45 protein-coding genes are annotated in these 57,671 nt (G+C 71.9%); 6 read left to right on the top strand and 39 right to left on the bottom strand.

What is annotated here, in order from left to right; genetic code table 11:
• Positions 1-35: 35 nt before the first annotated feature.
• The 10 genes from F5972_RS29785 to F5972_RS29740 form a co-directional block, all read right to left on the bottom strand.
• Positions 36-1,331 carry an MFS transporter gene (locus F5972_RS29785; protein ID WP_191910371.1) on the bottom strand — a complete coding sequence of 432 codons (1,296 nt, stop codon included), beginning with the start codon at positions 1,329-1,331 and terminating at the stop codon, positions 36-38.
• Positions 1,332-1,465: 134 nt separating this feature from the next.
• Entirely contained in the window at positions 1,466-3,169 is a 1,704-nt protein-coding gene (locus F5972_RS29780; protein ID WP_150938206.1) for an AMP-binding protein, read from the bottom strand.
• Between the two features lie 5 nt (positions 3,170-3,174).
• Positions 3,175-3,975, bottom strand: a complete 801-nt coding sequence (locus tag F5972_RS29775) for an enoyl-CoA hydratase/isomerase family protein (RefSeq protein WP_150938394.1) — start codon at positions 3,973-3,975, stop codon at positions 3,175-3,177.
• A complete protein-coding gene (locus F5972_RS29770; protein ID WP_150938204.1) occupies positions 3,972-4,712 on the bottom strand; it encodes an SDR family NAD(P)-dependent oxidoreductase in 741 nt (246 codons plus the stop codon). Before F5972_RS29770 ends, F5972_RS29775 begins: the two co-directional genes overlap by 4 nt.
• Positions 4,709-5,248, bottom strand: a complete 540-nt coding sequence (locus F5972_RS29765) for an iron-sulfur cluster assembly protein (protein WP_150938203.1) — start codon at positions 5,246-5,248, stop codon at positions 4,709-4,711. The genes F5972_RS29770 and F5972_RS29765 overlap by 4 nt, the downstream gene beginning before the upstream one ends.
• Complete coding sequence (locus F5972_RS29760; RefSeq protein WP_150938201.1) at positions 5,245-6,399, bottom strand: hypothetical protein; 1,155 nt, start codon at positions 6,397-6,399, stop codon at positions 5,245-5,247. The genes F5972_RS29765 and F5972_RS29760 overlap by 4 nt, the downstream gene beginning before the upstream one ends.
• On the bottom strand, positions 6,400-7,287 hold the full coding sequence (locus F5972_RS29755) for a Phenylacetic acid catabolic protein (RefSeq protein WP_150938200.1): 888 nt from the start codon (positions 7,285-7,287) through the stop codon (positions 6,400-6,402).
• Positions 7,288-7,340: 53 nt separating this feature from the next.
• Positions 7,341-8,333, bottom strand: coding sequence for a 3-oxoacyl-ACP synthase III family protein (locus tag F5972_RS29750; RefSeq protein ID WP_150938198.1), 993 nt, complete (start codon positions 8,331-8,333; stop codon positions 7,341-7,343).
• On the bottom strand, positions 8,333-9,400 hold the full coding sequence (locus tag F5972_RS29745; RefSeq protein WP_150938196.1) for a ketoacyl-ACP synthase III family protein: 1,068 nt from the start codon (positions 9,398-9,400) through the stop codon (positions 8,333-8,335). Before F5972_RS29745 ends, F5972_RS29750 begins: the two co-directional genes overlap by 1 nt.
• Positions 9,401-9,807: 407 nt before the next feature.
• Positions 9,808-10,182 (bottom strand): DUF488 domain-containing protein, encoded by a 375-nt coding sequence (locus F5972_RS29740; RefSeq protein WP_150938194.1) that lies wholly within the window; start codon positions 10,180-10,182, stop codon positions 9,808-9,810.
• Positions 10,183-10,345: 163 nt separating this feature from the next.
• Between F5972_RS29740 and F5972_RS29735 the strand changes: the two genes are divergently transcribed.
• Complete coding sequence (locus F5972_RS29735; protein ID WP_150938191.1) at positions 10,346-12,100, top strand: glycoside hydrolase family 15 protein; 1,755 nt, start codon at positions 10,346-10,348, stop codon at positions 12,098-12,100.
• Between the two features lie 127 nt (positions 12,101-12,227).
• Here F5972_RS29735 and F5972_RS29730 read toward each other — a convergent pair whose 3' ends face one another.
• From F5972_RS29730 to F5972_RS29715, 4 genes are all read right to left on the bottom strand, one after another.
• Positions 12,228-13,718 (bottom strand): non-reducing end alpha-L-arabinofuranosidase family hydrolase, encoded by a 1,491-nt coding sequence (locus F5972_RS29730; RefSeq protein WP_150938190.1) that lies wholly within the window; start codon positions 13,716-13,718, stop codon positions 12,228-12,230.
• A 345-nt stretch (positions 13,719-14,063) separates the two neighbouring features.
• A complete protein-coding gene (locus tag F5972_RS37540; RefSeq protein WP_191910370.1) occupies positions 14,064-14,240 on the bottom strand; it encodes a hypothetical protein in 177 nt (58 codons plus the stop codon).
• 51 nt (positions 14,241-14,291) lie between these two features.
• Complete coding sequence (locus F5972_RS29720) at positions 14,292-14,792, bottom strand: hypothetical protein (RefSeq protein WP_150938188.1); 501 nt, start codon at positions 14,790-14,792, stop codon at positions 14,292-14,294.
• A 159-nt stretch (positions 14,793-14,951) separates the two neighbouring features.
• Positions 14,952-15,155 carry a cold-shock protein gene (locus F5972_RS29715; protein WP_111701102.1) on the bottom strand — a complete coding sequence of 68 codons (204 nt, stop codon included), beginning with the start codon at positions 15,153-15,155 and terminating at the stop codon, positions 14,952-14,954.
• Positions 15,156-15,565: 410 nt separating this feature from the next.
• Between F5972_RS29715 and F5972_RS29710 the strand changes: the two genes are divergently transcribed.
• On the top strand, positions 15,566-16,486 hold the full coding sequence (locus F5972_RS29710; protein WP_150938186.1) for an SDR family oxidoreductase: 921 nt from the start codon (positions 15,566-15,568) through the stop codon (positions 16,484-16,486).
• Positions 16,487-16,601: 115 nt separating this feature from the next.
• Here the strand turns inward: F5972_RS29710 and F5972_RS29705 are convergent, their stop codons facing one another.
• The 10 genes from F5972_RS29705 to asnB all read right to left on the bottom strand — a co-directional run bounded on the left by F5972_RS29705 (position 16,602) and on the right by asnB (position 30,398).
• On the bottom strand, positions 16,602-17,516 hold the full coding sequence (locus tag F5972_RS29705; RefSeq protein WP_150938184.1) for an RNA polymerase sigma-70 factor: 915 nt from the start codon (positions 17,514-17,516) through the stop codon (positions 16,602-16,604).
• A 77-nt stretch (positions 17,517-17,593) separates the two neighbouring features.
• Positions 17,594-20,401, bottom strand: a complete 2,808-nt coding sequence (locus F5972_RS29700) for a M20/M25/M40 family metallo-hydrolase (RefSeq protein ID WP_150938182.1) — start codon at positions 20,399-20,401, stop codon at positions 17,594-17,596.
• Entirely contained in the window at positions 20,398-21,234 is an 837-nt protein-coding gene (locus F5972_RS29695) for a 2,3,4,5-tetrahydropyridine-2,6-dicarboxylate N-succinyltransferase (RefSeq protein ID WP_225312019.1), read from the bottom strand. Before F5972_RS29695 ends, F5972_RS29700 begins: the two co-directional genes overlap by 4 nt.
• A complete protein-coding gene (locus F5972_RS29690) occupies positions 21,231-22,520 on the bottom strand; it encodes a diaminopimelate decarboxylase (RefSeq protein ID WP_150938180.1) in 1,290 nt (429 codons plus the stop codon). The genes F5972_RS29695 and F5972_RS29690 overlap by 4 nt, the downstream gene beginning before the upstream one ends.
• 15 nt (positions 22,521-22,535) lie before the next feature.
• The gene (locus F5972_RS29685) at positions 22,536-23,231 is read right to left on the bottom strand and encodes a methyltransferase domain-containing protein (RefSeq protein ID WP_150938178.1); all 696 of its coding nucleotides are present in this window, start codon (positions 23,229-23,231) and stop codon (positions 22,536-22,538) included.
• 40 nt (positions 23,232-23,271) lie between these two features.
• The gene (locus F5972_RS29680) at positions 23,272-24,639 is read right to left on the bottom strand and encodes a hypothetical protein (protein ID WP_150938176.1); all 1,368 of its coding nucleotides are present in this window, start codon (positions 24,637-24,639) and stop codon (positions 23,272-23,274) included.
• A 28-nt stretch (positions 24,640-24,667) separates the two neighbouring features.
• The gene (locus tag F5972_RS29675; protein ID WP_150938174.1) at positions 24,668-25,924 is read right to left on the bottom strand and encodes an ATP-grasp domain-containing protein; all 1,257 of its coding nucleotides are present in this window, start codon (positions 25,922-25,924) and stop codon (positions 24,668-24,670) included.
• A complete protein-coding gene (locus tag F5972_RS29670) occupies positions 25,921-27,597 on the bottom strand; it encodes a GMC family oxidoreductase (RefSeq protein ID WP_150938172.1) in 1,677 nt (558 codons plus the stop codon). The genes F5972_RS29675 and F5972_RS29670 overlap by 4 nt, the downstream gene beginning before the upstream one ends.
• Positions 27,594-28,472 carry a TauD/TfdA dioxygenase family protein gene (locus tag F5972_RS29665; protein WP_150938170.1) on the bottom strand — a complete coding sequence of 293 codons (879 nt, stop codon included), beginning with the start codon at positions 28,470-28,472 and terminating at the stop codon, positions 27,594-27,596. Before F5972_RS29665 ends, F5972_RS29670 begins: the two co-directional genes overlap by 4 nt.
• Positions 28,473-28,529: 57 nt before the next feature.
• Complete coding sequence (asnB, locus tag F5972_RS29660) at positions 28,530-30,398, bottom strand: asparagine synthase (glutamine-hydrolyzing) (RefSeq protein WP_150938167.1); 1,869 nt, start codon at positions 30,396-30,398, stop codon at positions 28,530-28,532.
• A gap of 501 nt (positions 30,399-30,899) precedes the next feature.
• Here asnB and F5972_RS29655 point away from each other — a divergent pair.
• Positions 30,900-32,156 carry an ATP-grasp domain-containing protein gene (locus F5972_RS29655; RefSeq protein WP_150938165.1) on the top strand — a complete coding sequence of 419 codons (1,257 nt, stop codon included), beginning with the start codon at positions 30,900-30,902 and terminating at the stop codon, positions 32,154-32,156.
• 206 nt (positions 32,157-32,362) lie between these two features.
• Positions 32,363-33,646, top strand: coding sequence for an MFS transporter (locus F5972_RS29650; RefSeq protein WP_150938163.1), 1,284 nt, complete (start codon positions 32,363-32,365; stop codon positions 33,644-33,646).
• Between the two features lie 77 nt (positions 33,647-33,723).
• Here F5972_RS29650 and F5972_RS29645 read toward each other — a convergent pair whose 3' ends face one another.
• A complete protein-coding gene (locus F5972_RS29645; protein ID WP_150938162.1) occupies positions 33,724-34,473 on the bottom strand; it encodes a dienelactone hydrolase family protein in 750 nt (249 codons plus the stop codon).
• 322 nt (positions 34,474-34,795) lie between these two features.
• On the opposite strand from F5972_RS29645, the gene rox reads away from it, so the two are divergent.
• Together rox and dpgD are read left to right on the top strand one after the other, a co-directional pair.
• Positions 34,796-36,223, top strand: coding sequence for a rifampin monooxygenase (gene rox / locus F5972_RS29640; protein WP_150938160.1), 1,428 nt, complete (start codon positions 34,796-34,798; stop codon positions 36,221-36,223).
• A gap of 363 nt (positions 36,224-36,586) precedes the next feature.
• Positions 36,587-37,369: an enoyl-CoA-hydratase DpgD gene (dpgD, locus tag F5972_RS29635; protein ID WP_225312018.1), complete on the top strand. Its 783-nt coding sequence runs from the start codon at positions 36,587-36,589 to the stop codon at positions 37,367-37,369.
• A 139-nt stretch (positions 37,370-37,508) separates the two neighbouring features.
• Here dpgD and F5972_RS29630 read toward each other — a convergent pair whose 3' ends face one another.
• From F5972_RS29630 to F5972_RS29565, 14 genes are all read right to left on the bottom strand, one after another.
• Entirely contained in the window at positions 37,509-38,831 is a 1,323-nt protein-coding gene (locus F5972_RS29630; RefSeq protein ID WP_150938156.1) for a cation:proton antiporter, read from the bottom strand.
• Between the two features lie 142 nt (positions 38,832-38,973).
• The gene (locus F5972_RS29625; RefSeq protein WP_150938154.1) at positions 38,974-40,395 is read right to left on the bottom strand and encodes an acyl-CoA carboxylase subunit beta; all 1,422 of its coding nucleotides are present in this window, start codon (positions 40,393-40,395) and stop codon (positions 38,974-38,976) included.
• Entirely contained in the window at positions 40,382-42,889 is a 2,508-nt protein-coding gene (locus tag F5972_RS29620) for an aminotransferase class I/II-fold pyridoxal phosphate-dependent enzyme (protein ID WP_150938152.1), read from the bottom strand. The genes F5972_RS29625 and F5972_RS29620 overlap by 14 nt, the downstream gene beginning before the upstream one ends.
• A 44-nt stretch (positions 42,890-42,933) precedes the next feature.
• Entirely contained in the window at positions 42,934-44,073 is a 1,140-nt protein-coding gene (locus tag F5972_RS29615) for a prephenate dehydrogenase (RefSeq protein ID WP_225312017.1), read from the bottom strand.
• Positions 44,070-44,438 (bottom strand): chorismate mutase, encoded by a 369-nt coding sequence (gene aroH, locus F5972_RS29610; RefSeq protein WP_150938150.1) that lies wholly within the window; start codon positions 44,436-44,438, stop codon positions 44,070-44,072. The genes F5972_RS29615 and aroH overlap by 4 nt, the downstream gene beginning before the upstream one ends.
• Before the next feature lie 2 nt (positions 44,439-44,440).
• The gene (gene hppD / locus F5972_RS29605) at positions 44,441-45,517 is read right to left on the bottom strand and encodes a 4-hydroxyphenylpyruvate dioxygenase (RefSeq protein ID WP_150938149.1); all 1,077 of its coding nucleotides are present in this window, start codon (positions 45,515-45,517) and stop codon (positions 44,441-44,443) included.
• A gap of 116 nt (positions 45,518-45,633) precedes the next feature.
• Positions 45,634-46,599, bottom strand: coding sequence for a ParB/RepB/Spo0J family partition protein (locus F5972_RS29600; RefSeq protein ID WP_150938147.1), 966 nt, complete (start codon positions 46,597-46,599; stop codon positions 45,634-45,636).
• Between the two features lie 344 nt (positions 46,600-46,943).
• Entirely contained in the window at positions 46,944-47,921 is a 978-nt protein-coding gene (locus F5972_RS29595) for a streptomycin biosynthesis protein (RefSeq protein WP_225312016.1), read from the bottom strand.
• 482 nt (positions 47,922-48,403) lie between these two features.
• Positions 48,404-49,594 (bottom strand): ABC transporter permease, encoded by a 1,191-nt coding sequence (locus F5972_RS29590; RefSeq protein ID WP_150938386.1) that lies wholly within the window; start codon positions 49,592-49,594, stop codon positions 48,404-48,406.
• 5 nt (positions 49,595-49,599) lie between these two features.
• A complete protein-coding gene (locus F5972_RS29585) occupies positions 49,600-50,352 on the bottom strand; it encodes an ABC transporter ATP-binding protein (protein WP_150938145.1) in 753 nt (250 codons plus the stop codon).
• Positions 50,349-51,509: an efflux RND transporter periplasmic adaptor subunit gene (locus tag F5972_RS29580; RefSeq protein ID WP_150938143.1), complete on the bottom strand. Its 1,161-nt coding sequence runs from the start codon at positions 51,507-51,509 to the stop codon at positions 50,349-50,351. The genes F5972_RS29585 and F5972_RS29580 overlap by 4 nt, the downstream gene beginning before the upstream one ends.
• Positions 51,506-52,183: a hypothetical protein gene (locus tag F5972_RS29575; RefSeq protein ID WP_150938141.1), complete on the bottom strand. Its 678-nt coding sequence runs from the start codon at positions 52,181-52,183 to the stop codon at positions 51,506-51,508. The genes F5972_RS29580 and F5972_RS29575 overlap by 4 nt, the downstream gene beginning before the upstream one ends.
• A 172-nt stretch (positions 52,184-52,355) precedes the next feature.
• Complete coding sequence (locus F5972_RS29570; RefSeq protein ID WP_150938139.1) at positions 52,356-53,039, bottom strand: hypothetical protein; 684 nt, start codon at positions 53,037-53,039, stop codon at positions 52,356-52,358.
• Positions 53,040-57,671: amino acid adenylation domain-containing protein (locus F5972_RS29565; protein WP_150938137.1), on the bottom strand; the 4,632-nt coding region annotated here is incomplete at its 5' end.

Below are 57,671 nucleotides of genomic sequence, written 5' to 3'. Positions count from 1 at the left end.
CGGAGACCTCCACCGGTTCCGCCTGAGGCTTGGAATCAGCTTCTGGCGGTCGTGAGGCCGGGGGACGTGGCGGTCGCCGACGGTACGGCGGCACGCCGTACGGCCGTGCTGTCGGAGCGTTCCCGCAGGAACGCCGAAGCGGCCAGAGCGATCACGCCGGCGGCTGCCATGTAGACGGCGATCGGCGTCCAGCTGTGGAACCTGTCGAGCAGCGACGCGGCGATGATCGGGCTGACGGCGCCGCCGAGCAGCCCACTCACGTTGTAGCTGACGGACATGCCGGAATACCGCACGACCGTGGGGAACAGCCGCGCGCAGAACGCCCCCTGCACGCCGTAGCTCGCGGCGAACCCGGCGAACAGCAGCAGGAAACCGAGAGCCATCAGAGGGAGGGACCTGGTGTCCAGCAACGGGAACCAGGCGAACGGCGTCACCGTCATGGCGACGACGCCGCCGACGAAGACCGCCTTGCGGTTGAAGAGATCACTCAGCCATCCGAAGAACGGCATGGCGACGATCAGGAAGACGCACGACGCGACGAGCAGCACCAGCATGACGGGCCGGCCCACGCCGACGGTCGCGCCGTATTTGAGCGAGAACACCGACCCGAGGTAGAACACCAGGAACATGGGAAGCATCGCCAGCGACGCGCCCAGAGTGGTCAGGCCGTACCGTGACAGGACGTCGATCGCCGGCCGGTTCCTGACGGCGCCCTCGGCCTTCGACCGCTCGAACTCGGGGGTTTCCGCGAGCCGCGTCCGGACGTGGAGCGCGACACCCACGAGCACGGCGCTGAAGATGAACGGCAGTCGCCATCCCCACGACAGCACCTGCCGGTCCGGCAACGCGGTGACGAGGAGGAGCGCGCCGTTGGCCAGCAGCAGTCCCCAGGCGTTGCCGGTGCCGACGACGGCGGTGAGGAAGCCCCGCCTGTTCGGCTGAGCGCTCTCCAGCGCCATCAGGAACCCACCGCTCGACTCTCCGCCGAGGGAGCATCCCTGGATGAACCGGAGGACGCTCAGCAATATCGGGGCGGCGACGCCGATGGTGGCGTAGGTGGGCATCAGGCCGATCAGGACCGTCGCGCCGCCCATCATGACAAGAGTGGTGACCAGCGTCGCCTTGCGGCCGATCCGATCTCCGAAGTGCCCGAACACGAAGGCACCGAGCGGCCGTCCCGCGAAGGCGACCGCGAACGTCGACAGGGACAGCAATGTGCCGGTGGCGGGGTCGAACGAAGGGAAGAACAGCTTGTTGAAGTAGAGCGTCGAGAACGTGCCGTAGACGAGGAACTCATAGCATTCGATGCTGTTCCCGATGAGGCTGCTCAACACGGCTCGTCTGCGTTGGTCCCTGCTTATGATGACGGCATTCATTTCGTCTCCGAGGAGTAGTCGGCCCGGGCGGGCGAGCTGTGCGGGGAACGCGCGCCCGTCGCACAGCCCGCTCACGTCGCCGGGGGGCACTAGTTCTGAAAGTCCTCCTCCCACCACTCCTGCGCCGACCGCGAACTCCGCTGCTCCTCCCGCCGCCGCAGCTCGGTGCGCTGGACCTTGCCGGTGACGGTCTTGGGCAGCTCGGCGAACTCGATGCGGCGGATCCGCTTGTAGGGCGCGAGCTGGTCGCGGGCGTGGGCGAGGATGAGCTGTGCGGTCTCGGCCTCCGGCGGGTAGCCGGCGGCGAGCGCCACGTACGCCTTGGGCACGGCCAGCCGCAGCGGTTCGGGTGAGGGCACCACGGCGGCGTCGGCGACGGCCGGATGCCGCAGCAGCACGCTCTCCAGCTCGAAGGGGGAGATCCGGTAGTCGGACGCCTTGAAGAGGTCGTCGCCCCGCCCGGTGTAGCGGAAGAGGCCGTCCGCGTCACGGGTGGCGATGTCGCCGGTGTGGTAGTAACCGCCGCGCATGCAGTGGGCGGTCGCCTCGGAGTTGCCCAGATATCCGCTCATCAGACCGAGCGGGCGACTGGCCAGCGGCAGGCAGATCTCGCCCTCCCCGGCGCCGTCCGGGATGGGGACGCCGGTGTTCGGGTCCAGCAGCGCCACCTCGTAGCCCGGCAGCGCCCAGCCCAGCCCCCCGTCGACGGTCGGCATGCCCGGCGGAGTCCCGATCTGGGCGGTGGTCTCGGTCTGCCCGTAGCCGTCCCGTACCGTCACCCCCCACGCCTCGCGGACGCGGCGCACCACCTCCCCGTTCAGCGGTTCCCCGGCGGCCACCGCCTCGCGCAGCGAGACCGGCCACTGCGTGAGGTCCTCCTGGAGCAGGCTTCGCCAGACGGTGGGCGGCGCGCAGAAGGTGGTCACGGCGTAGCGCGACATCATGTCGAGCAGCGGCCGCGCGGCGAACCTCGGCTGGTTGACGACCATGACCGTCGCCTGTGCGTTCCAGGGGGCGTACAGGTTGCTCCAGGCGTGCTTTCCCCACCCGGGCGAGGAGATGTTGAGGTGCACGTCGCCCGGCCGGATGCCGATCCAGTACATGGTCGACAGGTGGCCGATCGGATAGCTCACGCTCGTGTGCCCGACCAGCTTGGGACGGTTGGTCGAACCCGAGGTGAAGTAGATGAGCGACGGCTCGTCGGGCCGGGTCCGCACCGCCTCCCGGAGCGGCTCGGCGGCATAGGCCCCCTGGTAGTCCAGCCAGCCCGGCACCGCGCCGCCGACGGCGATGCACGTGCGTCCGCCGCTCAGTCGTGCCAGCTTGGGGGTGAGGCCGGCCTCGGCGACCACGTGCCCCACACCGCCGCGTTCCAGCCGGTCGGCCAGGTCGTCGGGCGTGAGCTGGACGGACGCGGGGATCACGGCGCAGCCCAGCCGGAACGCGGCCAGCAGGCACTCCCACAGTTCCACCCGGTTGGGGAGCATCAGCAGCATGCGGTCCCCGCGCCGTACGCCGGCCGCCCGCAGCCACCGGGCGACCCGCTGGGAGCGCTCGGCCAGCTCGGCGAAGCTCAGCGCGGTGTCGGCGACGACCTCGCCCCGCTGGTCGAGGTCGACCACGCGCAGCGCGATGGCGTCGTTCCCCTGGGCGATCACATCGAACCAGTCCGCGACCCAGCTGAAGTCCTGTCCGACCGCGGGCCTGGGGAAGGCCCGGGCGCGCGGCAGGTCCCCGTAGGAGGACAGCAGGTGGTCGCGGGCGCGTTGGAACTCGACGGTCGCTGGATTCATGGTGACTACCTCCCGGTGAAGCGTGCGCGGCCGGGGCCCTCAGTGATGAACCCCTGCATGCCGCTCGTACGGTCCTGAGTGCCGAACAGTCCGGCGAACACCGACCGTTCGATGGCGAGTCCGGCGGCCAGATCGGTCGCCAGGCCCGCGTCTATGGCGGTCTTCGCCGCGTGGAGGGCCAGCGCCGGGCCTGTCTCGAAGCGCCGCGCCCAGCGCAGTGCGCTGTCCAGTACCTGATCGGTCGGTACGACCTGGTCCACCAGGCCGATCTCCAGTGCCTCCTTCGCGCCCACCTGGCGCCCGCTGAAGATCAGCTCCTTGGCCCTCGCCGGACCGATCAGCCGGGGCAGCCGCTGGGTGCCACCCGCTCCGGGAATGACGCCCAGCAGGACTTCGGGGAGCCCGAGCCGCGCCTCGCTGCCGCAGATGCGCGCGTCGGCGGTCAGCGCCAGCTCGCAGCCGCCGCCGAGAGCGGGCCCGTTGATCGCGGCCACCACCGGCTTGGGGATGGCGGCGACCGCGTCGAAGGCCGCCTGGAGCACCGCCGCGTGGCCGACCATCTCGGCGTGCGTCATCGCGGCCATCTCCTTGATGTCGGCCCCCGCCGAGAAGACCGTGGGCCCGCCGTACACGACCACCGCGCGGACCCGCTCGTCGGTCGCGGCCCGCTCGGCGGCGAGGCGCAACGCGGCCTGTGCCGCGCGGTCCAGCACGTTGAGCGGCGGCCGGTCGAGGCGGAGGACGCCCACCGCGCCGTCGACGTTCAGCCACGCGGCCGGGTGATCCACCTCGGGGGCGGGTGTCATGACCACAGCAGGCCTCCGTTCACTTCCAGCACGTGGCCGTTGACGTAGCAGGACTCGGGACCGGCGAGGAAGACCGCCGCGTCGGCGGCTTCGTCCGCGTGGCCGGGCCGGCCGAGCGCCAGCCTGGTCTTGTAGCGCGACCAGATCCGGTCGTTGCCGGTGAGCTGCTGGCCCATCCCCTCGTCGAGGATCCCCGGGGCCAGGGAGTTGACGAGGATGCCGCGTGGGGCGAGCTCGATCGCGCTGACCTTGGTGAACATCTCCACCGCGGCTTTGGTGGCGCAGTATCCAGCGGCGCCGATGGCGACCCGGGTCGCCATGCTGGACGAGACGTTGACGATCCGGCCGGCGCCGCTGCGCTCCAGGTGGGGGACGGCGGCCCTGGTGCAGAGGAAGACCCCGGTCAGGTTGGTGGTCACCATGTCCTGCCAGTCGGCGACCGGCAGCCGGTCCACCCGCCCGTCCCGGCTCACGCCGGCGTTGGCCACCAGGATGTCGATGCCGCCGAAGCGCTCGACGGCCTCGTCCATCAGCGCGGTGACCGACTCGTCACTGGTGACGTCGACCGGGATGTAGGCGCAGCGGCCGGGTGCGAGGTCGAGAACCTCCTTGATGTCGTACGGGTTGCGGGCGGCGCAGACCACCCGCGCCCCCTCCTGCAGGTAGCGTTCCGCGATCGCCCGGCCGAGGCCCCGGGAGCCCCCGGTGATCACGGCGGTCTTTCCGCTGAGTCTCATCGTGATCCTCCGCGCACGGGTTCGGGTGTGGGGAGCATGGCGGTGCAGCCGGCCGTGCCGATCACGTCGAAGGTCGAGCCGCAGCCGCGGCAGTCGTACGGGACCTTGCACACCGCTCCGCCGAAGCGGCCAGCCTGCTCGACGTCCTCGCTGCCGCAGTAGGGGCAGCTGGAGGCGGTGCCCGCCACGCGATAGCCGCCCCTGCTCAGCGCGTCCCGGCCGGCGACGGTCACCGCCGCGGGCTGCCACGCGCCGCGCTCCCAGACGATCTCGATCCCGTATCCCGGTGCCGCCTCGGCGAGCGCGGACCGCACCCGCCGGGCGATCTCACCGACGGCGGGGCAGCTGATCCGCGTAGGGGTCAGGTGGACGCGGATCCGGCCGTCGGTCAGCGACACCGAGCGCAGCACTCCGAGGTCGCGCAGGCCCACGTCGATCTCCGGATCACTCACGCCGGCGACCACGTCGGCGAGCCGGTCGGTGAACCGGCCGTTGAGCCGGCCGGCGCGCTCGTCAGTGAGCTGGTCGGCGTTCAACTGAACACCCCCGGGGCGTACTCGTCACGGACCGTGCGGCCACGGGAGAGGGAGTCGGCCAGTGCGCTCCCGCCCACCCCCCAGGTCCGCGTCCCCGGGCCGTCCGGCAGGCGCGATCCGGGTCCGCCGTTCTCGCCGACCAGAGCGGCGAGACGCTCGTGCAGTGTCACGGCCAGAGCCGGACCCGCGGTCGCCGCGCCCGCCGCGACTCCCTGTGCGTGTGACTGCGGCCGGGCACCGAACATGTCGCCGGCGCGCTCGGTCACTTCGGCGTAGGCACGCGCGAACTCCGTCCGGGTCTCGGGCCAGGCGGCCAGCGCCCGCGCCCACCGCCGCCAGTGGTCCAGGTGGACCAGTTGCTCGTCGCGGATGGCGGTGATCGCGGGCAGCCACGCCGCGCCGGCCTCGGCCCCTGCGGTCTGCTCGGCTCCTCCGGTCTGCTCGGCTTCCGCGGTCTGCTCGGCTTCCGCGGTCTGCTCGGCGAGTACGGCGACGGCCGCGGCGATCACGAGGCCGCCGGCCACGAGGGACGGCCAGTCGGTGAGCCGCTCGACGACGCGCGACACCTGCCACTGCGCCTGCGCCCGGTCGAAGAAACGGGCATCCACAGCGGGCTGGTCGAAGCCGCACAGCACCAGGATCGTCCCGGCGTGCGCCAGCGCCTCCTGCCCGATGGAGCCGACCGCCAGCGCCTCCTCAAGGTCGATGTAGTCGACGATGTGTTCGCCCAGCCGGTTGCCCAGGACGAACAGATCGTCGGCGAGCGCCAGCCACAGGTCGGTGAGCCCGGGCTCGCGCGCGTCGTCGCGGCGCTCGGTCAGACCGCTGTCACGACGCTCCGGCGGGGCGGCGGCAGGTGGGGAGGCGGAGCGGTCACGGCGGCGTGCGGTGGGGAAGCCGGGCTGGCGGTACGGCATCCGGGTCTTGGCGGCGAGGAGGCCGCGGTCGTCCGCGCTGGAGACGATCATGTCGGTGCGGCGGACCACCCAGAGTTTGACGAGGTCGTCGCGGCGCCCGTAGGTCTCCTTGGCCAGGTGCCAGGCGGCGTCCGGGCGCGGCGAGACGATGGAACCGACATGGTTGAGAGCCGTGCCGTGGCCGCTCTGCGCGAACACCTCGTAGACGTCGGAGTCGGTCGGGATGTGCGGCATTCACGCCACCCCCTGCAGCGCGCGCCGGTACGGCGCGTTGCGGTCCAGGGCGCGGCGCACCCAGTCCAGCCGCCGCTGCGACGACGGCCCGCCGTTCGCGATGACCTTCTTCACCTGGACCCAGTCGGGCATCTCGAACTCCCACTCGCCCGAGGGCGCCTGACGCACCAGCGCGGGGTCCACGTGCAGACCGAGCTTCCGGACCACCGGGATGATCTTGTTGAGCCAGGCCTGGCGCACCTCGTCGTTGCCGTCCGGCTTCAGGCCGACCTGCCACATGCGGTTGGTGTGCAGGGTGTCGGTGTCGGGCGGCCCGAGGTAGGCCAGGATTCGCGGCAGCCACAGCTCGAACCCCTCCTGCACCCGGCGGCGCTGCTCGGCGTCACCGTGCGTCAGGATCTCGTGGGTCAGGTCCAGGGCGTGCTGGTAGTGGAAGGACTCCTCGCGTTCGACCTTGCGCAGCGCCCGGGCGTACGGCAGGTACACGCCCTTCGCCAGGGACTGGAACTGCGTGATCGCGGCCGAGTTGGTCAGGAGCAGCCCGGGGCCGACCTCCTCCCAGGTCGCGAAGGAGTAGTGGAAGATGTTGTGGATCTTCGTACGGCCCTCCAGGTAGTCGAGGAGGATCCGTTCGCGCGGCATGCCCAGGTCTTCGGCGACACGCGCGACCACGTGCCCGTGGCCGACCTCGTCCTGGATCTTGGCCATGAGCATCTGCCGCCTGGTGTGGCTGGGCGCGCGGTCCAGCCACTCGACGTACTGCAACACGCCCACCAGCTCGTTGAGCGCCTGTACGGCGGCGAACCGCCTGGCGCCCTCCCGCACCTCGTCGGGCATCGGATCCCACAGCTCGTAGCAGCGGTGTCCCGCCGCCGTCGCCATCGGCATTTTTGTCTCCTTTCACGGCACTTGCGCGATTTATCAGCAGGTGTCCGGCGGGCTCAGAACCAGCGGACGACGACGGCCCCCGCTGTCATGCCGCCGCCCACGCCGGCCAGCACCAGGAGCTCGCCGCGCCGGAAGGGACGGCGTTCGTGCTCCGTACGGAGGGTGAGCGGGATGGAGGCCGCGGCGGTGTTGCCGAATCGCGGTGCGGTGAGCGGCACCTTGGCGGGGTCGACGCCCAGCTCGCGGTAGCACTCCTCGACCATGCGGGTGTTGGCCTGGTGCAGGATGAGGCGGTCCACCTCCTCCAGCCGGAGCCCGGCCGAGTCGAGCGCCTCGCCGATCACCTTGGGGAGGGTGCGCATCGCGTACTCGCGTACGGGACGGCCCTTCATCCGGAACAGGTGCTCCCCCGCCTCCCGGGCCTCGGCGTCCAGCGGCCGGCGGGTGCCGCCGCCGGTCACCTCGACCAGATCGCGGTGCTCCCCGTTGGTGACCAGCCGCCAGTCCAGGACGCCGTACCCGTCGGGCACCGGACCGAGCAGCACCGCCCCGGCCCCGTCGCCGAACAGGCTGACGGTGCGCCGGTCGGAGGGGTCCATCAGCGAGGAGTAGACGTCCGCGCCGACCACCAGGGCGTACTCGCCGCCCTGCCCGGACAGCCGCGCCGACATCATCGAGTCGGCGACCCCCAGCGCGTAGAGGAAGCCGGAGCACACCGCGTTGACGTCGAACGCCGGGAAACCGGACAGCCCGAGCTTGTCCTGAAGGATCGCTCCGGTGGAGGGCTGCGGCTGGTCGGGCGTCGAGGTGCCCACGATGATCAGCCCCAGCCGGCTCGCCGCGTCGGGCCGTGCGGCCAGCGCCTCACGGGCGGCGTGCAGCGCGAGGTCGGAGGTGACGGTCCCGGGCTCGCGGTATCTGCGTTCCAGAATGCCGGTCCGCTCGACGATCCAGTTCTCGTCCACGCCGGCCCACTCGGCGACCCGCGCGTTGTCGATGACGACCGGCGGCACGTGGCCGCCCAGGCCGAGGAGTCCGAGGCCCATCAGACGCCCCTTTCCGGCACCTGCACGACGGCGCAGGCCCAGGTCCACGCCGCCCCGCCGCTGATCACCAGCGCGAAGTCGCCCGGCTCAAGCGGCATCTGGTCCCGCAGGTCGGCCAGGTTCGCGAGGAAGTCCCCGCAGCCCATGTGGCCGGTGACCGCGCCGAACCACAGCGCCTCGGCCTTCAGCACCTCACCCAGCACCGGCATGTAGATGCCGTCCAGCAGGCCCGTTCCGAGCCGCGGCAGCGCGATGTACTTGATTCGCGGGTCATCGAGCTGCAGCCCCGCGTCGTGCACGCTGTCCACGATCACGTTGCGGATCGACCGGCTGGCGATCTGACTGAACTTCTCCTTGCCGTGCACCGCCATGTAGGACTTCTTCGGACGGCGCAGGTCGATGTACTCGTTGTGCCACAGGGGCGTGGGGCTGAAGTCGTCGCCGTGCCGGAGCATCAGCTCGAGCTCGGCGGCGGTCTCGGTGGCCATGGACACGAGCGCGTAGTCGTCGGGTCCCGCGTCACTCTCCGAGTCGTCGTGGTGGTCGTTGTGGTGCAGCAGCACCGCGGACCCCCCGTCGCCGAAGCCCAGGCCGTAGTCGCAGGCCCAGCGGTCGAAACCGGGCGGCAGGAAGCGGTCGCCGGTGGTGATGAGCGCGGCGCCGAGCCCGGGGTCGGCGGCCAGGTTCATGGCGGCCACCTGAAGGGCCATCGCGCCCCCGTTGCAGCCCTGCTGGACGGCGTACGACAGGGCGTCGGGGGTGCCCACCTCGTTCGCCACGTAGTGCGGCGGCGACCACATGTCATGTCCCTGGTGGTAGATCCAGGTGTGCAGCACGAGGCCCACCTTGGAGGGGCTCCAGCCCGCCCGGCTGATCGCGTCGCGGGCGGCGGCCACCGCCATCTCGGGACCGGACCACCCGGACGAGACCGGCAGCTGGGTGAGTCCGAGCCGCTCGACGTCCGAGGCGGCCAGCTTGCCCGCCGCGACGGCGTCCTCGACGGTCTCGCAGTCCGGCGGAAGCCATGAGGTGGCGGTCTTGATCCGCAGATTGTTTCCGAATTTCATCAGGTTCCTTCGAAAGCTCGGGATCCGTGGGGTGATCGGGGAGTGCGGACTTTCCGGCAGACGGACGCCGGAGTGGCCGGCCGGCGGCCCGTCTGGCCGGGGAATATGGCGCGCCGAACCCGGCGGAGCGCGGTGCGCGGTCGTTCACCACTAGGGAGCTGACACTGGTGCCCTGAGTCACCGGTGGTTTCTCGCCCACTATCGCATACCTTCGCGTAGGTATGTAACTTTGCGGACGGCGCCACCCGGGAGCGAGAGGCGGCCTTCACAGGCAAGACCAGCGGCGCTGACCTCAGCACTGTGTAACTGGGGGACATCCTCACTTGCACAACGAGGAGGCGTGACGTCTTAGGAGGAGAAACCTGTCCGATGGTATTTTTCAGGCAGAACAGGAGGGTGCCGGCGGCTCACGTCCTGGACGTCTCGGCACCGGTCAGCCACTCGGCGAGAACGGCGGCCTGGCTGTGTTCGACGTCGCGGGTGGCGGTCAGCAGCGTCAGCCGGTCGTGGCCGGCGATCTCTCGCAGACGGTCCACGGCCTGCCGCCGCGCGGGCTCGCGCAGCTCGGTGAGGTAGCGCCGGCGGAACTCGGCGAACCTGCTGGGCTCGTGGCCGTACCAGCGGCGCAGTTCGGTGGAGGGGGCGACGTCACGCAGCCACTCGTCGATCCGCGCGTCCGCCTTGCGCATCCCCCGGGGCCAGACGCGATCGACGAGCACCCGCCTGCCGTCCTCGGGGGAGGATTCCTCGTAGATCCTGCGGTACGTGACGTCCTTGGTCATGGCATGCTCCCCCACTGGCTGCACCCATATGCCAGTTGACGCCGCGACGGGACCGTCCCGCAACCAGGCCGCGGACCAGTGCTGTTCACGAATCCATGGCGTCCCGGGGCTCGGGGACACGCCCGGACGGTGCCGCGCCACCCCCGCGAGTAGCGTGGTCCACATGCGGATCGAGGACTACGCCCTCATCGGGGACACGCAGTCTGCCGCCCTCGTCGGTCGCGACGGGTCGATCGACTGGCTCTGCCTTCCCCGGTTCGACTCCCCCGCATGCTTCGCCAAGCTCCTCGGTGACGAGTCCAACGGGTTCTGGCGGCTCGCCCCCGCCGGGCACGAGATGGCCACGCGGCGCGCGTACGTCGACGACACGCTGATCCTCGAGACGATCTGGAAGACCTCCACGGGGACCGTCAAGGTCATCGACTTCATGCCTCCCCGGCACGCCAACCCCGCCCTGGTCCGGATCGTGGAGGGCGTGTCCGGGATCGTGCGCATGACCACGGAGATCAGCATCCGGTTCGACTACGGCAGCATCGTCCCCTGGGCCCGCCGCCTGGGCGGCCGCCTCCACGCCATCGGCGGGCCCGACTCGGTCTGGATCGACACCGCCGTCCACCTGAAGGGCAGCGGCGGCCGGCACACCGGCGTCTTCACGATCGCCGCGGGGCAACGCCGGTCGTTCGTGTTCACCTGGCACCCCTCGCACCAGCCGGAACCCGGCATCATCGATCCCGGCGAGCAGTTCACCGAGACCAGCCGGTTCTGGACGGAGTGGGCCTCCCGCTGCTGGCTCCCGGGCCGTTGCCGCGCCACCGTGATCCGCTCCCTCATCACGCTCAAGGCGCTCACCTACAGCCCGACCGGCGGCGTCGTGGCGGCTCCCACCACGTCACTGCCCGAGCATCTCGGCGGGGTGCGCAACTGGGACTACCGCTACTGCTGGCTGCGCGACGCCGCGATGGCACTCGACGCCCTGACCGAGTCCGGATATGTCACCGAGGCCGGCGCCTGGCTCGACTGGCTGCTCCGCGCCGTCGCGGGCCGCCCGGAGGACCTCCAGATCATGTACGGCGTGGCGGGCGAAAGGCGCCTGCCGGAGCTGACGCTCGACTGGCTCGCCGGGTTCGAGGGCTCCCGGCCGGTGCGGATAGGCAACGGCGCGGCCGGCCAGCTTCAGCTCGACGTCTACGGCGAGGTGCTCAACTGCTTCTACCGGGCCCGCAAGCTGGGGATGCCACCCCACGACTACGCCTGGACCATCGTCAGCCGGCTGATGGACTTCCTGGAGCGCAGCTGGACCCAGCCCGACGAGGGTCTGTGGGAGGTGCGCGGCCCGCGGCGGCACTTCGTCCACTCCAAGGTCATGGCGTGGGTGGCGGCCGACCGTCAGGTGCGCGCGATCGAGGAGCTCGGCCACACCGGTCCCCTCCGGCGCTGGCGGGCCATGCGGGCCCGGATCCACGCCGAGGTCTGCGACAGGGGCTTCGACCGCGAACGCGGCACGTTCACCCAGTCGTACGGCTCCCGCGAACTCGACGCGGCGCTGCTCCTCATCCCGATCGTCGGCTTCCTGCCCCCTGAGGACCCCCGGGTCATCGGCACGATCGAGGCGATCGAACGCGAGCTGATGACCGACTGCTTCGTGCTGCGCTATCCGATCTCCGAGAGCAACGACGTCGACGGCCTGCCCGGATCCGAGGGCGCCTTCCTCGCCTGCAGCTTCTGGCTGGCCGAGGCGCTCGACCTCGTGGGCCGCAAGGACGAGGCCAGGGACCTGTTCGAGCGGCTGCTGACTCTCAGCAACGACGTCGGCCTGCTCCCCGAGGAGTACGACCCCGTCCAGGGGCGCCATCTGGGCAACTTCCCACAGGCCTTCACCCACCTCCACCTGATCCACACGGCCCTCGCGCTCTGCTGACGCCGGTCTTCGGACCGGCCCCGGAAACCCCGGACATGACGGGGGCGGGCCCGGCGCTGTGCCAAGCCCGCCCGTTTCAGGTCCACCCTCACACGTCAGGACGTACGGGCGGGACCTGTGTCATGCCTTAGCGCTGCAGGGTGAGCAGGCCCGGGCGGTAGGGCAGGAGACCGTAGTCGACGCCGTCGGAGCTGGGGCTGCGGCCCTGGTAGAGCAGCTGCAGGTTGCAGGGGTCGACCGTCTTGGTCTGGTCGGGGTTGTTGCGGACCAGGTCACCATGGCTGATGTCGTTGGTCCACGTGGCGCCGCTGTTGGCCTTGCCCGCGAACGGGTTGCTCTCGGTCGCGGCGTTCGGCGTCCACGACCCGCTCAGGCTGTCGGCCGTGAACGAGCGGAAGTAGCGGCCCCGCGAGCCGATCGCCTCGACGAGCATGAGGTACTTGTTCTGGTTCTGCAGCTTGTAGACCTCGACCGCCTCGAACAGGTTGTTGGTCGAGTCGCTCATGATCTGGGTGTAGTTGGAACCGAAGCTGCCCGGGAAGTTCCCGATCGGCATGCTCTGCCGGTAGATCTTGCCGTTGTCCCCGGCGAAGAACAGGTACATGTTCTGGCCGTCACCGATCAGCGTCTGGTCGATCGGGCCGGTGCCGGAGCCGGAGATGCTCGCGGTGGACAGGGTCTGCGCCGCTCCCCAGCCGTTGGGGTTGGTGGGGTCGCTGGAGGTCCGGTAGGTGAAGGCGGTCCCGCCCCACTGGTAGGCCAGCACCCAGATGTTCTTCGGCGCGAAGTAGAACAGCGTCGGCGCCACGGTGCCCGAGTTCATCTTGGTCTGGGTGGCCGAGCCCATGTCCGACCAGTTGGTGAACGTGCTGAAGGCCATCGAGCCCCAGCTCGACCCGTTGTCGTGCGTGGTGGCGTAGACCAGGTGCTTGCCGTTGATGACGACGTTGGTGAAGTCCTTGAGCGAGACCCACCCGGACTTCGGCTGCGCCAGCGCGCCCGTCGAGGTCCAGCGGTACGACGTCGGCAGGTTGCAGGTGCCGGTCGGCGTCGTGCTCGGTGTCGCGGTCGGCGTCGCGGACGGCGACTGGGTCGGGCCGCCGGAGGTGGTCCACTTCTGGTTGGTCCCGCCGTGGCAGGTCCACAGGTAGACGGGGGACCCGTTGGTCGTGCCGTAGTTGCTCACGTCCAGGCACAGGCCCGACTGCACGCCCGTGATCGTCCCGTCGGAGTTCAGGCGCCACTTCTGGTTGGCCTGGCCGTTGCAGGACCAGATGACCACCTTGGTGCCGTTCGCGGTGCCCTGACCGTAGGCGTCCACGCACCGCGTGCCGTTGAACGTCCGCAGATCACCGGACGAGGTGAACTCGAACGCCTGGTTGGCCTGGCCGTTGCAGTCGTAGATCTGCAGACCGGTTCCCTGCGCGTCGGTGTTGCCCACCACGTCGAGGCATCGGCCCGACCCGACGCCCACCAGCGGCGCCGCCGCCGCCGACGCGGGCCCCGCCGACACAAGCGCCGCGGCCAGCACCGTCACCAACGCGGCGGACACACGCGCCGCCACGGTGACATGGGAACGCCACCGGCCGGCGGCCGAACGGATGGGGGGTGAATGCATGGTCTACTCCTGAGGGTGGGTCGAGGCGGAGGCCTGCGTCTTACGGGAAACTGTTAGCGCTAACATTTTCTATGGCACGAGAGGTTGCGTCCACAGGCGTCAATGTCGGTGGTTAATGGCGGAGCAAACTAGGGCGTACCGGGTGGCGTCAAGAGGCCGTCCGAACGCTCCGGCGGCGCTTCGGCCTTCGGGAGCGCGTCTATCTGGCGTTACCGGCCCGGCCCGCACAGTACGCGCGACAACCTCGTGATGAAACTTTCACCCGCGCGCTATGCCGCTGACGAGCCTGCCGGGGCCTGCCGAAGGCCGCCTCCGGCGGCGGCAAGAGGTCTGCTCAAGACCAGGTCAAGCGTAGAGGTCGTCAAGGGTGATCAGGCGCACGTCGCTCCCTGGTTCAGCGCCGAGTTCCGCCGTGAATCCGGCGCCCGAATAACACGTGAGCACCGTGTCGCGCGTGTCGTACCCCTTGGCCGTGAGCAGATCGCGCGCACGACGGAGCCGGGCCACATGCTCGGCTCCCATGAGCCTGTCCCACCTGACCTCGCCCAGCGACAGAACCCGTCGCGGGATTCACTACCGGTGCCGGTTTGCTCGTACGCGGCGGGAGCCCATGGTCAGGGCCAGGGCGGCGGCGGCACAGGCGATGGCGGCGAGCAGCGGTGGTGCCCATGGAGCCGGGCCGCCGCTGGTCCAGTCCGGTTGGCTGCCCGCGCTGACGTCCGCAGGGGTGAACGGCCACGGGCGTTCGTCCACGAAGACCACCAGGTTGACCACGGCCATGAGGCCGAGAAGCACGGCGCCGGCCGTGCCCGTTCGCCACCACAGCCAGGAGAGGCCGGCCGCTGACAGGGCGAGCAGCGGCAGGACGCCCAGCACGAGGAGATCGAGCGCGAGCAGGTAGCGCGCGTCGACTCCGACGAAACGCCAGGCGAAGGAGACGAGCGGCAGGTAGTCGATGCCGCCGCGCGCGGTCATGGCCATCAGCGTGAACGGCACCGCTGAGAGGAGCACCGCCAGGGTCATCCACGGCCACGCCCGGCGACCGGCCCGGTCTCGCCCCGCCTTCTCGATCACCAGCGAATCGTACGGGACCGCCTCGCTGAGGGCTTGCCCTCACGGTGCCACTGCACCGAATGACGAAGGCCCCGGGACTCCGTGAGGAGCCCGGGGCCTGATGCCGTCGGATGCGGGCCTCACCTCAGTGGGCCCGGCATCGCCGGTGTGAAACGCTGCTTAGAGCGGCCGAACCTGCTCGGCCTGCGGGCCCTTGGCGCCCTGGCCGGCGGTGTACTCGACGCGCTGGTTCTCCTCCAGCGAGCGGTAGCCGCGGCTGTCGATGGCCGAGTAGTGGACGAAGACGTCCGGAGTGCCGTCGTCGGGGGCGATGAAGCCGAAGCCCTTCTCGGCGTTGAACCACTTGACGGTTCCCTGGGCCATACTGCTTTCTCCTTCATGAGACGATCTCGAGAGGCCACGGGTGTGATCCCTCGGGCTGCTGCGACCGACCGCCTCGGGAAAGCCTCGGCTCCGAACGGCAACGCCCGCTGTCACTACTCAGCAGGCGCTTCAACGCATACTGGTACTTCGACACAACCTCTGACTACGACACTACACGCCGCGACGCGGTTCGCGCGCCCCCCTTTCGCAAAACCCCGTACGCGCCCTCAGCCCGTGCCCGTCCACCGCCCGAAGGCACGCTCGGTGCCGCTGCCGTGCCGCCGGTCAGACGCGCTCGTGCATGAGGGCGGGCTCTCCGTCTGTGACGACTGTCATACACGTCACAGACGGGGAGGTCGTCCTGTCTTTGCTCAGCAGGACGGAACGCATGGCGACCAGGGGGGTTCGCAATGGAAGTACCTGACTTGAGCGGAAAGCTGGCCGTGGTGACCGGGGGCAGCGACGGTATCGGTCTCGGCCTGGCCACGCGCCTGGCCCAGGCCGGGGCCGAGGTGGTGCTGCCGGTCCGTAACGTCGCCAAGGGCGCCGCCGCGCTTCAGAAGATCCACTCGGCCGCACCAGAGGCGGTGATCTCCACTCGTGAGCTCGACCTGGCCTCCCTGGAGTCGGTCGCGAAGCTGGCCGACGCCCTCCGGCGCGAGGCCCGCCCGATCGACATCCTGATCAACAACGCGGGTGTGATGGCTCCCGCCGCCCGGCACACCACCGTGGACGGTCTGGAGTTGCAGTTCGGCACCAACCACATCGGTCATTTCGCGCTGGTGGCACGGCTCCTGCCGCTGCTACGCCTGCGCGGAGCGCGGGTCACCACCATGACCAGCAGCGCCGCCCGCTCGGCGAAGATCGACTGGGCCGACCCGCAGAGCGAACGGAAGTATTCGCCGGTCCGCTCGTACGGCCGGTCGAAGCTGGCCAACCTTCTCTTCGGGCTCGAACTGGACCGGCGCAGCAGGGCAGGCGGGTGGGGCATCGTGAGCAACGTCGCCCATCCCGGCACGACCCTCACCAACCTCTACGCGTCCGGGCCGAACCTCGGCCGCGCCCGCTCCGCGCCGTACGAGCGGATCATGAGGCGGCTCCTGCGGTGGGGCCTGTTCGTGCAGCCGGTCGACGCGGGGCTGCTGCCCGCCCTGTACGCCGCCACCAGCCCGGACGCCCGGGGCGGCCGTCTCTACGGCCCCGACGGCATCGGCCAGTTCACGGGCGGCCCCACGGAGCTGCCCCTCTACAGGTCGGTCCGGGTCGATTCCGACGCGGCCCGCCTGTGGGACGTCTCCGAGCGGCTGGCCGGGGTCGAGTTCCCCACTTGAGCCGTGCCCCCTGATCTGCGCCTCCTGATCTGCGCCTCCGATCTGCGCCGCCTGACTTGGCCCGCGCTCGCCCGACCGGGCCGCCACCCGGATCACCGCGCGGCACCCGCCCGGCTCATCCGGCGTCCGGGGAGGAGAATGCGGCGATCTTGGCGGGGTTCATCATCCACAGCACCTGGCCGATACCCTCGTCGGAGGCGTCGACGGTGAGCACCGTGAACGCCTCGCCGTCGCGGCGCAGCACGGCCGCCGCCTGCCCGTTGACGTCGGCCCACTCCACCTCGGCCCCGGCCCAGAACCGGTCCGCGAACGCCCTGACGTACTTCGCGACCCGCAGCGCGCCGATCACGGGGATGCGGGAGGCGCGGACCGCGCCGCCGCCGTCGGAGTAGCTGACCACGTCCGCGGCGAGGATCCGCTCCAGCGCGGCGAGGTCGCCGGAACGGGCGGCGGTGACGAAGGCGGCGAGCAGCCGGCGCTGCTCGGCCTTGGACACCGGCGCCCGGCGCTCGGAGGCGAGGTGCTTGCGGGCCCTGCTGACCAGTTGCCGCACCGCCGCCTCACTGGCCTGGATGATCTCGGCGATCTGCCGGTAGGGGTAGTCGAACGCCTCGCGCAGCACGTAGGCCGCGCGTTCGGTGGGGGTGAGCCGCTCCAGCAGGAGCAGGACCGCGAAGCCCAGGGCCTCACCCCGCTCGGCGCCGAGGTGGGGGTCGTCGCGGGTGTCGACGGGTTCTGGGAGCCACGGTCCCACGTACGTCTCGCGGCGGACCCGGGCCGACTGCAGGACGTTGATGGCGAGGCGGGTGGTCACCGTCGCCAGGAACGCTCCCGGTTCGGCCACCGTGTCGCGGTCGTAGGCCTGCCAGCGCATCCAGACGTCCTGCAGCAGGTCTTCGGCCTCGGCGGAACTGCCCAGCATCCGGTACGCGATCCCGAACAGGCGGGGCCGTACGCCCTGGAACACGGCCGCCGCCTGGTCGAGATCGTCCACCTCGCCGAGGTGTCTCCCCGATCCGGTGTCCCCCATGACGTCGCTCCCGTTCCGCCGGCGATGGACCCGCCCAGCCTTTCACTCGCCCATCTCGCGGCTTCGACCGGGATCCGTCAGCTCCAGGGGCCCCTGAGCAGGGTGTGGAAGCAGTCGGCGCCGAACTCCAGCGCCCGCACCGAGACGCGCTCGTCAGGGCAGTGGAGGCGGTCGCGGTAGACAACCTCGGGCCCGTGCAGCAGCGGCATCCAGCCGTAGCACTCGATGCCGAGCCCGCGGAAGACCCGCGCGTCGGTCGAGGCGGGCGTGATCACGGGGACCGGGACGCCGCCCGGGTCCCTGTCTTTGAGCACTCCGGCGAGCCGGTCGTAGAAGCCGCCGAGTCGCGGTGGCGGGCTCTTCTCGCCCTCCACGAGCATCTCGATCTCCATCTCGCACCCGGCCAGGGCACGCAGCTCGGCGAGGAAGTCCTCCGTCGAGAAGTCGCCGGGCAGCAGCCGTCCGTCGAGCTCGACCGTGATCTCGGACGGGTGCACGTTCGTCACCGTGCCGCCACGCAGCACGGTGGCGGTTACGGTGTGCCGGACGAGCGACTGGAGATAGCGGGAGGCCGTGTCGCCCAGCCCGGCCAGCGGGCCGGCGTTCCCGGGGTCGGCCCGGAACGCCTCGACCGCGCGGCCGGCCTCGGGGGGCAGCGCCCGCGCCAGCTCGCCCAGCATGTGGTCGACGACCGGGGTGAGCCGGACGCCCAGGCCGCCGCCGGAGATCGCGTCGAGCAGCCGCGCGAGTTTGCGCACGGCGCCGTCGGCGGACGGGACCCGGGAGGCGTGCCCGCCCGGCCCGCGCAGGGTCACCCTCACCCAGCAGGTGCGCTTCTCCCCCACCACGACGGGATGGACGCGGGCGTACGCGCCGAGCCCCAGCTCGGCCCCGCCGTCCTCGCCGATCGCGTGCCTGACCCCGGCGAACAGCTCCGGATGCCGGCCCACGAGGAAGCGCGCCCCCACCGTGCTCCCGGCCTCCTCGTCGGGGACGACGGCGAGGATGACGTCGCCGGGCGGCTCCTCGCCCGCCGCCCGCATGCGCAGCAGCGCCGCCAGCATCATCGCGAGCTGGCCCTTCATGTCGACGGCCCCGCGCCCCCACAGCTCCCCGCCGACGATCTCCCCGGCGAACGGCGGACGGGTCCAGGGCTGCCCCTCCACCGGGACGACGTCGGCGTGCGCCTGGAGCAGCAGCGGCGGTTCGGCGCCCCGGCCGGGCAGCCGGGCGACGAGGTTCGGGCGGCGCGGGTCCGCCGCGAGCAGCCGCGTCTCCAGCCCGGCGGCGTCCAGCAGGTCACGGATCCAGCCGACGCAGTCGGCCTCGTCGCCCGGCGGATTGACCGTGGGAAACCTGATCAGCCGCTGCGCGATCGCCGTGGCCGTCGTCGGCGCAGGGGACGGCTCGTCCGGTGAAGGCGAGGTGGCCTCCTGTGCGGGAGCCTTCTGAGAGGCGGCCTCCGCCGCCCGCGGCGTCACCACCGCCGCCTCCCCGCCCTGTCCGGGACCGGCGGCCGATGCGAGCCCGCCGCGTACGAGACCGGCGCTCACGAGCCCGGCGCGTACGAGACGGCCGCCGTGCATCGAACGGCCGTCGTCTGCCGGCTGGCCGCCGCGTACGAGATGACCGCGCTGGGTGAGGCCGTCGCGCAGCCGGGTGAGCGCCTCGCGCATGACCGTCTCCTCGTGGACGAGGGCGACGCGCAGGTGCCCGGCGCCCGGGTTCACGCCGTCCGGCCCCTCGGCCGCGAGATAGCGGCCCGGCATGACCGACAGGCCCTGGTCGCGCCACAGGTCCCGGGCCGCCGCCTCGTCGTCGGCCACCGGCAGCCAGAGGAAGAAACCCGCCTCGGCCCGGTGATAGCCGGGAAGCCCGCCGGAGCCCGTGAGCCCGTCAGAGCCCGAGAACCCACCGGAGCCCGAGAGCCCGAGGAAACCGGGGTGCCCGCCGAGGATCTCGTCGGCCAGGTCCCAGTTGCGGGCGAGCGCGGACCGCAGCCGCGCCACGTGGGCGTCGTCGGACCACAGCGCGGCGGCGGCCGCGCAGACGGGCAGAGGGCTGGAGACCCCGCAGGCCCGGTTGTGGGCGGCGTACGCCGCGACCGTGGCGGGGTCGCCCGCGGCGAAGCCGCTGCGCAGCCCCGGCGCCGCCGACCGCTTCGACAGGCTGTGCAGCACCAGGAACCGTCCGGGCGCGACCGTGCCACGCTCCACCAGAGAGAGATAGCCCGGGGGTTCGCGGCCGGTGGACAGGTCGGTGTAACACTCGTCCACGACGAGCAGCGCGTCGGCCATGGCGGCGATCTTCGTGATCTCGCCGAGGGCCTCCTCCGGCAGGATCTCCCCTCCCGGGTTCCCGGGGTTGCACACGATCAGGGCGGCGACAGGGGAACGCGCCGCGTCCACGGCCGCCGCGACGGCGGCCGCGCCGTCGCCCCCGGCGAAGAACTCCGGCCGGGCGCCCGCCGCCTCGGCTCCCGCGAGGTACGTCGGGTAGAAGGGGTTGGGCATGACGACCGTGGGCGTCTCGCCGTCGCGGCGGGCCCGCGCCCTGGTGAACCCGACGGCGAGGGCGACGGCGGCCGCGACGGCCTGCTTGGTGCCGGGGGTCGGCTCGATCGCGATCGTCTCGTCGTCCACCCCGCGCCGTACGCCGAAGCGGCGCTCCAGCCAGCCCCGGTAGGCGGCCCGCAGTTCGGGGGTGCCGCCGAGCGGCGGATAGCGGGTCCACCCCTCGGCGTCGTCCAGGAGGCCGGGCGGGAGCGGGGGCGTCACGAGCCGCGACTCGCCGAGGTGGAGCCGCACCGGTTCTCGGCCGGCCGGCGGGGGGACGCCGTCGAGCAGGTCGCGCAGCAGGGCGAACGCGCTCCGGCCGCTGGTCACCGGTCCAGGTCCCGTACGAGGTCGTTGAGCGCGGTCTTGCCCCGGGTCCGCTCGTCGGCGTACTTGACGATCACCGCCGCGTACGTCGAGAGGCCGGGCCGTCGGGGGTCGGTGCGCGCGCCGGGGATCACCACGGCGTTCTCGGGCACCTCCCCGTAGGTCACCTCGCCCGTGGCCCGGTCGACGATCGGGGTCGAGCGGCCCAGGTAGACGCCCATCCCGACGACCGCGCCGCGGCGCACCCGCACGCCCTCCGCGATCTCGCTGCGGGCGCCGACGAAGACGTCGTCCTCGACGACGACCGGGTCGTCCCCGATCGGCTCCAGCACGCCGCCGAGGCCGGCGCCGCCGGAGATGTGGCACCGCGCGCCGACCTGCGCGCAGGAACCGACCGTCGCCCAGGTGTCGATCATGGTGCCCGCGCCGACGTACGCGCCGACGTTCACGAAGCAGGGCATCAGCACGGCGCCCGGCGCGACGTACGCCCCGAAGCGGACGACGGCGCCGGGGACGACCCTGATCCTCGCCTCCTCGAAGTCGGGTTCCTTCCAGGTCTCGAACTTCAGGGGCACCTTGTCGAAGGTCCGGGGGCGGCCGGGGCCCGCCTCGGCCATCTCGCTGCGGCCGGTCAGGAACGACAGCAGGATCAGCCTCTTGACGAAGGTGTCCACGACCCACTCCTCGCCCAGGGGGCGGGCGGCGCGCAGTTCGCCGCGGTCGAGCGCGCCGAGACCGGCCTCGATCTCCGGCGCGAGGGCCGCCAGTTCGGCCTCGGTCAGCTCGGCCCGCCGTTCCCAGGCGGCCTCCACCACGGCGTGGCTCATCGGCTTCATTCGTCTCGTCCCTCGTGCTCGTGGTCCGGAAGGCCGGCCGGCGCGCTCAGCACCGGCTCCGGCTGCCAGCGGGCCGTGGCCAGGTAGTCGTCGACGGTCTCGGCGCGGCGGATCTCAACGACGTCGCCGCCGGGGGTCATCATCAGCTCGGCCGGCCGCAGCCGGCCGTTGTAGGTGAAGCCCATGGCGTGCCCGTGGGCGCCGGTGTCGTGGACGAGGGCGATGTCCCCTTCACGCGGATCGGGCAGCATCCGGTCGATCGCGAACTTGTCCATGTTCTCGCAGAGCGAGCCGACCACGTCGAACCGCGACCGCTCCCGTCCCCGGGCGAAGGGCAGGCTGACGTGGTGGTACGCGCCGTACATCGCGGGGCGCATGAGCGCGGACATCGACGCGTCGACGCCGACGATCTCGCGGCCCTTGCGGCAGCGGTTGACCACCCGGGTCACCAGCACGCCGTGGGGCCCGGTGACGAACCGTCCGCACTCCATGAGGATGCGCGGGGCCCGCCGCGGGAAGCACCGGCGGCGCGCGGCCACGATGGCGTCGGCGTACGCCGTGAAGCTGAGCGGTTTGTCCTCGGGGCGGTAGGGGATGCCGAGGCCGCCGCCCACGTTGACGTACTCGACGTCGACGCCGGCGGCCTCGGCCACGTGCGCGCCCAGCTCGACGACGTCCACCGCCGCCCGGATGGCCCGGTCGACGTCCAGCTCGTTGGCGCAGGTCATGCCGTGGATGCCGAACCGGGTCACGCCGCGCCGCCGGGCCTCGCGGTAGGCGTCGGGGAGCTCGTCCAGGGGCACACCGAACTTGGAGCCGGTCGGGTCGCCCATGAGCGACGAGCCCGCCGCGAGCCCGTTGGGCGAGGCGCGGAACGCCACCGTCTCCGGCAGGACGTCCGCCTTGTCGAGGAACGACCGGTCGTCGAAGGTGATGAGCGCCCCCGCCTCCAGGGCGGCGCGATACTCGATGAGCCGGGTGTTGTTGGAGGTGAAGACCACCTCGTCGCCGGTCGCGCCGACGCGGGCGGCCATCTCAAGCTCGATCGGGGACGCGCAGTCGAGCCCGCTGCCCTCCCGGTGCAGCAGGGAGAGGATCACGGGATTCGGCAGGGCCTTCACTGCGAAGTACTGGCGGTAGGGCTCGCCCCGGAAGGCGTCCACCATCCCCCGGTACGTCTCGATGATCCCCTGGGCGTCGTAGATGTGGAACGGCGTGCCGTACGCGGCCACGACGTCCGGGAGCACGGGCAGGAGCTTGCGGGCGAACCCGTCAGAGATCGGCACGCTGGTCTCCCTCGGTCACGGCACCCGCGCGACGCAGATGGTGCGGTTGCGCATGCCGCTGATGGGCCGCAGGTAGGGGAAGTAGTAGCTCTCCAGCGGCTCGAACCCGAACGCCGACAGGGTGTCCTGCAGGTAGTCCTTCGAGACGAACCAGAAGCCCTCGACCCGCTCGTGCGGGGCGAAGGCGACGCTCCGGTCGCGCGGCGCGTCGTTGGAGAAGACCAGGCGCGTCCCGGACCGCAGGCCCAGGCTCTCCAGCTTGCCGAGGGCGGGCCGCAGTTCCTCCGCGGGGTCGAAGAGGTGGCCGAGCAGGCCGTCGGCGTAGACCGCCTCGGCGTCGCCCACGTCGCCCGCCGTCAGCGCGAAGTAGTCGGCGGTGAAGGCGTCGACGCCCTTCTGCCGGGTCAGCCGCACCGCCTCCTCGTTGTAGTCCATCGCTCTGACCTTGCGCTCGCAGTGCACGAGGTCGGCCTCGACGAAGCCGTTGCCGCAGCCGAGGGAGAAGACGCCGGAGCCGTCCGAGGTCAGCGAAAGGATCTTGAGGACCATGTGCGAGCGGTATTCGGGGACGTACGTGGAGGGGGTGATGGAGTCGTTGTACGCGCCGCCGCTCTCCCATATGTCATAGATGGTGGCCTCGGCCCCGCCGACCTCGCGCTGCGTGCAGTAGTACTCGCGCACCGCGTCGAGCGCCTGTCGGGTCTGGGTCATGTGCGTTCTCCTTGATCAGGCGTCTGGTCAGGCGTCTTGGTCAGGCGTCGCCGCGGGCGTGGAGGTGCTCCTGCAGGTAGTCGATGGAGCGGAAGGGACGCGAGCGCATCTCCTCGATCAGGGGCAGCAGGGGCGCGGCGTTCGCCGGGCCGAAGGCGCCGTACAACGCGACGGCGGGCTCCCCACGGCCGGCGAGCAGCGCGTCGGCGAGGACCCGGGCCAGCGAGCGCAGCCCCGCCAGCACGACCTCCGGGTCGCCCTTCAGGCGGCCGTCCTCAAGGGTGAGCGCGCCGAGCTGGACGAAGTAGGACAACTGGAGGAACATGCCGTCGCTGTCGGGGAAGTGACCGAGACCGCGGTCGACGTACCGCAGGCACTCCCCCAGGTAGTAGGTGACGGCGTCGGCGCCGGACAGGTCCATGCGGGGCGCCCACACGTCCGCGAGGATCAGGATGCCGAAGACGTCGGCCGCGACCTCCTGGAGGACGACCGACGCCCAGCGGTCGGCGGCGTTCAGCTCCTTGTAGGCGGTGGCCGGGCGGCGCACGCAGTGCCCCAGCTCGTGGCCGAACACGCCGAGCGCCGGGATCCGCGCGAAGCGCTCCCCGCCCGGCTCGTACGGCTCGCCCAGGTCGAGGTGCCGCGCCGCGAGCGGCCCGGAGAAGCCCTCGACCATCGCCCGGTGGGTGTTCCCGAAGTAGTAGGTCTTCTTGAACGGCGAGCGCTTCACCCCCTCGTCCTCCGGGAGGAAGTAGGCGATGTGCTTCGGGTGGAGCGCGCCCTCCCCGGCCATGAAGAACAGCCGGGTCGCCGCGAACGCCGGCACGTCGCCGAGCCGCAGGTCGGCGTGCAGCCGGGCGAGATACTTCGCGACGTCCTCCTGGTACGTCAGGGCCTCGGCCACGTCGGCCTGGCGGTCCGGATCTCGGCGGCAGGCGAACGCGGTCGGCAGCCCCCGCAGGTCCTTGCCGTACCAGGTGGAGATCGGCCCGGCGACGACCGCGACGTCCTCCTCGACGCCCACGAGCTCCTGGAGGATGGCGTCGGTGTAGCCTTCCCGGACGGCGTCCGCGCGCAGGGCGAGCGCCCGGCGGTCCACCTCTCCGGGCAGGTGCTCGCCGATCCGGCGCATCGCCTCGGCGACGGGCAGCGGGTCGGGGAGCCGGGTGCGGGCGGGGGCGCCCACGATCTTGACGCTGCGCCACCGGTCCTCCACGGCCGCGCCGAGGGCGGCCAGGTCGCGGAGGAAGCCCGGCCCGAGGTCGGGGGCGGCGTCCGAGAGGTCGAGCCGCCGCAGCTCGTAGCGGTCGGACGGCGGCCAGAACGCGTTGCGGTGGTCGCCGTAGGTCGTCGCCCTGGCGAGGTTGGCCGGGTAGTCGAAGCGATCAGCCGGGGGCTGCTCGGTCACCGTTGCACTCCCATCCTGTGTCTGCGCGTCAGCCGGTCGTGAACAGCCGGCCCTCGCGTTCCCATCGCCGTACGGTCTGGTGGTCGGCCCGCAGGACCTCGGGGTCCGGGTGGCTCATGAAGACGATGCCGGGGCTCGAGTAGAGGTCGGTGGTCCGCGTGACGGTGTCACCGGCCTTCGGCGCCCGCTGGATCCAGGTGGTGCTCTCCAGGGTCGCCAGCAGTTCCTCGTAGCAGGACCGGGTCACCACCCCCGACTGGGCGGAGATGAACTGGACCTGCCACAGCGGGGCGTGCAGGCCCTTCTGCTCGTCGGCGAGCCGGGCGGCGAACGGCTCGCCCTCCACGACCAGGCGGGCGGCCAGGTCGAGCATGCTCGCGCCCACCGCGTGGTTGGCGGCGGGCCGGTTGAGCCCGCCGGACAGGCGCGAGGCGCACTCGATCAGGATCGGCCCCCGGTCGGTGACCATCAGTTCCGTGTGGTGGGCGCCGTACCGGACGCCCAGGGCGTCGAGGACCGCCTTCACGTAGTCGACGATCGGCTTCATCTCCGGGTCGACCGGGTCGAACAGGACGCTGCGGTCGTAGATCAGGCCCGCCCCGGGCACCGGCACCTTGTCGGTCCGCCAGATCTCGGTGACGACGTGCCGCCCGTCGCCGCTGATCCCGTTGACGAAGTACTCCTGGCCCGACAGCAGCCGCTGCGCGAGCACGGCGTCGTTGCGCTCGCCGAGCTGGTTCACCGCGCCGTACAGGCGGTGGAAGGTCTCCTCCAGCTCGCCCTCGCCGGCGCAGAAGGTGACGGAGTCGGTGCCGGCGCTCGCCGGCGGCTTCACGACGACGGGCCAGGCGCCGGCCTTCGCCCAGGCGAGGAGCCCGCCGTAGTCGTGCGCCAGGTAGTGGTCCATGGCGGGCAGGCCCGCGCCGATCAGGCGGTTGTGCATCTCGTACTTGTCGCGCCGGGCGGCGCTGGACGACGGGTCGTTGCCCGGCAGGCCGAGCGCGGCCGCGAGGAGGTCGGCGACGACGACGCCGCTCTCCGTGCCCGGCAGCACGGCCGCCGGCCGGTACGCGCCGACCGCGCGGGCGAGGGCCTCGACGTCCCCGTCGTTCTCGAACTCGGCGAGGTAGTCGCCGGGCCGGTAGGTGGCCCGGAAGTACTCGCGCAGGCTCGCCGACGCCCGAACGTGCACGCAGTCCCACCCGTGCTCGGCCATCACCCCCGGCAGCTGGGAGCCGGACGAGTAGCCGTCGACGATGACCAGGACCGGCCGTGGTGTGCTCATGTCGCGTCCTTCGTGACGTGGGGGCCGGGGCGCTCGTCCGCCGTGCCCGGGCGCTCGCCAGTGGAGTGCGGGCCGCCGCGCCCGTGGTCGGCGAGGATCATCGCCGCGCCCTTCTCGGCGATCATCAGGCTCGCGGCGTTCGTGTTGCCGGAGACCAGCGTCGGCATGACGGACGCGTCCACCACCCGCAGCCCCTCCACCCCGTGCACCCGCAGCCGGTGGTCGACCACCGCCATGGGGTCCTCGCCCATCCGGCACGTGCCGGCGGGGTGATAGGAGGTGTCGCCGTGGGTGCGGGCGTAGGCGAGCAGTTCGTCGTCGGTCCGCACGCCGCTGCCCGGCGTGAGCTCGTCTCCCCGGTACGGGTCGAGCACCGCGCTCTCCACGATCTCCCGGGCGATCCTGATCCCGGCGATCAGGCGGGAACGATCCATGCCCGACTCCAGGAAGCGCGGGCGGATCTCGGGCGGGGCCATCGGGTCGCGCGAGCGGACGTGGATGGAGCCGGACGACTCCGGGCGCAGCGGATAGACGCCGAGCGTCATGCCGGGAGCGGTGTCGAGCCGCCTGCTCGACCCGGGGCCGTAGCTGGCCGGTGCGAAGTGGAACTGGATGTCCGGCCGCGTCTCGTCCGGCGAGGAGCGGACGAAGCCGAAGCCGAGCGCGATGGGCAGGCTGAGCAGGCCCCGGCGGGAGGTCAGGTAGGTCGCGACCTCCCGGGCCAGCGCGAGCCCGCGGCTGCGCTCGTTGAAGGTGATCGGCCGCCGCACCCGCCACCGCAGACGGGCCGCGAAGTGGTCGCGGAAGTTCTCTCCGACCCCCGGCAGGTGGCGCACGACCGGGATGCCGAGGCCGCCGAGCACGTCGCGGGAGCCGATCCCGGAGAGCTCCAGGAGCTGGGGAGACTGCACCGCGCCGGCGCTGACGATCACCTCCTTCGCACAGCCGGCCCGCTCCACCTCGCCGTCCCGCACATACGTCACACCGGTGCAGCGGGCGCCGTCGAACCGCAGGCCGGTCACGTGGGCCCGGGTGAGGAGGGTGAGGTTCGGCCGGAGCCGGGCGAGCCTCAGGTAGGTCCCGAGGGCCGACGACCGCCGTCCGCCGTCGTGGTTGACCTGGTAGTAGCCGAAGCCCTCCTGGTCGCCGGAGTTGTAGTCGGGGTTCGCGGGGTAGCCCGCCTTGGCCGCCGCGGCGAGGAAGACGTCGCACAGTTCGTCGCGGTCGCGCGGCGGCCCGACGGCGATCAGCCCGTCCCGGCCGCGCGTCTCCCCGCCGATCCCGGTCACGCGTTCCAGGCTGCGGAAGTAGGGCAGGACGCCGGCCCAGGACCAGCCGGGGTTGCCGAGCCGCTCCCAGTCGTCGTAGTCCTCCGCCTGGCCCCGTACGTAGATCATGCCGTTGATCGCGTTCGAGCCGCCGAGCAGGCGCCCGCGCGGGATGCGCACGCTGCGGCCGTCGATGGTGGGGTCGGGGGCGGTCTCGAAGCACCAGTCGTACTTGGGGTTGCCCATCAGGATGGTCTCGGCGGCGGGGATCGACAGCAGCGGGCTGCGCCGCTCGTGCCCCGCCTCCAGGAGGAGCACGCTGACGGACGGGTCCTCGGTCAGCCGGCCGGCGAGCACGCAGCCCGCCGCCCCGGCCCCGACGATCACGAAGTCGTACGTCTTCATGAGGCGATGGCCTCGCCGACCGGCACCGGGCTGCCGGTGGAGAGGTGCCCGGCGATCGTCGTGCGGTGCATGAGGCGGCGATAGGCCGCGTAGTCGTAGGGGGTCGCCCGGTGCATCGCGCTGCGGTTGTCCCACAGCAGGATGTCGCCCGGCTGCCATCGGTGGCAGTAGGTGAAGCGCGGCTGGACCGAGAACTCCTGCAGGAAGGTGACGAGCGGGGCGCTCTCCACCTCCGGCATCCCCTCGACACGCCAGGGGACGTTGCCGCCGCTGTAGAGGGCGTTGCGGCCGCTCACCTCGTGGCGGCGCACGATCGGGTGGCGCATGTCCACCCACGCCGCCCGCTCCTCCGGCGTCGGCGCCGGACGGTCCGGATAGTTGTACGGCCGCGACTGCACCCGGCTGATGACGACCTTGAGGTCGTCGATCCGCTCCTTCATGGCGGCCGGCAGGGCGTCGTACGCCGCCATCATGTTGGCGAACCAGGTGTCGCCGCCCTCCGGCGGGACCTCGATCGCGTAGAGCATGGTCCCGGCCGGCGGGTCGGAGAGGTAGTGGCCGTCGCTGTGCCAGACGCGGCCGCTGTAGGCCGACCCGATGGGCTTGCCGTCCCGGGTGATGTTCGACAGCACGAGGATCTCGGGGTGGTCGGGCTCGTTGAACTCCGAGCGGGTGTAGGTCGTGATCTCACCGAAGCGCTTGGTGAGCGCGATCTGCTGGTCCGGGGTCATCTTCTGGCCGCGGAACAGCAGGAGGCAGGTGTCGATCCAGGCCTGGTAGATGCGGTCGAAGTCGCGGGCCGAGATGTCGCCGGTGACGTCGACGCCGCGGACCTCGGTGCCGATGGAGTCGGTGATGGGGACCAGTTCGAGCATGGCGCAGCTCCCTCGGTGTTGCCTGCGTTCTACGTCGCGTTCGCGTCGCCACGGTGGTCAGCCGAGCGACACCTGGTAGTCCTCGATCCACCTGCGCATCTCGACGAGCTGGATGAGCATGTGCGGCGCGCTCGTTCCGCCGGGCAGGTCCGGCCGGAGCCGGTCGGCGGCGATCCCGCGGATGAACTCCGCGAGGCGCGGCCGGTCGAACATCCGGCCGATCGGAGAGCGCTCGTCGCTCACGATCCAGGTCGCCTCCTCGATGAGCGCGTGGTCGTATTCCGGGTTGTGCACATGGGGATAGGCGCTCTTCCGCCTGTTGAGCGTGCCGGGCGGCAGCAGATCGGCCATGGCCGCCTTCAGCAGGCCCTTCAGCCCGCCCCGGGACTTCATCGACCAGGGCACGTTCCAGACGTACTCGACGAGCCGGTGGTCGCAGAACGGGATGCGCACCTCCAGGCCGGAAGCCATGCTCATGCGCTCCTTGCGGTCGAGGACGACCGCGAGCGGCCCGGACATGCCCAGGTGGAGCACCTCGCGCATGCGCGCGTTCTCCGGGTCCTCGCCGGGCAGGCGCGGCACCTCCGAGAGGAGCTGGGAGAGCCGGGCGCGCTCGTCCTCCACCGGGTCGGCCACGGCCCGCATCTCCGGTGAGAGGTAGCCGGCGAGCCGGGGTCCGTCGCCCATCCACGGGAACCCGTCGCCGTGGACGAGCTCCGGCTTGAAGAAGTACGGATATCCGCCGAAGATCTCGTCGGCGGCCTCGCCCGACATCGCGACCGGGCCGATCTCCCGCATCTCTCGGAAGAGCACGTACATCGAGGCGTCGAACTGTCCCCAGCCCGGCAGGTCGCGGGCGCGGCGGGTGGCCGGGACCGCGTCCAGCAGGTCGCGCAGTCCGACGGTGACGGTGTGGTGGCGGCTGCCCATGAACTCGGCCGCGGCCGCCGCGTACGGCGCGTCCACCTCGGGCCGCAGCTCCGTCGGGGAGAAGTGCGCGGAGTCGCTCTCGAACCGGACGCAGAAGGTGTCGAGACGGCTGCCGTCGCGGGCCGCCAGGGCACGGACGGCGAGCGCCGCGACCGAGGTCGAGTCGACGCCGCCCGACAGCATGGCCGCGCACGGTCCCGAGGCGGGGACCTGCCGGGCGACCGCGCCCTCCAGGAGCTCGCGCACGTGGCGGGTGGTCTCCTCGAACGAGTGCGGGTGCGGCTCACTGGACAGCCGCCAGTAGCGGCGCGGCGACGGGCCGTCCTCCGACCAGGTGACGACGTGGCCGGGCGGGACCTCGCGCAGCCCGGCCAGCGGCGTCTCCCCGGGCAGGGTCAGGCGCGGCTGCAGGAGGATCGGCAGGGCCGCCGGGTCGAGGCGCGCCTCGAACAGCGGGTTGGCCATGATGCCCTTCGGCTCCGAGGCGAACAGGATGCCGCCCGGGTACGCGAAGTAGTACAGGGGCCCCAGGCCCATTCGGTCGCGGCCCAGCAGCAGCCGCCGCGACCTGCCGTCCCAGACGGCGAAGGCGCCCATCCCGTCGAGCCTTTCGGCGAGCCGGTCGCCCCAGCGAAGGTAGGAGCGCAGTAGCACCTCCTCGGCGGACCCGCCGCCGAGCTCGGCCGCGTTGTAGATCTCCCCGGCGTGGACGACGGCCACCGTCTCGCCGCCGATTTCCGCCGTCAGGGGCTGGGCGCCGCCGCCCGCCGCATCGCGCCTCCCCTCACCCCTTGTATCGCCCCTCGCGTCACCCGCTGTGTCACCCACCGCGTCGCCGATCGCGAGCCTCCGGTGCCCGAGCGCCGCGTGCCGCGACAGCCAGAGCCCCTTCGCGTCGGGACCGCGGTGCTGCATGGTGTCGGCCATCGCGTGGAGGACGTCTTCCTGTGCGCCGAGATCGCGCCCGAAATCCATCCAGCCAACGAATCCACTCAATCGATGATTTCCTTACTCGTTAATTCGGGCGAAGGCCGGCCGTGAACGCGGCCGGCGGTTTACCGGAATAAAGAGACGCCGTGCAGGCAGGAAGAGCGATCGGATAGAAGAGCGAGGATTGCCGGAAATATCGTTGACTAATCACCTGTCGCCGGCCACCTGAGGTGGACGACTACTTACCACTTAAAACGATGACACCGTTCGGAAGTATACGTACCGGACAAGCGGCCGCAATAGGGCTCCGAAGTGACGCACGTCACACAAACTTCGCACAATACCGATATCAGAATGGTGAAGTTACCGTCCAGTCGGACGGGTCCGTAAGTGCGAGGTGTTATGGCAGCTCAGAGCCTGATTGTTAGATTTATTACGGTCCTTCCGGAAGCGGAAATGCGACGGTTATTCTCCCGGTGCGTATTGTCCTCGTATCGTGGGCTTCGCGGATAACACGCCGATGGTGTCCGCACATGCTCGCCGACGCCGCTACTACAGGGAGAAGACATGGCGAACTCCGACGGAGTGCTCCTTGTCATGGCAAGTGGGTTTCCGCACTACAGGGAGTACCTCCTGGCCTCGATCGCACAGCGCGGCGGGCCGGTCTGGCTCTTCGAGACGGAACAACCCTCCTGGCAGACCCCGTACATCGCGGGCAGCACGGTCGTCGACGTCTTCGATCCGGAGGAGGTCGTCGCCGCGGCCCGGAAGCTGGCCGCGCGGACACCCGTCCGGGGCGTGATCAGTTACCACGAGGCGGTGATCGAGGCCGCCGCCCGGGTGGCGGCCGAACTCGGCCTGCCCGGGCCCGCTCCCGAGGCCGTGACCGCCGTACGGGACAAGCCGACGACGCGGCGGCTGCTCGACCGGGCGGGGATCAGGCAGCCCCGGCACGCGCTCGTCGCGACCCCGGAGGAGGCCGCGGCGGCGGCCGGGCGCATCGGGTTCCCTCTGGTGGCCAAGCCCCGCGGCCTCGGCGCGAGCCAGGGCGTCGTGAAGGTCGCCGGCGAGGCCGAACTCGGCTGGGCGGTCGGCGTCAGCCGTACGGCCCGCCAGAGCGGGATGCGCGGCCACGACGAGGTGCTGCTGGAGCAGTTCCTCGCCGGGCCCGAGATCAGCGTCGACGCGGCGGTGTACGACGGCGAGTACCTCCCCTACCTGATCGCCCGCAAGCGCCTCGGCGGCGAGCCGTACTTCGAGGAGACCGGCCACGTCGTGCTGGCCGACGAGCCGCTGCTGCGGGACGCGGACCTGCTGCGCCTGCTGGCAGACACGCACCAAGCCCTCGGTTACACCCACGGCACGACCCACACCGAGGTCAAGCTGACCTCCGAGGGCTACGCGTTGATCGAGGTGAACGGCCGGCTCGGCGGCGATCTCATCCCCTATCTCGGGCTGCTGGCCAACGGAGTCGACTCCGGGGTGGTCGCGGCCGACCTCGCGCTCGGGGTGCGGCCCGACGTGACCGCGCACGGCGCCGGCGCGGTCGGCATCCGGTTCCTCTACCCGCCGGAGACCTGTGTGGCGCGGGGGGTGGAGATGCCGGAGCCCGATCCCGAGGCGGGCCTGCTGGCGTCGGTGGCGGTCGCCGCCCCGGGGACGCCGCTGATCCTGCCGCCCGACGGCGCGATCGCCCGGTACGGCTTCCTCATCGCCCGCGGCCGTACGGCGGAGGAGTGCGACGAGGTGCTCGACCGGGCCGAACGGGCCGCGCGGTTCGAGGGCGACCCCCCGCACGCCGCCCGGGAGCCCGTCTCCGTCTGAGAAGCGGCAGGGAGCCCGGCTCGGCAGGCGGCCGGAGCAGGCCCGGGACCGGCTCCGGGACCGGCTCCGCGAACGGCGACGGCACCGCCGCTCCGGCGCGGGGAAAGCCAGCGGAGCGGTCGTCTCGCGCAGAAGCCCTGCCGGGCCGGGAGAACCGCCGTCCTGCCGAGAGATCCCGTCTGTGGGAGAGAGCGAGGAGCGAGCACGTGTCCGAGGACCAGCCCCCAGCCGCGGCGCCGCAGGGGGACGAACGCGCCGGCGTGCTGCGGACGCTGCGCGAACTGCCCCCTCCCGTGCTCGCCCTGCTCTGCGGGACCGCCGTCAACCGGATGGGCAGCTTCGTCTCGCTCTTCCTGGTGCTCTACGTCACCGGGCTCGGCTACCGCCCGGCCGAGGCGGGCGGCGCGCTCACCGCGTTCGGCCTCGGCTCGATCGCCGGGGTGGTGGCGGGCGGCGCCGCGACGGACCGGTTCGGGGCGCGGAACGTGATCGTCACGTCGATGGCGCTGTCCGGCGTGGGCGTCGGAACCGTCGGCTTCGTGACCGGCTACCTGCCGCTGCTGGGGATCAGCCTGGCGATCGGCGCGGTCACCCAGCTCTACCGGCCGGCCTCCACGACGATGCTGTCGGAGCTGACCCCGCCGCGGCGGCTGGTGATCACCACGGCGGCGAGCCGCCTGGGGCTCAACATCGGCGCGACCCTCGCCCCGCTGCTGGGCGTGTGGCTGGCCGGCTTCGGCTACCGCGCGGTCTTCCTCGCGGACGCGATCACGAGTGTGGTCTTCGCGGTGGCGGCGATGGTCGTGCTGCCGGGAGGCCGGCCCGGGCGCGAGGCGGCGCACGCCGTACGGCACGGGGACAGGGAGCGCGGCGGCTATCGCGCGGTCCTGCGGGACCGTCGTTATCTCCTCGTCCTCGCCGCGATGTTCGCGACGGCCTTCGCCGAGGTGCAGTATCAGGCCGTCCTCCCGCTGGAGATCAGGGACCGGGGCCTGCCCACCGCGGTCTACGGCGCCGTCGTCGCCCTGAACGGCGCCCTGGTCATCCTGCTCGAACTTCCGCTCACGCCGTACGTCCAGAGGCTGCCGATGCGGACGGCGATCTCGGTGGGGACGCTGCTGATCGGCGGGGGGCTCGCGTTGTTCGGCGTCACGGCCGGCGTCTGGCTGCTCTTCGCCGCCGCGTTGGTGTGGACCATGGGCGAGATCGTCAGCGCGCCGTCGTCGAACGCCTATCCGGCGCTGGCCGCGCCGGGACACCTGCGCAGCCGTTACATCGGCGCCTTCGCCGCCTGCCACACCATCGGGTACGCGGTGGGACCCGCCGTGGGCACGGCCCTCTTCCAGTACGACGGCACGCTCGTCTGGCTCATGTGCGCCGGGCTCGGCGTGGCCGGGTTCTCCGCCATGTGGTTCGGGGTCCGCACGCCGCTCCACGAGATCACCCCCGCCGCGCGGGCGACGCCCCGCCCCGCCACCGACCTCAACTGACGGCGGAAGCGGGAGCCGGATCGGCGACCGACGGGCGGCCGGTCGCCGACCCCCGTCACCTCAGGCCGGTGACGTGACTACCCGCGCAGGTGCCGGGCGAAAAACCGGACCGCGCTGTCGGCCTCGAACCTGGGCACCTCGTCGTGCCCGCCCGCGTTGGCGTGCAGCGTCTTCTCCTTCGAGGCCAGCGCGTCGAACAACGCGAGCCCGGATTCACGAGGGATGATCTCGTCGTCCCACTGCAGCGCGAACTCGACCGGCACCGTGATCCGTCCCGCCGCCTCGGCCAGCGCCTCGTCGTAGCAGAAGAGACCCAGCACCGCCGCGGTGATCCTGGGCTCGGCCGCCGTCAACGGCAGCCCGATCGCGGTGCCCATGCTCACGCCGTAGTAGCCGACCGGCCCCTCGGCGCCGATCTCCGGCAGTTCCTGAAGGGCGTCGAGGACCGCCCGCCACTCGGGCACGGCACGCCTGGCGATGCCGGCGTTGAAGGACACGACGATCGGGCCGACCGGCTCGCCCGACGCCATCGCCCGCCGGAGCGCGGCGATCTCCCGCTCGTCGTCCGCCGTACGGGGCCTGCCGCCGTGACCTGGTGCGTCGATGGCGGCGACGTGGAAACCGCCGTCGCCCACGAGGAGGGCCGCGCGGCCGGCCATCCCCGGCGACCTGCTGTCCTGGCCGCCGCCGTGCCCCAGCAGCACCAGCGGCGCGCGGCCGGAGGAGGATTCGGGCGACCAGAGCACGCCGGGGACCTCGCCCACGGTGAACTCACGCGCGATGACGCCGTTCGACGTTTCTTCCGAAGTGAAATGCACAGAACGCATTAGGTTGTCGCTTTCCTGGAGTGCTTGTTGTCCAGGCGCTCCCGGCGACTCCTGTGTTATTCGCCCGCCGACCGTGATGACGAGAGGGAGCACCCCATCGACACAACGTTCATGGGTCTCACCTCCTCGCGGCCTGTCACGATCACCCGCACGCTATCAGCCCGGCACCATCCCGCCGAACTGCTTTCCCACCCACCGCGGACAGTTGATCTCCCCCGCCACTCTCAAGCTATAGCGCACCGGGGGGCTTGCGGCAAGACCCCGGTCGTACCGCAGAATCACCGTCCGAACAGGGAGCGGGACCTTGTCGAATGGGGGATTCATGATCGACGTGATCATCGCCGGCGGTGGGCCGACCGGCCTGATGCTGGCCGCCGAACTGCGGCTGCACGGCGTGCGGGTGGTCGTGCTGGAGAAGGAGCCGGAGCCGACGGGGTTCGTCCGCGCGCTGGGCCTGCACGTGCGCAGCATCGAGGTGCTGGACCAGCGCGGTCTGCTGGAGCGGTTCCTCCCGCACGGCCGCAAGCATCCGGTCGGCGGGTTCTTCGCCGCCATCGAGAAGCCCTCGCCCGAACGGCTGGACACCGCGCACCCGTACGTCCTCGGCGTCCGGCAGACCATCACCGACCGCCTGCTGGGCGAGCACGCCGCCGAGGTGGGCGCCGAGATCCGGCGCGGCCGCGGGCTGGCCGGGCTGAACCAGGACGAGCTCGGCGTGACCGCCGAGCTGGCCGACGGCACGCGACTCCGCGCGCGTTACCTCGTCGGCTGCGACGGCGGCCGAAGCACGGTGCGCAAGCTGCTGGGCGTCGGCTTCCCCGGCGAGCCCACCAGGGTCGAGACGTTGCTCGGCGAGATGGAGGTGGGCGTGCCGCCGGAGACGGTGGCCGCCGTGGTGGCCGAGGTCCGCGCGACCCAGAAGCGGTTCGGGCTCGCGCCCTTCGACGAGGGGGTGTACCGCGTGGTCGTGCCCGCCGCGGGGGTGACCGAGGACCGCTCGGTCCCGCCGACCCTGGAGGACTTCAGGCAGCAGTTGCGGGCCGTCGCCGGCACCGACTTCGGCGTGCACTCTCCCCGCCGGCTCTCCCGCTTCGGCGACGCCACCCGGCTGGCCGACCGCTACCGGGTCGGGCGGGTGCTGCTGGCCGGCGACGCCGCGCACATCCATCCGCCGGTCGGCGGGCAGGGTCTCAACCTCGGCATCCAGGACGCCTTCAACCTCGGCTGGAAGCTGGCCGCCGAGATCGGCGGCTGGGCCCCGGAGGGGCTGCTGGACAGCTATGAGACCGAACGGCGCCCGGTGGCCGCCGCCGTGCTGGACAACGCCCGCGCGCAGATGGAGCTGATGTCCACCGAGCCGGGCGCCCAGGCGGTGCGCCGCCTGGTGTCGGAGCTGATGGACTTCGAGGACGTGAGACGGCGCCTGGCCGAGAAGATCGCCGCGATCGGGATCCGCTACGACTTCGGCGAGGGGCACGACCTGCTCGGCCGGCGGATGCGGGACGTGACGCTGAAGCGAGGGCGCCTCTACGAGCTCACGCGCGGCGGCCGCGGGCTGCTGCTCGACCAGACCGGCCGGCTGTCGGTCGCCGGTTGGGCGGATCGGGTCGACCACGTCGTGGACGTCAGCGAGGAGCTGGACGTGCCCGCCGTACTGCTGCGGCCGGACGGTCACGTGGCATGGGCCGGCGAGGATCAGGCGGGCCTGCTCGACCGGCTGCCCAGGTGGTTCGGCGCGCCGCGCGGCTGAGAGGGTGAGGTACGGCCGGCCGGTCATGGAGGACCCACGCGCCCGGGTCCTCCGCGGCGGCGCGGACCTCGCTCCGGGGCGGGGACAGCGCTGTCCAGACGACGGGAGGTCGTCGCGTTGACTTCCCGGCGGTCGCCGGTTTCACTGAGTTCCGCGCGACCGCCCGTCTTTTCCCACGTCACGCGGCCTTCGTGACCAGGCCGCGGCGGGCCGGCCGGGGCCGCTGACGCTCGGCGCGCGTTCCGCCGCCCGTGGACGATCCGACGTACGGCCGGGCGCTGATCGACGAGCGGAGAGGGGTGCGCGCCGATGGGCGAGGACAGGGCCGCAAACGGAGACAGTGCCTCAGCGGGCCGGAACAGGGTGCGGTATGAGAAGCGGGAGCACGTGGCCTGGGTGACCATCGACCGGCCCGAGGTGCTGAACGCGCTCGACCTGAGGACCCACGAGGAACTGGCCGCGATCTGGGACGACGTGGAGGCCGACGACTCCGTACGGGTTGCCGTGCTGACCGGCGCCGGCGAGCGGGCGTTCTCCGTGGGGCAGGACCTGCGCGAGCGCGCGCGGCTCAACCGGCTGGGCGCGCCTGCGACGACGTTCGGCAGCCGCGGCCAGCCGGGCTGGCCGCGGCTCACCGAGCGCTTCGACATGACCACCCCGGTGATCGCACGGGTCGACGGGTACGCCCTGGGCGGCGGCTTCGAGCTCGCCCTGGCCTGCGACCTCATCATCGCCTCCGACCGGTCGGTGTTCGGTCTGCCCGAGGCGCGGCTGGGGCTGGTGCCCGGCGCGGGCGGGGCGTTCCGCCTGGCGCGGCAGCTTCCGCTCAAGACGGCCATGGGCTACCTGCTCACCGGCCGCCGGATGACGGCCGATCTCGCTTTGCGGCACGGGCTCGTCAACGACGTCGTCCCGGCCGGGGAGCTGGACGTGTGCGTCGCCGGGTGGCTCGACGACCTGCTGAGCTGCGCGCCGCTGTCGTTGCGCGCGATCAAGGAGGCGGTGCACAGCTCGCTCCATCTGCCGCTGGAGGCGGCCTTCGGCGCGGCGTACCCCTGGGAGACCCGGCGGATGCGCAGCCGCGACGCGATCGAGGGCCCCGCGGCCTTCAGCGAGAAACGCAAGCCCGTGTGGAACGGTACGTAGCCACACTCCGCGCCGGCGGACCGGACGGCCGGTGCGGAGGCCGTCCGGGCCCGCCCCAATATCCGAGCCCCAAGGTTCCCGCACCAGTGCTCAGGCCCCAGCATTCGGGGCTCGGTGTTCTGGGCTCGGGGTTCGGGGGTCAGTGTTCGAGGGGTGCGGGGTCGGCGTGCATGGCGCGCAGGCGTTCCTCGGCCGTCTGCTCGATCCGCGACATCGCGGCGCGCAGGATCGGCGGCGCCATGATCGAGGTGATGATCGCGATGAGCACGATGATCGTGTAGAGCTCGTCGTTCAGCACGCCGAGCCGCAGCCCGACGCCCGCCACCACGATCTCCACCACCCCGCGGGCGTTCAGGCCCGCTCCGACGGCGACCCCCTCCCAGGAGGTCAGCCCCACGAGCCTGGCGCCGGCGTACGCTCCCGCGAACTTGCCCAGGATGGCGATCAGGAGCAGCACGAGCCCGAGCACGACGATCCCGGGATCGGCCAGGACCAGCAGGTCCACGTGGAGCCCGGCGGTGGCGAAGAACAGCGGGGCCAGGACGGCGAGCGTGACGGTGCGCAGCGGCGCGAGCCGGGCCGCCACGTCTTCTCTCGCGGACCCGACCAGCAGGCCGCCGACGAACGCGCCGAAGACGGCGTCCATGCCGAGCACGTGCGCGGTCGCCGCGCAGCACAGGGTGACGGCGATCGTGACCACGATCACCGGTCCGGCGTCGGCGGAGCGCATCGCCAGGCGTACGGCCAGCCGGGTCAGCGGGCGGCCCGCCAGCCAGGCCACCGTGACGAAGGCGCAGGGATACAGGAGCGCCACGGCGTTGCCGCCGCCCAGCCCGGCCGTCACCATGACGGACGCGAACGACAGCAGGACCCACCCGGCGACGTCGTCCAGGGCCGCCGCCATGAGCGTGAGCTGCCCCACGTTGCGGTGGAACAGCTTCATGTCCATGAGGATCTTCGCGGTGACGGGCAAGGCGCTGATGCCCATCGCCACGCCGAGGAACAGCGCCGCCGTGGGTCGGTCGGCGCCCGCCGGCAGTTGCCGCTCCGGCATCAGCCAGCCGGCGAGCACGCCCAGCGAAAGCGGCACGACCAGCGCCAGGATCCCGACGCGCAGCGCAGCGCGGCCCTTGCGGCGGAAGAGCGCGCCGTCGATGCCGACGCCGGTCAGGCCGATCAGCAGTAGCACGCCGATCTGGGCGAGCCCGCCGAAGAGGCCCGTCTTGTCGGCGCCCTGCGGCAGGAGCCAGTGCGACAGCGCGGGCGCGGCGTGGCCCAGCACCGACGGGCCGAGCAGCACGCCGACGCACAACTCGCCGACGATGGCGGGCAGGCCCAGCCGGACGGCGACGCGCCCGAGCACCATGGCCGACGTCAGCAGGACGACGACCTGGAGGAGGAAGGCGAGCACCGGGTCGGGGCCCACCGCCTCCACGGCCGTCACGACGACTGTTCCGGGCATAGGGGTCTCCTGGTTCGCGTCGATGTGTGTACGCGGCAGAGGGGAACGCGGGCAGTTACGGGGGTGGGTCACGCGGGTGGACTCGGCCGCGCTGGACCAGCCATGTGGACCAGCGGCGGGGGTCAGAGCGGGGCTGGCGGGGTCAGAGCGGGATGTTGCCGTGGGCGCCGCGGGCGGGGGTGGTCCGGGCCAGGGCCCTGACGATCGCGGTCCGGGTCGTGGCCGGGTCGATGACCTCGTCGACCACGCCGAGCTCCACGGCGCGGCCGAGGCCGCCGACCTCCTTCTCGTGCTCCTCGGCCAGACGCCGCTCCAGTTCCGGGCGTTCCTCCTCGGAGACCGCGGCGAGGTCGCGCCGCCTGAGGATCCGTACGGCCGCGACCGGGCCCATCACCGCGATGACCGCCCTGGGCCAGGCGAGCACCCGGGTGGCGCCCAGCGCGCGGGAGTTCATGGCGATGTAGGCGCCGCCGTACGCCTTGCCGGTGAGCAGGGTCACCCTCGGCACGGACGCCTCGGCGAAGGCGTGCAGCAGTTTGGCGCCCCGCCTGACCACCCCGTTGTGCTCCTGGCCGACGCCGGGCAGGTAGCCGGGGACGTCCACCAGCACCAGCAGCGGCACCCCGAAGGCATCACACATCCGAACGAAGCGGGCGGCCTTCTCGGCGGAGGCCGCGTCGAGGCACCCGCCGAGTTTGAGTGGGTTGTTGGCGACGACCCCGATCGTGCGGCCGCCCAGGCGGCCCAGGGTGGTGACGATGTTGGGCGCCCATCTGCGGTGCAGTTCGACCTCGGTCCCCTCGTCGAGGACGGCCCGGATCAGGGGGTGCACGTCGTAGGCGCGGCGCGGGTTGTCGGGCAGGGCCACCGGGAACGCCGTCTCCTCCACGGCGCGCAGCCGTCCCTGGTGCCCGAGCAGGACCGCGAGCTGACGGGCCCGTGTCATCGCCTCGGCCTCGGACTCCGTCACCACGTGGACGACGCCGCTGCGCCTGCCGTGCGGCTCCGGGCCGCCCAGGGCGGCCGTGTCGATCTCCTCGCCGGTGACGCTGCGAACCACGTCGGGACCGGTGACGAAGATCCGCCCGGTGTCGGCGAGGATCACCAGGTCGGTCAGCGCCGGTCCGTACGCCGCGCCTCCGGCCGCCGCGCCGACGACGACGGAGATCTGCGGGACGACGCCCGAGTTCCTGGTCATCACCTCGAAGACGCGGCCCACCGCGTGTAGCGACTCGACGCCCTCGGCCAGCCGGGCGCCGCCGGAGTGCCAGACGCCGATCACGGGCAGCCGCTCGCGGGCGGCGAGGTCGTAGGCGCGCACGATGTGGTCGCAGCCCTGGCTGCCCATCGCGCCGCCCTGCACGCGGGCGTCGCTGCAGAACGCGACCACGGGCACGCCCTCGATCCGGCCGCGTACGGCGCACACACCCGACTGGTCCGGCGGGGCGATCGGCCGCAGCGGGCCCTCGTCGAGGAGCGTGGCGAGCCGGGCCAGCGGGTCGCGGGGATCGGCCGCCGGGCCGGGAGCCGGGCGGGCGGCGACCCCGTTGTCAACGACGCTCATCCGCGTGCCTCTCCGCCGCGATGAACTCCGCCAGCCGGGCGACGCCCTCCTCGATCTCCTCGTGGGTGAGGTAGCTGGTGGACAGCCGGATGGTGTGCTCGCCCCCGCCCTGCGGATAGAAGTACGACATCGGCGTCCAGATGACCCCGAAGTCCTGCGCGGAGCGGGCCAGCGCCGCGTTGTCGGCGCGGAAGGGGACGTGCAGGGCCAGGAAGAAGCCGCCGGTGGGAGAGTTCCAGCGCACCCCCGGCACCCCGGCGAAGCGGCGTTCCAGGCAGGCGAGCGTGTGCCGCATGGCGTCCCCGTAGTATTCGGCGGTCCCGCGGTTGAGCGCGGAGACCCTCCCGTCGGCGGCGAGCAGCGCCCCGGCCACGGCGGCCTGGCTGAGCGGCGAGGTGTTGACGGTCACCATGCTCTTGATCTTGGCGAGCTCGTCGGCGAGCAGCACCGGGCGGCCGCCCGAGTCCACGACCTCCTGGTCGGCGACCGCGAAGCCGACCCGCGCGCCCGGGAAGACCGACTTGGAATAAGACCCGAGATGGACGACCCGGCGCCCGCGGTCGAGCGCCTTCAGCGTCGGCACCCGGGCGCCCGGGCTGACCAGCCGGTAGGGGCTGTCCTCCAGGATCAGCAGGTCGTGCCGGGCTGCGAGGTCGATGAGCTCGTGCCGGGCCGCCAGCGGCATCGTCGTGCCGGAGGGGTTGGAGTGGTCGGGCACCACGTACACCGCCCGGGGGCGGCGGCCCCGGGCCCGCTCGGCCAGGACGGCGGCCTCCAGGTCGGCGCAGGACAGCCCGTCCTCGCGCTCCTCGACCGCGGTCAGCTCGACGTCCAGCAGCAGCGCCGCCCCGGTGATGCCCACGTAGCAGGGGCTGGAGACGATCAGCACGTCGTCCGGGCCGGAGATGAGCGCCCGCAGCGCCAGGAACATCGCCTCCTGGCAGCCGACGGTGACCACGATCGACTCGGGCGGGACGTCGATGCCCTCGTCGACCCGGAGCGACCGCGCGATGATCTCGCGGATGCGGCCCGCCGAGGGGCCGTACTGGAACACGGCGTCCCTGACCTGCTCCGGCGTCGCGCCCTGCGCGGCGAGATGGTCCAGGTACGCACGGATCTGGGAGAAGATCTGCTCGGTCTCGAAGAACCCGGCGTACGGCCGGCCGGGAGCGAACGAGATCGCCTCGGGATAGCGGCTCGTCACCTCGTTCAGGAAGTTCATCGTGTCCATGACGGGGTCGGAGACGCTGGAGTGCAGGTCGGCCCGCCGCAGTCCGCCTCCCACCGGCACCGTTTCCACCGGCACCGTTCCCGGCAGCGGCGCGGTGCCCGGCAGCGCCGCGATCTCCGTCACCGCCGTGGTTCCCGAAAGCGCCGGGGTCTCCGGCAGCGAAGGCTCCGGGCTCGGGCGGGCGGCGCCGGGGCGCACCAGCTCGGGCCCCGCCCCGGCGACCGTGCCGGTCCCGGTCAGCGTCATGGCATCGCGCAGTTCCTCCAGGAGGATCGTGAGCACGCGGGCCACGCCCTCCTCCTGGGCGACCGCGAGGCCGTGCAGCACCGGACGGCCGAGCAGCACCGCGTCGGCGCCGAGCGCGAGGGCGGCCAGCACGTCGCGGCCCCGGCGGACGCCGCCGTCGAGCAGCACGGGCACCCGCCCGGCCACGGCCGCGGTGATCTCGGGCAGCACCTCGACGCCGGCCGGGACGCCGTCGAGCTGGCGTCCGCCGTGGTTGGAGACCACGATGCCGTCGGCTCCGGCCTCGATCGCGCGTTCGGCGTCGGCGTCCGTCAGGATGCCCTTCAGCAGGATCGGCAGCCGGCTGACCGACCGCATCCAGGCCACCACCGACCAGTCGAGGCCGGGGTCGAACTCCGCGCCGGCGTGCCCGGCGGGCGAGGTGAAGCCGTCCCGGCCGAGGTCGGCGGTGTAGAGGTTGGCGGGGAAGACGGACGCGGGCACCCGGAACCCGTTCCGCTCGTCGCGGAGGCGCCGTCCGAGGTGGGGCGCGTCGACGGTGAGGACGAGCGCGCCGAACCCCGCCCGCTCGGCGCGCTCGACGACGTGGCGGGTGAGCTCCCGGTCGCGCAGGCAGTACACCTGGAGCCAGAGCGGGACCTCCGCCTCGGCGGCCACGTCCTCCACGGTGCGCCCGGCCATCATGCTGACGATCACTGGCACGCGGGCCGCCGCCGCCGTGCCGCGCACGGTGGCCACCTCGCCCAGGGGGTGCGCCATCGTCTGCAGGGCCAGCGGGGCGATCGCGACCGGCGCGTCCCAGGTCTCGCCGAGGATCTTGACCGTGGTCTCCGGCCGGTGCACGCCGCGCAGCACCGACGGGTTCAGGCGCAGCCGGTCGAACGCCTCGGTGTTGGCGGCGAGCGTGCTCTCCTCGCCCGCGCCGCCTTCCCAGAAGTCCCAGACCGAGGGATCGACCAGTTTCCGGGCGAGCTCGCGGTAGTCCCTGAGCGTCACGGGGGCGTTGTTCGCAGGCATCTCGGGTGTCCCTCCGTCTGGATACGGTGCGGTGCGGCGGCCGCTCAATCGCCCTCCCCGACGGGGACGGACCATCCGCGGGCGCGCAGCTCACGGGCCAGGTCCTGGGCCGACTCCGGCCGCACCGACAGCTCCACCAGGCCGACGGAGCGTCCGGGCGAGTGCTCGATCGCGACGTCCTCGATGTTGATCCCCGCCACTCCCGCGGCCTGGAAGAGCAGTGCGAGCTCGCCCGGCCGGTCGGCGACCAGGACGGGCACGGCGGTGTAGCGGCGGGGCCGCCCGCCGTGCTTGCCGGGGATCCGGCCGTGGCCGGCCACTCCCCTGGCGAGCAGATCGGCGACGGCGCCCTCCGCCTCCCCCTCGCGCAGGCCGGCGGCGGCCGCGACGAGGTCGCGGGCGACCTCCTCCAGCAGGTCCGCGATCGGCCGCGCGTTGGCGCACAGGATGCCGAGCCACAGTTCGGGGTCGCCGGCCGCGATCCTGGTCACGTCGCGGGCGCCCTGCCCGGTCAGGGCCAGCACGCCGCCGGGCGCGCCGGCGAAGCGGGCGGCCATCGCCGCCGACACCACGTGGGGGGTGTGGGAGATCAGGGCGACCGCCCGGTCGTGGTCGGCGGCGTGCATGACGACCGGCGTGGCGCCGCAGGCCAGGATGAGCGCGGTCGCCGCGCCGACGACCTCCTCGCCGGTGTCCCGCGTGGGGCACAGCACCCAGGGGCGGCCGAGGAAGAGGTCGGCCTGGGCGGCCAGCGGGCCGGAGCGCTCCCTGCCGCCCATGGGATGGCCGCCGACGTAGGTCGTCATGTCGCAGCCGAGCCGTACGGCCTCGGCCATCGGGCGTTCCTTGACGCTCGCGACGTCGGTGTAGACACGGGCGACGCCGCGTTTCTGCGCCTCCAGCAGGGCCGCGGGCACGGCCCCCGGCGGCACCGCCAGGATCGCCAGGTCGGCCGGTTCGGACGACTCCAGCGGCTCGGACGGTTCGCGGGGCTCGTGCGGGCGGCCGTACAGCGGCGTGCCGGCCCCCGCGTCCACGGCCAGCCGGACGGCGGCCGGGTCACGGTCGGCGAGCAGCACCTCGGTGCCCCGCCCGCGCAGCGCGAGCGCGATCGAGGTGCCGATGAGCCCGGTGCCGATGACCGCCACCCGCCCCGGCGCGACCTTGGTCTCCACCCGGCTCACCGGCTCGCCATCTCGGCGGCGTACGACGCCTCGGCGCCGCGCAGGTAGACGTGCCGGAGCTCCGAGCGCGGGCGCTCCACGTCGACGTGCGCCACCAGGCGGACGACGCGCGGCATGCCACCGGGCACCGGCGGCTCGTGCGCGCACATCAGGGGCACCTCGTGCAGGCCGGTCAGGCGGGCGCCCCGCGCCGGGAACGCGGCGGTCAGGTCGGGTGTGGCGGTGAGGAGCACGCTGACGACGTCGTCGGCCACGAGGCCGTTGCGGGTGAGCACGGCGGTGACGAGTTCGGCGGTCGCCCCGAGGATCGCCTCGCTCGCGTTCTCCTCGACCCGGATGGCGCCGCTGATCGCGTGGATGGTCATGGTCAGATCCGGCCGGCCTCGTTCGCCGCCGACTGCCGGGAGACGGCCTCGTAGAGGGCCTTGATGTTGTTGCTGCCGAACGTCCGGGCGCCGCGGCGGTCGATCAGCTCGTAGAAGAGGGTCCCCCGGGGGTGCCGCGACTCGGTGAAGATCTGCAGCAGTACGCCCGAGTGGTCGCGGTCCGCCAGGATGTTCAGCTCGCGCAGGTCGTCGACGGGCACCTCGACGTCGCCCAGCCGTCCGGGCAGGTTGTCGTAGTAGGCCCCCGGTGTGGTGAGGAAGCGCACGCCCCGCTCGGAGCAGGTGCGCACGGCCGAGGCGATGTCGTCGGTGAGGAACGCGACGTGCTGGACGCCCGCCCCGTCGTGCGCGCGGACGAACGCGTCGATCTGCCCGGGCGCCCTCGTGGTGTCCGGCTCGATGACGGTGAGGGTCACCTGCCGGGAGACGCTCTGGACCACCTTGGAGTCCATCGCCTGGGAGCCGACGATGATCCGCTCCTCGAAGGTCTGCTCGAACCCGAACACGTCCTGGTAGTGGCGGATCGTCGGGCCGAGCTCGCCGGCGGGCACGCACACGGCGAAGTGGTCGATCACGCGGAGAAGCCCGTCCGGTGAGCCGGCGGCGCCGGTCTCGACGATGGTGCCGGGGGCGAACGGCGCGCCGGGCGACTCACGCGAGGTGAAGCGGTGCTCGACGTCGCCGAACCCGGCCACGGAGGCGAAGGTGACACGGGCGCCCTCCGGGCCGAACTCGGTGGGCGGGGCGACCGGCGCCGCCCCGCGTTCCACCGCCCTGGCGAACGCCTCGCGGGCGTCGGGCACGGCCAGGCCGATCACCGCGACGCCCTCGCCGTGCCGCCCGACGTACTCGGCGGCGCGGTGGCCGCCGCCGATGGCGGAGGTCACCAGGACGGTGATGTCGCGCTGCCTGAGCAGGACCGAGCGGCAGTCCGGCAGGCCGGTCTGCGGCCCGCCGCGACCCGCCACGGTGAATCCGTAGGAATCGCGCAGACCGGCCGCGGTGCGTTCCGCGTCCTCGGCGAATAACTCGATGTGGTCGATCGAAAGAATGTCCACCGGCCGCGCCTCCGTCGCCGTACAAGTGTTTATGGAGCAGGCGGGGACAAATTTACTCGCATATTCGCTGCGGCCCCCCGGCGTCCAACCGCGTATTTGTCCGGCGGGGGCTCCGGTCACGTCTTCGATATTTTTCGTTCGAGCCGGGTGGCGCACTCCCGCCATCCCTGCGCGCATCCGCGCGCGAGTTGGACGATGATTTCCGCGCAGTGCGGCGGAATGCTGTCCACGATCTTGACCCAGTCCTCCCGCGGAATGGTATGGATATTCAGCAGGCGCAGGAGGTCGCGGCCGTTCTCGTTGAGGCGCAGCGCCGGATCGGCCTTCAGCCGGTCGACGATCGCCGCCGGCGGCTGTTCCAGGGCGCGCCGGGCGCCGGGCCGGTCCACCGGTCCGGCGGGGGGAAGCTCGCCCGGCACCGCACGTTTGTGCCGTCCCGCCGGCACCGGGCTCTCTCCCCTGTGCATGCGCTTCCTGACGTCGCGCACGGTCTCGGGCGAGATGCCGGCGATCCTCGCGATGTGCCGGAAGGAGAGGCTGGGATCCTTGGTCATCAGGTCGTAGGCCAGGGTGCGCCCCGAGACGCGGTTGATGGAGCGGACCCGGCCGTCCCTGCCGATCCTGGCCACGCAGGGCGACTCCGGCGCCGTGCGTCTGCGCAGCTCGGAGATCGTCTTGGCCGACAGGCCGGTGGTCGAGGCGATCAGCCGGTCGGACCAGTCGGGATGTGATTCGATGATCTTCGCGGCGGCGCTCTTGCGGTCGGGCAGCGACAGCGGCAGGCCGTGGGCGATGTTCAGCCTGACGGACAGGACGAAGGCGTCGCCCTCCGGGCCGTCGAAGAACCGGGTGGGAATCGTCCGCCGCCCACACAACTGGGCGGCCCTGAGACGGTGCATGCCGTCGATGACCCGCATGGTGGGCCGGTGCACGACGATCGGCGGCAGGGGGCCGGTGGCGGCGGCCAGCAGTTCCACATGCTCACGGCTCTCCCCCGAACTTCGCGGAGAACCCCCGATCGACAGCGAACTGATCTCGACTTCCACCACCGAATAGAAATCCGGATCCGGCGCGAACTGCAACGAGGACTCCTCACGGTCTGCTCACCTGTATGGGAAGCGGAACAGGTACCGGGGACGCCTACGGTTCTCCGCAGGCCAGAAAAAATATAACCATCGATGCGAAAACGGCCGAGACCTCGCATTCGGTCGCGCTCGCCGAGTGAATTCGAACAGGCGGAAACGACGTCGGTTGGGCCGGCCCGGGCCGGCCCAACCGACGCTTCGACTCCGGGACGGGACCCCATACGCCCCGTGCATTCCCGGCACGAGACGTTCTACGGGATCACTGGTTTCGATGAGGTATCGGCAGCCGGGCCGGGAATGAAACCGCGGCGAAACCGTGCGCGGTCTAGTCTAACCAAGAGTCAGACGGTCTCCTCGACCCGTTCCTGGACGCGCTGCGCGAACTCGTCCCAAATGTTTCCGCATTCGAAGGCAAGGGAGGCGACGATGTCACCCCAGTACGGCGGCACGCCTCCGAGGTACGGCGGCACGCGTTCACCCAGGCGTTTCCACCGCTCGACCTCCGCCAGGTGGGCGCTCAGCAGCCTGAGCAACGCGCGGCCCGCCGGGCTGCCGATGAGTTCGGGATCCGAGCGCAACCGCTCGATTCCCTGGCGCAGTTCTCCGAGATCGTCGCGCGCGTCGGGATCGTCGACCGGAGCCGCCTGCGGCCTGGGCCGCCGGCCCGCCACCGGATCCTCCTGACGGCGCATTTTGTTTCTGACGTCCCGGGCCGTCTCCGGAGAGATTCCGGCCACCTTCGCGATCTGCCGTAAGGACCATTCAGGATTTTCCGCGATCAGTTCCATCGCGATCCTGCGGCCCTCGGCGGCGTTCACCGAGCGCACCCGCCCGTCGCGGCCGATCCGGGCGTTCGGCGACAGAATTTCGGCGCCGGCCGCCCTTATCTCGGCCACCGTCTTCGCGCTGATTCCCGCGACCGAGGCGATATAGCGGTCCGACCAGTGCGGGCGGAGCTTCAGTATGCGCTCGGCGGCGGCCTTGCGATCGCTCAGCGAGAGGGGCAGCCCGTGCGCGGCGTTGGCCCGTACCGCGAGGACGAAGGCCTCCACCTCGTCTCCGTCGAACAACCGCACGGCGATGTGGGCCGCGCCGCGCAGGCGGGCGGCGGCCAGGCGGTGCGCGCCGTCGATGACGCGCATCGTCGGGTAATGCACCAGAATCGGCGGAAGCTCGTCGGGCACCGCGGCCAGCAGTAAAACATGTTCGCGATCTTCTCCGGATTTTCTGGGAGACAATCCCGTAACGAGAGAATCCACCGCGACCATGGTCACCTGCCCCCCGTCGGCATCGATCAGCTGCTCCAGGTCACCGGTCATACCGTGCCTCCACAGTGTGGCGTCCCCGTCGGTTCAACTGGTCCACGAATCCCTTGTGAATCACGCGCACGGTGCCCTTTTCAGACGGTCGGTTCCTCTGTTTGAGGATGTCCGCCGTGACCGGCCCCGCTGACCCCGCTGTCAGCAATTGGACACCATGGCACCGGAAACAGGTGCCCGGCGCTCTTGACAGGGACGACAGGTGGGGCGTTTAAGCGGATCGCGCTTCCCCGGTTCCCCATTTCCGTTCGCGTCCCAGTGCTTCTTCTTACTACAGATCCCGGGGTTTCAAAAAGGTTTCGCCCGATCATGTACCGCTTTGCGCGGACCGAAAACCATTACCGTTGTCCACATCGACTGTCATACCGGTATAAAGGGGGCGCTGGTGTCCAACCGCCGAATTTCAGCGCTTGGACACCCGGGGCGAAGACGAGCGAGCCCGGCACCGCGGTCGCGCGGTGCCGGGCTGCGGGCAGGACTGTTCAGACCGTTCTGAGTGCCTCGGTGGGCTGCATGCGGGCCGCGCGCAGCGCCGGCAGCAGCCCGGCGACCGCGCCGATGAGGACGGCCGCGCCGAGCCCGCCTCCCCACGCGATCGGCGGCACGACCGTGGCCCACCCCTTGAGGAGCGCGTAGGCCGCGGTGACGCCGACGCCGAGCACGACCCCGGCGATGCCGCCCATGGCGGCCAGCAGGACCGCCTCGGACAGGAACTGCAGGCGGATGTTGCCCCGGGTGGCCCCGAGCGAGCGCCGGAGCCCGATCTCCGAGCGCCGTTCGAGCACGGAGATGACCATGGTGTTGGCCACGCCGATGCCGCCGACGAGGAGGGCCACCGCCCCGAGCCCGAGGAACAGTCCGTTCAGGGCGGACTGGGCGACGGCGCGGGCCTCCAGCGCGGCGGAGGGCTGGCTGACGACGACCTCGTCCGCGTGCTCCGGGTAGGCGGTGGCGGCCAGCACCTGCTGCACGTCCTTGACCTGCTCCGTCTGGGCGCGGATGTAAATCTTGGTCGGATGGCCGTCGAAGTGGAGGTACTTCTCGGCGGCCCCGTACCCGACGAGAACCGACTCGTTGATTTCCTGCACGAGGCTCGCCTTGCCGAGGATCCCGGCGACGTAGAACCACTGCCCGCCGACCCACAGCCGGGCGCCCGGATGGATCTTCGCGATGCCCAGCCTGGCCGCGGCGGTCCAGCCGAGCACCACGACCGGCTGGTCGGCGGTCGCGGCGTTCAGGTATCTGCCCTGGGCCACCGTCATCCGCAGCGCGGCCGGCAGGCCGAGGCTCGCGGCGCTGACCGTGAGCGCGTTGGTGTTGACGCTCGGAATGTAGGGCGAGCGGTAGACGCTGGCCGAGGTCTTGCCCGTGCTCTCAACCGAGTCGACCGGCCCGATCCTGGCGATCATCCCGGGCGCCTCGCGCGGGAGTTTCGCGTCCTTCCCGCTGAGCGTCTGGCCGGGGGTGACGGTGAGCAGGTTGGTGCCCAGCTTGTCGATCTCGGCGAGCAGCCCGGCCTGCGACGAGGCGGACAGCCCCAGCACCGCCACCATGGCGGCGACGCCGATCGAGATGCCCAGCGCGGAGAGCAGGGCCCGCATCCGTCTTGTCCGCAGGCCGACGGCGGCGGTCCTCGCGACGTCGGCCGGATGCATCCGGGTGGAAGCCGTCATGGTGGTCACAGCAGGGCCTCCTCCTCGTCGGCGTTGACCTCGGCCACGATGTGGCCGTCGAGCACCTCGATGCGGCGGCGCAGCCGCGCGGCCAGGGCCCGGTCATGAGTGATCATGACGATGGTCGCGCCCTCCCGGTTGAGCTCCTGGAGGAGCTCGAAGATCGCGCTTCCGGAGACGCTGTCGAGGTTGCCGGTGGGCTCGTCCGCCAGCACGATCGCGGGGTTGCCGACCAGGGCCCTGGCGATGGCCACCCGTTGCCGCTCTCCTCCGGAGAGCTGGGACGGGCGGTGGTGGAGGCGGTGGCCGAGGCCGACCCGTTCCAGCGCGGTCTGGGCCGCGGCGAGCCTGGACCGGTACCGCACGCCGCTGTACAGCAGCCCGTCGGCGACGTTCTCCAGCGCCGTGGCGTGCTCGGCGAGGAAGAACTGCTGGAAGACGAAGCCGATCCGGGTCGCCCTGACCTGGGCCAGCGCGCGGTCGGACATGCGGGCCACGTCCTCCCCCACGATCCTGACCCGGCCGGACGTCGGGCGGTCGAGCGTGCCCATCACCTGCAGCAGGGTGGACTTGCCCGAGCCCGACGGGCCGACGATGGCCACCAGTTCGCCCCGCCGGATGGTGAAGGTGGCCTTGTCCAGGGCCACGACCGGCGACGCGCCCGGGTAGATCTTGGTCACGTTCTCGAGCTGGATGACCGGCTCACCGATGCGGGGCCGGTCGCCCACGGCCATCGTCCGCGCCTCCTGGCTGGTCATGACGCCGGCACCACCACGTTCTGGCCGACCTGCAGCCCCTCGCCCCGCACCTCGACCACCCCGGCGGCGTCGTCGAACAGGCCCACCTCCACCGGGATCAGGCGGTGCGAGCCGTTCGCCTCGACGACCTCCAGGGCGTACCCTCCGCCGGCCAGGGCGAGCAGTGCGTTCACCGGCACCGACAGCACGTCCTTCGCGGTGTCCGTGACGATCGACACCTGCACCGGCGCCTGGTCGAGCCGGCCGGTGTCCTTGGGCTTCTCCGGCCTGATGCGCACCGTGATGGTGGTGCTGTCGTCGTTCTTCTTCTCGGCCACCTTGCCGACCGAGGACACCTCGCCGGGGGTGGTCTTGCCGGTGGGCAGCGTGATGAGGACCTTGTCACCGGTCACGACGTCCGACTGCTGGTAGGCGTTGAGGGCGACCGTGACCTCACGGCGGGTGGAGGAGCCCTCGAGGACGACCGATCCGGGCATCGCGGCCGTGCCGCGCACCCCGGAGACCTTGGTGACCCTGATCTCGTCGGCCGGCACGAACAGCGCCTGCCCGAGCGGCAGCGTCCCGGTCTGCTTCAGGCCCATCTTCTTCTGCAGCCGGACCAGGGCGTAGTAGGTCCGCGCGCCGAAGTAGTCGGACTTGGGGCTGAGCTTCTTCTTGTTGGCGTACTTCAGCGCCACGAGCGCGGCGTTGAGCTGCCGCACGTCGGCGCCCTCCATCCCCCACTTCAGCTCCCGGTACGCGGGGGTGACCGTGCCCTTCAGGAAGATCACCGGCTTGTTGTCCACCCGGTAGAGCGGCTTGCCCTGACCGATGATGTCGCCGACGGCGGGCAGCCGGGTGATCGTGCCGCTCGCCTTGCCGACGATCTGGAGCTTGCCGACGTAGCCGAGCGTGCCGTTCTCCATGGTCCTGGCCGACAGCGTGCCCTTGGTCACCTGGGCGAGCCCGGTCGGGGCGGTGTTCTGGATCGTGCCGGTAGCCGCCTTCCGGTCGAACGGCTTGACGACGGCGACCGTCACGCCGGCCGCCGCGACAACGGTGACGACGACGATCGCGGTGCGCCATCCCCGTCGCCCGCGCGGCGCGGGCGGAAGGGCGGCGGGCGGAGTGACGTCCGTGGTGTCGGTGGCCTGCCTCGGCACCTCGGTGGTGCTCACGAACCGGCCCCGCCCTGCACCGCGGGACCGCCGGGGCCGCCGGGGCCGGGCTGCTGCCTGAGGTTCTGCGGCTGGTACTTCGCGCACGCCTCCGACGCCTTCCGGAACTGCGGCGACTGCGGGTCGATGCCGCTGTCCTGCATGAAGGCGAAGCCGCCGTTCTTGTCCGGGTCGGGGAACTTCGGCAGGCCGTTCTCACGCATGCACTGGGCGTACTTGAGCTTGTCGGCGGTGGGCCAGCCGGCGTTCGGGTCGGCGTCGTTCTTGGCGTCGATGCGCGGGCCGGAGGGGAGGTACTGCTTGCACTTCTCCTCGGCCTTCTTGAACTCCGGAGACTGCGGGTCGATGTCGCCGCCCTCGGGGAAGGCGATGCCGCCGCCGGGCTTCGGGTCGGGGAAGTTCGGGATGCCGTTGTGACGCATGCAGTTGGCGTACGCCACGATGTCGCCCGACCCCGAGGACTGGGCGGCGCCGCCGTTGCCGCCCGCGGTGTCGCCGCCGCCGGTGGCGGCGTCGGAGGTGACTCTGGCCACGGCCCGGGCCTCGGGCTCGCCTCCCGTGCAGGCGGTGGAGAGCAGGGCGACGGCCGCGGCGGCCAGGACGACCGGGACAGTTCGGTAAAGATGCCTATTCGGTTCGTTTCGCCGATGGGCGCGGCCAACAATAGGGGACATTTCATCCTCCATAACTCGCGAGGTTTTCCGCTGACCTCCTTTCTATCGGGTAAGCGGTTTCGACAGGGTTTCGTAAGGCGGCGTTAAAAGCCCCGGCCCGCGCTGGGGGGATTCGCGGGCCGGGGCGCTGAGGGGAGCACCGAAGTGGGTGCGGAGGGAAGGCGCGACTGGGTCAGGCGGAGGGCGGGCGCGGCGCGTCCGCCGGCAGCAGCTTCTGGCAGGTCTGCTGCGCGGCCTTGAACTCCGCGCTGCCGAGGTCGATTCCGGTGAACATGCCGTCCGCGTTGGGCTCCGGGAAGTCCGGCAGGCCGTTCTTACGCATGCAGGCGACGTACTTGGACACGTCGGGCAGTGGGCGGTTCCCCTGCGGAGCCGCCTGGGGCTGACCGCCGGGCGAGTCTCCCGGCTGCGGCTGTCCCGGCTGGGCACCGGCCTGACCACCCGGTTGAGGCTGGCCGCCCGCCGGCGCCCCCTGCCGGTCGCCCTTGGGGGCCTGCGACTTGCACGCCTGCTCGGCCTTCTTGTACGTGGGCCCGTTGACGTCGATGAGGGACGGATCGAGCCCGATCCCGCCGTCGGGCCTGGGGTCGGGGAAGTTCGGCACGCCGTTCTCGCGCAGGCACTTCACGAACGCCACCGCCTGCGCATGCCGCGAGTTCGTCTCCGCGGGCGAGGCCACAGGGGAAGACGCGGAGGATGCCGCGGCGGCCGCGCGGTCGTCATCCCCGCGTGAGGACGTCACCAGGTAGACCGCCATCGCCGCCACCGCGACCGCGAGCGCGGCGGCCAGCACGCCCGTCAGCCAAAGCCGTCTTCTGAGTCCCGCGACTTCGGCGGAGCCCGTATTGTCGTCCACTCATGCCCCCAACCGCTGAGAAATGATTCGCGCGATGTCCGCGATCGGTTTCGCGGCCATCATGCCATCGTGGTCGGTATTAACCGGGATATTGTCGATATTTCCTTGGACATAGTCGGCCCAACCGTCCGCGCCTGGGCTTTCGACGTGTCCCTGTGTGGCGACGAACAGCGTCAGATCGCCCTGGAACACACTCGCGGTGAAATTCCGGAGTAACCGGAAGTTGTTCGCGTTGACCTTCTGGATCTCCGACAGCACGCGGGTCCTCGGCTGCCCGGGCCCCTCGGCCGCGCCGTTCCGCTGACCGCCGGGATCCGGGTCGCCCTGCCGGTCGTCGGGATCGAACGGATAGCCGTCCAGGCTGATCAGCGTGCTCACCTTCTCGCCGCGTTCCTGGAGGAGCGTGGCCATCGCGTGCGCGACCGCCGCGCCGAAGGACCAGCCGAGCAGGTTGTACGGGCCCTCGGGTTGCACCGCCCGGATCTGCTCCACGTAGTCCCGGGCCATCTCCTCGATCGTCTCCGGCAGCAGTTCGCCCGGGCCGAACCCGCGGGCCTGCAGCCCGTACACCGGCTGGTCGTCCGGCAGGTGACGGGTGAGCTCGGCGTAGCACCAGCTCAGCCCGGAACTCGGGTGGACGCAGAAGAGCGGCGGCTTGTCACCCTCGGTCCTGAGCGGCAGGATCAGCCCGAGGTCGTCGGCGCCCAGCGACGCGGCGATGCCCGCCGGGGTCTGGGCGGTGAAGACCGACCGGATGCCCACGTCGGCGCCGAGCACGCCCCGGATGCGCGTGATCAGCTTCATCGCCAGGAGCGAGTCGCCGCCCAGCTCGAAGAACGACGCCTCCGCCCCGACCCGTTCCAGCCCCAGCACCTCGGCGAACAGCCCGCAGAGCACCTCCTCCACGGCGGTCTCGGGGTCGCGGCCCCCCAGCCCGGCGAGCTCGGGCGCGGGCAGCGCGGCCCTGTCGAGCTTGCCGTTGACGGTGACGGGCAGCGCCGGCAGCGGCACGACGGAGGCGGGGACCATGTGGTCGGGCAGCCGTTCGGCGAGGTATCCGCGCAGCGCCGCGGCGTCCACCGCCTCACCGGCCGGCACCACGTACGCCACCAGGCTCTTTATCTCCAGCCGGTCCTCCCGGACGACCGCCGCCGCCTGGGCGACGCTCTCGTGGGCGGCCAGCACCGCCTCGATCTCGCCCAGCTCGACCCGGATGCCGCGCACCTTCACCTGGTCGTCGGCGCGGCCCGTGAACAGCAGTTCGCCGCCGGGCGTCCAGCTGACGACGTCGCCGGTCCGGTACATCCGCTCGCCCTCGGCGAACGGCGACGCGACGAATCTCCCGGCGGTGAGGCCGGGACGGTTCAGGTAGCCGCGGGCGAGGCCCACTCCGGCCACGTACAGCTCGCCCCGTACGCCGACGGGGACCGGCGTCAGGAACTCGTCCAGCACGTAGGCGCGGGTGTTGCCGAGCGGGCGGCCGATCGTCACCTCGGCCTCCGGCTCCAGCGGGCCGCTCATCGTCGCGCACACCGTCACCTCGGTCGGCCCGTACGCGTTGACCACCCGGCGGCCCGGCAGGCGCCCGGGCAGCCACGGCGGGCACGTCTCACCCGCCACCACGACCGTGGTCAGGCTCTCGGGCAGTTCCTCGGTCGTGGCCAGCACGGACGGCGACACGGTCAGGTGCGTCACGCCGAACTCGGCGGTCACGGCGGCCAGCGTCCCGTGCGGCGGCAGCCGGTCGGCGCCCGCGACCACCAGGCACGCCCCCGACAGCAGCGCCATGCACAGCTCCCAGACCGAGGCGTCGAAGCTCAGCGAGGCCAGTTGCAGCACCCGCGAGCCGGGGCGCACGCCGAACGCGGCGATCTGGTCGGCCGCCAGGTTGCCGAGGCCGCGATGGGTGACGACGACCCCCTTCGGCGTACCGGTGGAGCCGGAGGTGTAGATGACGTACGCGACGTCGTCCACCCGGCCCGCCACCCGGACGGGCCCGCCGGGGTCGTCGCCGGGGCGTGCACCGAGGCCCCGGCGGAGGTGCTCACCGGAGTGTCCGGCAGGGTTTTCGCGGGGGTCTTCGCCGGGGTCTTTGGGGGAGTCTTCGCCGAGGCGCACGCCGTCGAGCACCACCGCGTCCTCCGGCGCCGCCGGCCGGGTCTCCGGCGTGCACAGCACCAGCGCGGGGGCGGCGTCGGCCAGCATGAACGCGATCCGCTCGGCCGGGTAGGCCGGGTCGACCGGGACGAACCCGGCACCCGCCTTCGCGACGCCCAGCAGCACCGCCACCAGATCGGGTGAGCGCTCCATCAGCACCGCGACGAGGTCCCCCGGGCGCACCCCCCGGGCCAGCAGGTCGCGCGCCACGCCGTCCGCGGCGCGGTCCAGCTCCGCGTACGTCCACTCCCGTCCGGGGCCGATCACCGCCGTCGCGGCGGGCGTACGCGCCACCTGCGCCTCGAACAGCTCCGCGAGCGTGCCGGCCGGGGCCGGGCGGTCCGTCCGGTTCCACTCCGTCAGCGTCCGCGAGCGCTCGTCGCGCGTCAGCACGTCGACGTTCCTCAGCCGTACGGCCGGATCGGACACCACCTGCTCCAGCACCCGCACCAGCCGTACGGCCAGTGCCCGGACCGTGCCCTCGTCGAACAGGTCGGCGGCGTAGAGCAGCACGCCCGCGATGCCGGACGGCCTGCCCTCGCCGTCGCGGTGCTCGGCCAGGTCGAGGGTGAGGTCGACCCTGGCCGCGCCGGCCTCGTCCCCGGAGGACAGCGGGCGGACCCGCAGCCCCGGCAGGTCCCAGAGCCCGCCCTTCCCCTCCGGCGCGTTCTGCACGGCGAGCGAGACCTGGAACAGCGGGTTGCGCCCGAGCGACCGGGGCGGGTTCAGATCCTCGACCAGGCGCTCGAACGGAAGGTCCTGATGGGTGTACGCCGCCAGGTCGGCCTCCCGCACCCGGGACAGCAGCTCGGTGAAGGTGGGGTCGCCGGAGAGGTCGGCGCGCAGCACGAGCGTGTTGACGAAGAACCCGGCCAGGTCGTCCAGCGCCGGCTCACCCCGCCCGGCCACGGCCGTGCCGATGGGGATGTCGGTGCCCGCTCCCATGCGCGACAGCAGCACCGCCAGCGCGGCCTGCACGACCATGAACATGGTGGCCTTGCCCCGCTGGGCGAGCTCAACCAGCCGGGAGTGGACCTGCGGAGGGACCCGGACGGGCACGGTCGCGCCGCGGAAGGAGGACACGGCCGGGCGCGGCCGGTCCACGGGCAGGGCGAGCTCCTGGGGGATGCCGGCGAGCGCCTGCCGCCAGTAGCCGAGCTGGCCGCTGATCAGGCTGCCGGGGTCGTCCAGGTCGCCGAGGACCTCCCGCTGCCACAGGGCGTAGTCGGCGTACTGGACCGGCAGCGGCCGCCAGTCGGGCGCCCGGCCCTCGTGGCGGGCCGCGTAGGCGGCCACCAGGTCCCGGGACAGCACGCCCATCGACCAGCCGTCGGCGGCGATGTGGTGGACCACCGTCAGGAGGACGTGCTCGGCGGGCGCCAGCCGGAGCAGCGTGACCCGCCAGGGCAGGTCGACGCTGACGTCGAACCCGTCGCGGGCCCGCGCGGCGATCACTTCGCCGGCCTCGTTCTCCGTGGTCTCCAGCACGGTCAGCGGCGGAGCCTGGTCGAGGACGCGCTGGTAGGGCACGCCGTCCCGGTCAGGGAAGATCGTACGCAGGCTCTCGTGGCGGTCGGCGACGTCGGCGACGGCCGCCTCCAGCGCCGCGACGTCCAGATCACCCGACAGGCGCAGGGCCAGGGGCATGTTGTAGCCCGCGCCCTCCCCGGCGCCTTCCAACCGGTTGAGGAACCACATGCGCTGCTGGGCGTACGACAGCGGCAGCGCCTCCGGCCGTGGCATGGGCGTCAGCGCTTTGCGTGTCTCGCCCGAGCCGTCGATGAGCCGGGCCACTCCGGCGACGGTCGGCTCGGCGAACAGCGCGCCGATGCTGATCTCTGTTTCGAGGACGGACCGGATCCGGGCCAGCAGCCGCATGGCCCGCAGGGAGTCGCCGCCGAGGTCGAAGAAGGAGGCGTCCGTGCCGATCTCCTCCACCCCGAGGATTTCGGCGAACAGCCCGCAGAGCACCTCTTCGGTGGGAGTGGCCGGGGCACGACCACCGGCCGGCCCGGCAAGACCGGCCAGGTCCGGTGCGGGCAGCGCGGCCCGGTCCACCTTCCCGTTGGCCGTGACCGGCAGCCGCTCCAGCACCACCACCGCCGACGGCACCATGTACTCCGGCAACCGCGCGGCCACATGCTCCCGCACCCCGGCCGTGTCCACACCACGGTTGCTGCCACTATCGCTCCTGCTGTTCCCACCCCCGCCGCTCTCGCCGCTTCCAGCGGTGCCGCTGCCGTCGCTGGTGTCGCCGCTTTCGATGGTGTTTTCGGTGGTGGGGACGATGTAGGCGATCAGGCGCTTGTCGCCCGGGCGGTCCTCGCGGGCGACCACCACCGCTTGCGCCACCGACTCATGGCTCGCCAGGACGGCTTCGATCTCGCCGGGTTCGATGCGGAACCCGCGGATCTTCACCTGCTCATCGGCCCGGCCCGCGAAGACCAGCTGCCCGTCACCCCGCCAACGGGCCAG

This window comes from Microbispora cellulosiformans (assembly GCF_008728085.1).
Taxonomy (GTDB): domain Bacteria; phylum Actinomycetota; class Actinomycetes; order Streptosporangiales; family Streptosporangiaceae; genus Microbispora; species Microbispora amethystogenes.
This window is presented reverse-complemented; position numbering and strand designations above follow the sequence as displayed.

Coding starts and splice junctions, on each gene's coding strand:
- F5972_RS29780 (WP_150938206.1), bottom strand. CDS start 3,169: ATGAATCCAGCGACCGTCGAGTTCCAACGCGCCCGCGACCACCTGCTG.
- F5972_RS29775 (WP_150938394.1), bottom strand. CDS start 3,975: ATGACACCCGCCCCCGAGGTGGATCACCCGGCCGCGTGGCTGAACGTC.
- F5972_RS29770 (WP_150938204.1), bottom strand. CDS start 4,712: ATGAGACTCAGCGGAAAGACCGCCGTGATCACCGGGGGCTCCCGGGGC.
- F5972_RS29760 (WP_150938201.1), bottom strand. CDS start 6,399: ATGCCGCACATCCCGACCGACTCCGACGTCTACGAGGTGTTCGCGCAG.
- F5972_RS29755 (WP_150938200.1), bottom strand. CDS start 7,287: ATGCCGATGGCGACGGCGGCGGGACACCGCTGCTACGAGCTGTGGGAT.
- F5972_RS29750 (WP_150938198.1), bottom strand. CDS start 8,333: ATGGGCCTCGGACTCCTCGGCCTGGGCGGCCACGTGCCGCCGGTCGTC.
- F5972_RS29745 (WP_150938196.1), bottom strand. CDS start 9,400: ATGAAATTCGGAAACAATCTGCGGATCAAGACCGCCACCTCATGGCTT.
- F5972_RS29740 (WP_150938194.1), bottom strand. CDS start 10,182: ATGACCAAGGACGTCACGTACCGCAGGATCTACGAGGAATCCTCCCCC.
- F5972_RS29735 (WP_150938191.1), top strand. CDS start 10,346: ATGCGGATCGAGGACTACGCCCTCATCGGGGACACGCAGTCTGCCGCC.
- F5972_RS29730 (WP_150938190.1), bottom strand. CDS start 13,718: ATGCATTCACCCCCCATCCGTTCGGCCGCCGGCCGGTGGCGTTCCCAT.
- F5972_RS37540 (WP_191910370.1), bottom strand. CDS start 14,240: ATGGGAGCCGAGCATGTGGCCCGGCTCCGTCGTGCGCGCGATCTGCTC.
- F5972_RS29715 (WP_111701102.1), bottom strand. CDS start 15,155: ATGGCCCAGGGAACCGTCAAGTGGTTCAACGCCGAGAAGGGCTTCGGC.
- F5972_RS29710 (WP_150938186.1), top strand. CDS start 15,566: ATGGAAGTACCTGACTTGAGCGGAAAGCTGGCCGTGGTGACCGGGGGC.
- F5972_RS29705 (WP_150938184.1), bottom strand. CDS start 17,516: ATGGGGGACACCGGATCGGGGAGACACCTCGGCGAGGTGGACGATCTC.
- F5972_RS29695 (WP_225312019.1), bottom strand. CDS start 21,234: ATGAAGCCGATGAGCCACGCCGTGGTGGAGGCCGCCTGGGAACGGCGG.
- F5972_RS29685 (WP_150938178.1), bottom strand. CDS start 23,231: ATGACCCAGACCCGACAGGCGCTCGACGCGGTGCGCGAGTACTACTGC.
- F5972_RS29675 (WP_150938174.1), bottom strand. CDS start 25,924: ATGAGCACACCACGGCCGGTCCTGGTCATCGTCGACGGCTACTCGTCC.
- F5972_RS29670 (WP_150938172.1), bottom strand. CDS start 27,597: ATGAAGACGTACGACTTCGTGATCGTCGGGGCCGGGGCGGCGGGCTGC.
- F5972_RS29665 (WP_150938170.1), bottom strand. CDS start 28,472: ATGCTCGAACTGGTCCCCATCACCGACTCCATCGGCACCGAGGTCCGC.
- F5972_RS29655 (WP_150938165.1), top strand. CDS start 30,900: ATGGCGAACTCCGACGGAGTGCTCCTTGTCATGGCAAGTGGGTTTCCG.
- F5972_RS29645 (WP_150938162.1), bottom strand. CDS start 34,473: ATGCGTTCTGTGCATTTCACTTCGGAAGAAACGTCGAACGGCGTCATC.
- rox (WP_150938160.1), top strand. CDS start 34,796: ATGATCGACGTGATCATCGCCGGCGGTGGGCCGACCGGCCTGATGCTG.
- F5972_RS29630 (WP_150938156.1), bottom strand. CDS start 38,831: ATGCCCGGAACAGTCGTCGTGACGGCCGTGGAGGCGGTGGGCCCCGAC.
- F5972_RS29625 (WP_150938154.1), bottom strand. CDS start 40,395: ATGAGCGTCGTTGACAACGGGGTCGCCGCCCGCCCGGCTCCCGGCCCG.
- F5972_RS29620 (WP_150938152.1), bottom strand. CDS start 42,889: ATGCCTGCGAACAACGCCCCCGTGACGCTCAGGGACTACCGCGAGCTC.
- aroH (WP_150938150.1), bottom strand. CDS start 44,438: ATGACCATCCACGCGATCAGCGGCGCCATCCGGGTCGAGGAGAACGCG.
- F5972_RS29595 (WP_225312016.1), bottom strand. CDS start 47,921: ATGACCGGTGACCTGGAGCAGCTGATCGATGCCGACGGGGGGCAGGTG.
- F5972_RS29590 (WP_150938386.1), bottom strand. CDS start 49,594: ATGACGGCTTCCACCCGGATGCATCCGGCCGACGTCGCGAGGACCGCC.
- F5972_RS29585 (WP_150938145.1), bottom strand. CDS start 50,352: ATGACCAGCCAGGAGGCGCGGACGATGGCCGTGGGCGACCGGCCCCGC.
- F5972_RS29575 (WP_150938141.1), bottom strand. CDS start 52,183: ATGTCCCCTATTGTTGGCCGCGCCCATCGGCGAAACGAACCGAATAGG.